The organism is Aeromonas sp. 600527, from assembly GCF_049175415.1.
GTDB lineage: Bacteria > Pseudomonadota > Gammaproteobacteria > Enterobacterales > Aeromonadaceae > Aeromonas > Aeromonas veronii_A.
Genome location: NZ_JAAKVA010000013.1, coordinates 57,672 through 115,342, shown reverse-complemented (window position 1 = coordinate 115,342; position 57,671 = coordinate 57,672). Strand labels below are relative to the sequence as shown.

Below are 57,671 nucleotides of genomic sequence, written 5' to 3'. Positions count from 1 at the left end.
GTCTCCAAACCGCACGCGGGGATCAACGAGGGCAACACAGATATCGGAGACGATATGGCGTGATATCAGCATCGGCATGGCAATAGAGGTCTGGTTCATGGTCAGTCTCCAAACCGCACGCGCGGATCAACAGGAGGTGCAACGCAGATATCGGAGACGATATGGCGTGATATCAGCATCGGCATGGCAATAGAGGTCTGGTTCATGGTCAGTCTCCAAACCGCACTCGGGGATCAACAGGAGGCGCAACGCAGATATCGGAGACGATATGGCGTGATATCAGCATCGGCATGGCAATAGAGGTCTGGTTCATGGTCAGTCTCCAAACCGCACTCGGGGATCAACAGGAGGCGCAACGCAGATATCGGAGACGATATGGCGTGATATCAGCATCGGCATGGCAATAGAGGTCTGGTTCATGGTCAGTCTCCAAACCGTACGCGCGGATCAACCAGGGCCACGCAGATATCGGAGACGATATTGCCTATCAGCATCAGCATGGAGGTGATGGCCAGAATGCCCATGACGGTGGGGTAATCCCGCTCGACGATAGCCTCGTAACCGAGCAGGCCGATGCCGTCGATGTTGAAGATGGTCTCGATGAGGAAGGAGCCGCCAAAGAAAACGGTGAGCACAGACCCCAGGTGACTGGCGATGGGGATCAGGCTGTTGCGCATGGCGTGGTCGGTGACCGCCTTGCGAAACGGCAGTCCCTTGGCTACGGCGGTACGCACATAATCGGCCGACAGGTTCTCCATCAGGCTGTTTTTCATAGTCATGGTGAGGATGGCGAAATCGCCGATGGCGTAGGCGATAAGCGGCAGCAGGGCATGGGCAAAGACAGTGCGGATCTGATCCCAGCTGCTCTCCATGTACTCAAAGTCGTCCCCCGGAAAACCGCCCATTGGCAGCCACTCCAGATGGAAGGCGAAGACGGTGATGAGGAAGATCCCCACCACGTAGGCGGGCAGGGCATAGGCCATGTAGATAAGCATGGAGCTTAACGAGTCGAAGCGACTGTTGTGCCTGAGCGCCTTGGCCACCCCCAGCGGAATGGAGACCGCATAGCTCAGCAGAAAGGTCGCCAGTCCAAAGAAGGCGGTGACCGGGAGCCGCTCCTTGATGAGACCCCACACCGGCTCGTAGTAGCGGGTCGATTCGCCCAGATCCAGCACCGCCAGCTTCTGCAGCCACTCCCAGTAGGCGACCAGCATCGGCTTGTCGAGACCATAGAAGGCCTTGAGCTCCTCGATCTGCTCATCTGAGAGGGCCTGCGCCCCCTTACTGCCGCTGGAACGGCCGGATTCATTCTGGGAAACCTGGGCTTGCAGCAGCATGCGTTCGACCGGTCCGCCCGGCACGAAACGGGTGATGGTGAAGACGAGCAGGGTGATACCGAGAAACGTCGGGATGATCAAAAGCATCCGGCGTAGGAAATACGACAGCATGGTGGAACCTCGTCCTTGTTGTTCTTTTTTGCGGCCAGTCAAATCCGGTGACGGGCCTGTCCTTCCTGGCATTACGCGCTGGATTGGTTGCCAAACAGCAGACAATCCGCTTGGCCACTGTAAAAGCTCTGCAACAAAAATCAAGTACAAGGAAATGGAAAACTGGGACAAATGACCCGCTGAGACCAAAAGCACCGAAAAATGACGTTTTTTATCTGAAAAGTGAAAATCAAAACAAAACGCTACTGCTCAACATTATTTTAAAAAATATAAACAGCTGTTTGTTTGAATCTTGTGTTTATTTATGCGATTGAATTTTAAGTGCTTTTCTTTCTGCTGCCAAAGAAGGGAAAACGATATCATCTCGACAAATTTATCTATCTCCCCCATCGGAGTGGTCAGTCACAATAATAATTAAAATAGAGTTTTATTCTTATTTTTGCCAATAAATCGAAATAAGATATAAAGAGACAGCACGTAAACAAATAAGTTCATCAACTTTTAATTCAGCGTCTTTTACATGTTTTAACAACGATTTCACATTGCGCGGGATGTTTTTGGCAGAATTATTCACTAATTATGCCGGTCAAAATTAATACACTCCGCTTATTCCACATCTCACCCTCCCGATCCCCCCACTCCATTGACGTCGCCAGTCAAAGATTGATAAGCCTTACGCATCGCTCCAAAGAGGGCGGTATCAGGAAGCAAACAATAAACAACCAGGAAGGATATAAGCGATGCTTAGGAAGAGCAGAATCTCTGCTGCGATTGCGTTCGCCTTGGCGAGCCTTGCGGCGGCCCCATCCGTATCTGCCGAAGAAGGGCAGAACGTCGAAAAACTGCAGAAAATCAAAGTCACTGGCTCCCGTATCTCTCGTGTTGATGTTGAGGGGGCGACTCCGGTTGTCTCTGTCAGCAAGGCCCAAATTGAACAGTCTGGCCAGCAGACTGTGGCTGATTATCTGAAACAGGCCTCCTACAACTCCTTTGGTGGTTTCTCCCCATCCTCCGGTAGCTCTGCCCAGTCACAAGCCACCGTAGGGCTGCGTGGCCTTGGTGAAGATCGCACACTGGTGCTGCTCAATGGCAAGCGTATCGCCGGTTCTCCCTCCATGGGGGGCACCGCCATCAACCTCAACACCATCCCCATGGCGGCCGTTGAGCGGGTGGAAGTCAACCTGGACGGTGGCTCTGCCCTGTATGGTTCTGATGCCATCGGTGGCGTTATCAACGTGATCCTCAAAGAGGGTTTTGAAGGCTTGTCATTCCAGGGGCGCGTCGGTTCACCGACCGAGGAAGGTGGTGACGAACAGAGTGGTTCCATCGTCAGCGGCATTTCGGGTGAGAAAGGTTCCCTGATGATGGTCTACGAGCATGATGTCAAAGACGAAATCTATTACAAGGATCGTGATTATCTGGCCAAGCAGGGGGCTGAGTCTCCTAGCCTCTATGGTCGCAATATCAAGGGAGTAGACGCGGCAACTGGCAAGACCGTAACCCATACTCTGAATGGGGTCGACTGTGAAAGCACCGGCGCCGGTTTTGTCACCAAGGGTACGGCTTGCCGCTTCGACTTTGCCCAGGTCGCAGCCAAGACCGCCTCGCGTACTCGCGACACCGTCTATGTCAACGGCCGTTACCATATCAACGACAATGTAGATTTCGTGCCACAGATGATTGGTTCCCGGGTCACCAGTTTTGGTCGTTTCGCCCCTGCTGCCGGTGCCTTCACCGTGGATGGCTCCACCCCTGAAAGTGCTGCAGTCCTGTCTGCCAACAACTTCAGCACCGCCAAGGCTGCGACGGTTTACTACCGCTTCAACAACGTCGGTCCCCGTGACAACGAAGTGACCGACTTGACCGGTACCCTGAACCTGGGTTTTGAAGGGGTGGTTCCGACCGAGGCGGTTGGCGATCTGGAGTGGAATGCCGGTTACATGTACTCCAAAACAGATAACCAGAGTATTGGTAATGGCTATGTATTGGAGCCGGCAGTTCAGACTCAGGTAAACAGTGGAAACTTCGTCAACGGCAGCTTCTCCGCTGATGCCACCAAGGATCTCTCTTATACCACCAGCCGCAACTCCAAGATGGATTTCTTCCAGTGGTATGGCGGTCTGGGTTGGGAGATGGGCGAACTGCCTGCTGGCCCGGTCAGCTGGTATCTGGGTGCCGAGTATAACGATTGGGTTTACTCCGACACCTACGACAGCCAGTCCGAAGCGGGTAACGTACTGGGTTCATCCGGCAACTCTGGTAGCGGTGTGCGCGATGTGTTTGCCACCTACATCGAGAGCCTGATCCCCATCACCGAGCAGATCGAGCTGAACCTGGCGGGTCGTTACGACAAGTACAGCGACTTTGGCAGCGCCTTCTCGCCCAAAGCGAGTCTGCGTTATCAGCCGCTCGACCAGCTGATGTTCCGTACCTCCTGGTCCCAGTCTTTCCGTGCGCCGGGTCTGAATGATCTCTATGCGGCGGATGCCCAGTCAGCGGACTTTGCCAAGGACTATGTCTACTGCCAGGCCAATGGTATTGCCAACTGTTCCGAAGAGCAGTACGAGACAACGCGCCAATCCAACAAGAACCTGAAGGAAGAGACCGCCAATACCTTCACTATCGGGGCGGCCTACAATCCGCTGGACAATCTGAACCTGTCGCTCGATTACTACTACATCAAGATTGATGACGTGATCCAGCTGGCTACCACCCAGACCCAGTTCTATCAGGAGCTCAATACCGGCAGCAACCCGAACGTCATTCGTGACGCCAACGGCGATGTCGAGAAGGTCTATGCCGGCATGGTCAACCTGGGGCAACTCAAGACCAGTGGTATCGACTTCAAGGCGGACTACAAGTACGACTTCAACTCCTTCACCCTGCGTTACGACTTTGGCAGCAGCTACATCCTGAAATATGAGGAAGGTCTGTTTGCTGGTGGCCCAATGGTTGACAAGAAGGGCTGGAATGGCAAACCCGACTTCCGTTTCAACTCCGGGATCGGTGCCAACTTCCCGCAGCTGTGGAATCTGGATACCTACCTAAGCACCAACTATATCGACTCCCAGAGCCAGGACTATGTGGATGGCAAGGAAGAGGGCCATATCGCTTCCAACACCATCTGGAACCTGAACGTCGCGGTCGATACCAGCTGGAATGCCAAGATCCAGACCGGCGTGAAGAACATGTTCAACCGCGGACCTTCCCTGTCAAATGATGGTTACACCTACGATGAATACCTCTACAGCATTGACGGACGGGTCTACTACATCGACTACACCCAGAAGTTCTAATCAACCCCGTTGATATACAACCTCAGCCGGCCCGGTCGGGCCGGCTGTGCCCAACGTCCAAGGAAGTTACGGAGATAGGGTAATCCTATGAAGACAAGGACCATTACAATGAAGAAAGCGCTCCTTGGCAGCCTGGTTTCGGCCGCCTTGTTGACCAGCTTCAATCTGAGTGCCGCCACTGCCGGTCAGGCCGTGGACGCTCAAGCCGCCACCGACAACGCATCCAAAGTTTCCCAGCAGAAGATCGACAGCTATGCCGAATCTGCCGAATCCGCACTGGCCCAGTACAAGGCTGCCCTGCGTCAGGTCGACAGTCTGCGCACCTACAACGAGCAGGTGAGCAAGATGGTCGAGTCCCAGAGCGCCGAGCTGGCGTCGATGCAAAAGCAGATCGCCCAGATTGATCAGACCAGCACCGAAGTGGTGCCCTTGATGCTCAAGATGATCGACTCCCTTGAGCTGTTTGTGTCACTGGATCTGCCGTTCCAGAAGGTCGAGCGCGAGGACCGCGTGGCGGCTCTGACCGACCTGATGAACCGGGCCGATGTCACCATCTCCGAGAAATACCGCAAGATCCTGGAGGCCTACCAGATCGAGGAGGGCTTCAGCCGCACCATTGAGGCCTACAAGGCGAGCCTGGACAAGGATGGCAGCGAGAAGACCTACGAGTTCCTGCGCGTTGGCCGCATCGCGCTGCTTTATCAATCCCCGGATGGCAATGAAACCGGGATGTGGAACAAGAAGACTCGCCAGTGGGAAGAGTTGCCCCAGGAGTATCGCAGTGCGGTTGAACAGGGCCTTCGCATCGCCAAGAAGCAGGCGCCTCCCGCGCTGATCAAGCTGCCGGTTCAAACTGCGGAGAAAGCATCATGAAAGGAATCAAACTTGCTATTGCCTCCCTGATTGCGGGAGCAACCCTGGTCACCCTGCCGGTGACCGCCGCCGAAAAACCGGTGGATCTCAATGCGCTGCTGAACCAGGTCAAGGCCTCCAGCCTGAGCGAATCCCAACTCAACAAGGAGCGGGAAGCCCGCTTCCTGGCTGACAAGAACGAGCAGGGGGCGCTGCTGGCCAAGGCCAAGGCCGAGCTGGCTGCCGAAACAGCCAAGGGCGAGCAGCTCAAGGCGACCTTTGATGCCAACGACAAGCAGCTGACCGAACTGACCGAAACCCTGCGCCAGCGTTCCGGCAACATGGGCGAAATGTTTGGTGTGCTGCGTCAGTTTGCCGGGGAGTTCAAGGGGATCTTCAACGCCTCCGCTCGTCGGGTCGAGCATCCGGAGCAATCCGCCCTGCTAACCCGTCTGGCCGAGAGTAAAGAGCTCCCCTCCAGCGATGATCTGGAAGCGTTCTGGACCACCACCCTCAGCCGCATGGTGGACGGTGGCAAGGTGAGCCAGATCCCGGTGACCGTGGTCTATGGCGAAGGCAACCAGGCCGAGAAGACCGTCACCCAGATCGGCGAGTTCAATACCGTCTCCGAAGGCAAGTACCTCACCTTCGTGCCGGAGACCGGCAAGTTCGAGCAGCTCTCCCGGCAACCGGAGAAGAGTGTGCTCGCTCCCATCGCCGAGTTTGAACAGGGCGGTGGCGGGGTCAAGCCCATCTTTATCGACCCGTCTCGCGGCGTGATCCTCTCCCTGCTGGTGCAGTCACCGACCCTCAAGGAGCGTATCGATCAGGGTGGTTCCGTGGGTTATGTGATCCTGGCATTGGGGGTCATCGGTACCCTGCTGGCCATCTTCTGCGGTATCCGCCTGTCGCTGATCGGCTCGTCCATGCGCAAGCAGCTGAAATCCGATCAGATCATCAAGGGCAACCCCATTGGTGACATGCTGGGGGCTTACCAGAACCATCGCGGTGACAATATCGAGGATCTGGAGTCCAAGCTCGACGAGATCATCCTGCGCAACGTGCCCAAGTTCGAGAAGGGCATCAGCCTCATCAAGCTGATCGCCTCCGTCGCGCCGCTGCTGGGCCTGCTCGGTACCGTAGTGGGGATGATTGCCACCTTCCAGGCCATCACCCTGTTCGGTACCGGCGATCCCAAGCTGATGGCGGGCGGTATCTCCGAGGCGCTGGTGACCACCATGCAGGGTCTGGTCGTCGCGGTGCCCATGCTGTTCCTCTACACCATTGTGCAGACCCAGAGCCGTCGTCTGATCCAGGTGCTGGAAGAGCAGAGCGCCGGTTTCGTTGCCCGTTATCAGGAACGTCTGCACGCCTCCAAAGCCGCAGCGTAAGGAGTCACCCATGTGGTTCTGGTTGATTGAAGAAGTCGAGTCGGTCCGCCGGTTTTTGGGATTGGGGGGCGATGTACTGGTCGCCCTGTTCTTCCTGACCCTGATGATGTGGGCCCTGTTGCTGGAGCGCTGGTTCTATTTCATGGCGGTCTACCCCAAGCAGGTGAAGCAGACCAAGGCGACCTGGCTGGCCCGCACCGATCATCTCTCCTGGTCTGCCAAGCAGATCCGGCGCGAGCTGGTCTCTCGGGTTGCCATGGCGGTGGACAAGGGGATGCCGGTCATCAAGGTACTGATCGCTCTCTGCCCGTTGATGGGATTGCTCGGTACCGTGGTCGGGATGGTGCAGGTGTTTGACACCCTGGCCATCACTGGCACCGGTTCGCCGCGGGCGATGGCATCGGGGATCTCCAAAGCAACGGTACCGACCATGGCGGGCATGATCGCCGCCCTTTCCGGCCTGTTTTTTGTCAACCAGCTCGATCACAAGGCCAAACTGGCGGTGCAAAAGCTGGAAGACAACCTGAAACACGGTTGATGCAGGATGCATACCCCCGGCGAGGCATGGCCTGCCGGGGGCACAGAACAAGCAAGGAGTTTCTGCTATGAGAAAACGTTACAGCGACAGCGGTGCTGACGAGGCGGCTATCGATTTGACCCCCATGCTGGACATAGTGTTCATCATGCTGATCTTCTTCATCGTCACCACCTCCTTCGTCAAGGAGTCCGGTGTCGAGATCAACCGTCCCAGTGCCAGCACGGCCGAGACGGTGAAGAAGGGCAATATCATGGTCGCGGTGCGCGAAAACGGTCAGGTCTGGGTCGACAAGCGGGTGGTCGAGGTGGGGGCGGTGCGCGCCAACATCGAGCGGCTGCGGGCCGAGAACCCGGAGAGCGCCGTGGTGATCCAGGCCGATAACGAATCCCGTTCCGGTCTGGTGGTGCAGGTCATGGATCAGATCCGCATGGCCGGTGTCCAGAACATCTCCATCGCGGCAGACAAGAGCAGCTGATGCCGGAGAGAGACCTATGAGATACCTGATATCGTTGGCGGTCTCCTGTGTGGTGGTGTTCTTTCTGTTTCTGGGAATGAACAAGCTGATCACACCGGATCACCGGGAGCTGGTGGAGAAGGATGACGTCACCATGACCGATTTCATCCGCCTCAAGCCCCAGGAGACCCTGCAAGAGAAACAGCGGGAGCTGCCCAAACCGCCGCCGCCCAAGCGTCCGCCACCGCCTCCCGAGATGGAGGTGGCCAGCACGGATAGGCCGAAGATGGAGAGCGCGCCGATGGACATGCCCAAGCTCGACATCCCGGTCAATATCGGTGGTGGCAACGCGCTGGGTGCCTACAGCACCGGCGGCGGTGGTGGCGGCGTCGGTGGCAACAACGGCGCCATTCCGCTGGCAACCTTCGAGCCCATGATGCCCCGCAAGGCGGCACTGGCGGGGTTGGCCTCCGGCAAAGTGCTGGTGGAGTTCACCGTCACCGAGCGTGGCACCGTCAGCAACGTGCGGATCGTCAAGGAAGAGCCGCGCAGTTATGACCTCGGCAAAGAGGCGCGCAAAACCATCGCCAAGTGGACGTTCAAACCGGCCATGGTGGATGGCAAGCCGCAGGCGAGCCGTATGCAACAAGAGATCGAGTTTGCGGTCAACTAAGGAAGGTGGCGATGAACAAGTTACACAAGATGATCCTCGCCCCGGTCGCCATGGCGGTGCTGCTCAGCACCGCCAGTTGGGCCGCCGAGCAGCCGGCACTGTCGGATCGGGCCTATCGGGCGGTCAACAAGGCGCAGGAGCTGATCACCGAGAAGAAATACGGCGAGGCCAATGCCAAGCTGCAAGACGCGCTCTCCGGCGCGGGCGAGAGGGTCTACGACAAGGGGGTCATATTGCAGACTCTCGGTTTCGTGGCCGCTCAGCAGGAGAAATACGGTCAGGCGACCAAGTACTTTGCCGATGCCATCGCGACAGGCGGCCTGCCGCCACCGGTGGCCCAGCAGGTGCGCTACAACCTGGCCCAGCTATATATGGCGGAGGGTAATTATCAAGGCTCGATCAAGACCATGAAGGAGTGGTTTGCCAACCAGGGCAAAGATGACAAGCCCAACTCCCATGCCTATATCACGCTAGCCAACGCCCACGTGCAGCTCAAGCAGTACCGTGACGCGATCCCGGCGGTGGATCAGGCGATCAAGCTGTCGGCAGGTAAAGCGCCGGAGTCCTGGTATTTGCTGAAGATGGGCGCTCACTACGAGCTGAAACAGTACAAACCGGCGACCGAGGTGCTGACCTCTCTGGTCAACATGTTCCCGGAGAAGAAGAAGTACTGGACCCAGCTGTCGGCCATGCATATGCAGGCAGGCAACGATGCCAAGGCGCTGGCGGCGCTGGAGTCGGCCTACAACCTCGGCATGTTGACCGAGGCCGCCGAGCTGCAGCGCCTCGCCAACTACCTCGCCTTCACCGGTATTCCCCATCGCGCCGCCCGGGTGATGGAGAAGGGGATGAAGGACGGGGTGATTGAGCCGAGTGCCAGCAACTACAAGACCCTGGCCAACTACTGGCATCAGGCCAAGGAGCTGGATCCGGCCATCGACACCCTGGCCAAGTCCTACCAGCTGGCCCCGAGCGCCGATCTGCAGCTGAAAATGGCGCGCATGATGATCCAGAGCAAACGCTATCAGGATCTGGTGGCGCTGGCCGCCAAACCGGCAGCCAATGCCAATGGTGAACAACGTGCGGATCTCAAGTTCCTGACCGGTGTCGCCTATTTTGAGCAACAAAAGCCGAAGGAGGCCCTCAACGCCTTCACCCAGGCGGCTCAGAATGGCAACGTCAGCGGTCGGGCATCTCCGTGGATCAGCTTCCTCAAAGAGCAGAGTGGCACCGGAGAGGCAGCCGTCCAGTAATTCCAATGACAACTACCTGTAGTCCCTTTTATGGTTGCCTGGTGGCTCCATTAACCGCTCTTCGGAGCGGTTTTTTTATGGTGGCTGCCAGCACCGGCGGGTGGCCGACGCACGGTTTTATCCCTCTTCATACCAATAAAGAGCCTCCCTCGACATTGGTCTATCTCCCCGGATGTGACAAACGTTTCGGCTAGGGCTGCAACCGTGACACCAGGTGGCGCTGCGCTGTGGTTGACGGGGGCTCGGGTGGCTCGCTGACAGGCGGGCAGTGCCATTCATCTTTCTCTTTGCTGCGACTTGCCAGTGTGGCTTTTGCCCTGTTGATAAGCGTCACACCGAAAACGGCTACTTTTAACAAGAAAAGCAACATATGGAAGTTGAAATTTTGGCCGACTCAGGAAAGAATGCGCGCTCGGTTATTGGCGTCGTGGGGCAGGTTGACCCGCCACCGGCAGACCGAGGATGAGACGGCCCCCGGCCCATTTGGTACAGGAAACCACACAGGAATTTTATGAATCCCCTTCGCACTGCCGCTTCGGCCCTTTTATGCACATTTGCGCTGGTCAGCCAGCAGGCTGCCGCCGTCGAGTACCGTCTGCCTGCGGCCAACAGCCGCCTGATCGGTGAAAACCAGGAATACGTGGTGCCTGCGGACAACCGTCCGCTGGAGCAGATCGCTGCTGACTTCCAGCTGGGTCTGACCAACATTATGGAAGCCAACCCGGGCGTTGATCCCTATCTGCCGAAGGCGGGTAGCACCCTGATCATCCCCCACCAGCTGATCCTGCCCAACGCGCCTCGCGAAGGGATCGTCATCAACGTTGCCGAGATGCGTCTCTACTACTACCCGAAAGGGAAGAACGTGGTGGAAGTACTGCCCATCGGCATCGGTCAGCTGGGGGTAAACACCCCGGAGAACTGGATCACCAAGGTAGAGCGCAAGCGCGCCAACCCGACCTGGACCCCGACCGAGAACATCCGTCGCCGCTATGCCGCCCAGGGCAAGACCCTGCCGGCAGTCTGGCCAGCGGGTCCGGATAACCCCATGGGTCTGCACGCCCTCTACATCGGCAACCTCTATGCCATCCACGGCACCAATGCCACCTTCGGTATCGGTCTGCGGGTAAGCAGCGGTTGCGTGCGTCTGCGCGCTGACGACATCAAGTATCTGTTCGACAACGTGCCGGTCGGCACCCGCGTCCAGTTCGTCAACCAGCCGGTCAAGACCACGGTCGAGCCGGATGGCGGTCGCTACATGGAAGTACACGAGCCGCTGTCGCGCACCGAGGAGGAGTTCAACTCCACCGCCTCCGTGCCGCTCCCGATGACACCGGCTATCACCCGCTTCATCGCTCACGCCGAGTCTGACTCCAACGTGGTCAAGCAGGTGCTTGAACAGCGTACCGGTATGCCGACCCGTCTCAATCCCTGATTGAGCAAGTTGGCGGTGCCGCGCGCACTGGCTGAATAAAGAAAACGGCGACCATCTGGTCGCCGTTTTTTATGGGGGAGTCACCGCTTGCTTACTGCACGCAGACCGGGCAGAAGGCGTAGGTGCCTTGCGGATCGTTGAAGCGGGTGAGCGGGTCGAGACTGCGGTTCACTTCCACCAATGCCTTGCCAAATCCAGCCGGCAGCCAGCTTTGCAACTGGGGAGCTAACATTTGGGCACTGCTGTCAAACAGCTGGCGCAGGAACTTGTCCTTGGTGGACTCCTCCTGCTCGATGGGGGTCACCTGCCACTCCTTTAGGTTGGCCAGTTCGGCGGCGGCCTTGATGGCGTCATCCAGATTGCCGAACTCGTCCACCAGACCCAGGGCCTTGGCATCTTCGCCGGTCCAGACCCGACCTTCGGCCGCTTTTTCGGCCTCTTCCGGGCTCAGACCACGGCCCTTGCTGACCAGACCGATGAAGCGCTGGTAGGTATCTTCCACGCTCAGCTGGATTGCCTGACCGACGTGATCCGGCAGGGCGCGGGTCGGGCCGACGCCGACGTAATCTGTGGTGCCAACCCCGTCGGTATGCACCCCGAACTGGGCCAACGCCTTGTCGATGGTGGCGAACATGCCGAATACCCCGATGGAGCCGGTGAGGGTGGTGGGGGAGGCGAAGATCTTGTCCGCATCGGCGGAGATCCAGTAGCCACCGGATGCGGCATAGCTGCCCATGGAGACCACTACCGGTTTGCCTGCCTGTTTCAGGGCCAGCAGCTCGGCGCGGATCTGCTCGGCGGCGAAGGCGCTGCCGCCCGGGCTGTCGACCCGCAGGACTACGGCTTTGACCTTGTCATCGCGGCGGGCATCGGCCAGCAGGTCGGAGAGGCTATCACCGCCTATGGTACCGGCAGGCTGTACGCCATCCATGATGGCGCCGCTGGCGACCACCAGACCCACCTCATCCTTGCCGCTCTGGGGATATTGTTCCGGAATGGCAGCCAGATACTCTTTCAGGCCGACCCCTTTCCAGCCGTGGTCGTCCGCTTCACCCACCTCTTTAATGACCGCCTGGGTCATCTCGTCGCGGGTGGCCAGCTGATCCACCAGACCGTTGTCGAGGGCGTAGTTGGCGGCATTGCCACCGGCCTTGCGCAGCAGCTCGAGGAAGCGCTCCTTGCCCGGCGCGACCGCATCGGGTTCGATCTCCCGCTGCTCGGCTACGTCAGTCACATAGGATTGCCACAGCTGATCCAGCCAGCGCTGGTTCGCCTCTTTGCTCTCGGGGGACATCTCGTCACGGGTATAGGGCTCGACGAAGGATTTGTAGGTGCCGACCTTGAATACATGCGGGGTGATGTTGAGCTTCTCCAGCGCCGACTTGAAGTAGGTCTGGTAGACCCCAAGCCCCTCTATTACCACGGCTCCACTCTGGTTGAGCAGCACGTGATCGGCGTGGGCCGCCAGCAGGTACTGGCCTTGAGTGTAGAAGTCGGCCATGGCGATCACCGGTTTGCCGCTCTCCCGGAAGGAGTCGATGGCACTCGCCACCTCCTGCAGTTTGGTGAAGTTGGCTCCCTGCAGCCCTTGTGGCTTGATCACCAGCGCCTTGATGCGCTCGTCATCCTTGGCACTCTTGATGGCCCACAGCAGGTCGGAAAGAACGATCTCGCTCGGCTGCTCGTCGCTGCTGTCCATCTGGCGCAGCAGTTGTACGGTGGGATCTGTCTGGGAGCGTTGCTCCACCAGCACGCCGTTGAGATTGAGGGTCAGCGCCCCTTCGATGGGCGCCTTGGGAGCCTCTTTCTGGCTGACGCTGAAGACGATGACCAGCACTACGATGAGAAACAGCAGATTGACCAGCATCAGCCGGGTGAAATTGAGCAGGCGCCACAGGCTGCGGAACAACCAACCCAGACCTTTGAAAATAGACATAGTCGCGTTATCGCCCTGTTAATGGGTAGAGAAGAGCCATTATTAACCAGTTGCGGGCGAAATTGCCATTTCCGACTGGCGGATCCCGCCTATCTTCGTTCAGGGCACGGCTGTTCGCTGAAAAATTGTCCAAACATTTGTTTGAAAAAGAATTTTCGATTCTTTACTCTAGCCTCAGTTTGATAACAAAAAATTAACTGGAGGCATCGTGAGCCGCTATCCGACCCTGCTGACCCCGCTCGACCTTGGCTTTACCCAGCTGCGCAACCGGGTGTTGAGCGTTGTTCCATGCACCCTGGCCTTAAAGAGGAAGGCATCATGAGTCGCTATCCCCATCTGCTGACGCCCCTTGACCTCGGTTTTACCCAGCTGCGCAACCGTGTGTTGATGGGCTCCATGCATACCGGCCTCGAAGAGGAGAAGGGCGGTTTTGACAAGCTGGCTGCCTTTTATGCCGAGCGCGCCCGTGGTGGAGTAGGCCTTATCGTCACCGGCGGCATTGCCCCCAATCTGCGCGGTCGGTTGGTGCCTCACGGTTCCCAGCTGAGCTTCCCCTGGCAGGTGAGCAAGCACAAGAAGGTGACCAGCGCCGTGCATCAGGAGGGGGGCAAGATAGCGCTGCAGATCCTCCATGCCGGTCGTTACGCCTATCATCCGTTCAGTCTGGCACCGAGCGCCCTCAAAGCCCCCATCTCCCCGTTCAAGCCACGCGCCATGAGCGAGCGACAGATCCGCGGTACCATTCGCGACTTCGCGGCTACAGCCGCGTTGGCCAAGGCGGCCGGTTATGACGGCGTCGAGGTGATGGGCTCGGAAGGCTATCTCATCAACCAGTTCATCTGCGAGCGTACCAACAAACGCACCGATGGCTGGGGCGGCAGCAGCGAAAACCGGATGCGCTTTCCGGTGGAGATTGTCCGCGCCATTCGCGAGCGGGTCGGCACCGACTTCATCATTATCTTCCGCCTCTCCATGCTGGATCTGGTGGAGCAGGGCTCGACCCTGGAAGAGGTGATTGCCCTTGGCAAAGCGCTGGAAGCGGTGGGGGTGACCCTCATCAACACCGGTATCGGTTGGCACGAAGCGCGTATTCCCACCATCGCCACCAGCGTGCCGCGCGGCGCCTTCAGCTGGGTGACAGCCGAGCTGAAAAAGCATCTCAAGGTGCCGCTTATCACTACCAACCGGATTAACACCCCAGAGGTGGCCGAGCGGATTCTGGCGGGTGGCGAGGCGGATATGGTCTCCATGGCGCGCCCCTTCCTAGCTGATCCCGAATTTGTCATCAAGGCGGCCGAGAACCGGGCGGACGAGATCAACACCTGCATCGCCTGCAACCAGGCTTGCCTCGACCATGTCTTCAAGCAGAAGCGCGCCTCCTGTCTGGTCAATCCCCGTGCCTGTTTCGAGACCGAGCTGACCTTTGGCCGCGTGCCCCAGCCCAAAAAGCTGGCGGTGGTGGGAGCTGGCCCGGCCGGGCTGGCGTTTGCCTGCTACGCTGCCGAGCGCGGTCATCAGGTGAGCCTGTTCGATCAGGCCAGCGAAATCGGCGGCCAGTTCAACTTCGCCAAGCAGATCCCGGGCAAGGAGGAGTTTCACGAGACTCTGCGCTATTTCGCCAAACGGCTGGAGAAGTGCGGCGTCGAGCTCTATCTGGGCCAGCGCCAGAGTGCCGAGAGCCTGCTCAGCGGCGGTTTTGACGAGGTGATCCTCGCCACCGGTATCCGTCCGCGTACCCCCAATATCCCGGGGATCGAGCATCCCAAGGTGATGAGTTATCTCGATGTATTGCGGGATCACAAACCGGTCGGCCAGAAGGTGGCGGTGATCGGCGCTGGCGGCATCGGCTTCGATGTGGCCGAATTCCTTGTGGAGAAAAGGGTCGAGAAGAAGGTGGAGATGGATGCCGATGGGCACCGTGATCACTGGCTCAAGGAGTGGGGCATCGACAAACAGCTTGGCGAGCGCGGTGGCCTCACGGCTCCTGAAATCGACGCCCCCGAGCGCCAGATCTGGCTGCTCCAGCGCAAGGAGAGCAAGGTGGGTGATGGACTTGGCAAGACCACTGGCTGGATCCACCGTACCGTACTTAAGAACCGCAAGGTGCAGATGCTCTCCGGGGTGCAATATCTGGGGATCGATGACGAGGGCTTGCACATTCAGGTGGGCGAGACCAAGCAGTGTCTGCCGGTGGATCAGGTGATCGTCTGCGCCGGGCAGGAGCCCCTCAAGGAGCTTCAGGCGGGTTTGCAGGCAGCAGGCAAGCCGGTGCATATCATCGGCGGAGCTGACGTGGCTGCCGAGCTGGACGCCAAGCGCGCCATCCGGCAAGGGGCCGAGCTGGCTGCGGTCATCTAGCCAACTGTGCCCTCTTGTCCTTTTTAGTGCGATAAACCCCTGAGCCTCAGGGGTTTTCTTCATTCGGTGCTGTGCTAAGGTAGCGCCATCATTGCCCCAGAGAAGGAATTGCCCATGGATGCCCTCACCCTGTTGCTCAACCGCCACTCCTGTGGCCGTCTCGCCGATCCCGCCCCGAGCGGTGAGGTACTCGACAATATCCTCAAGGCGGGTCTGCGCGCGCCGGATCACGGCACCCTGACCCCCTGGCAGTTCATTCTGTTTGAAGGGGAGGGGCGCGAGCGGCTGGGCAAGCTGCTGGCCGAGGCGGCCCGTGTCCGTGGCGAAGATGAAGAGAGCATCAAGAAGTGCAGCGAAGCGCCGCTGCGGGCGCCCTTGGTCATCGCCGTGGCAACCCGTTATCAGAAGCACCCCAAGGTGCCGAAACTGGAGCAGGAGCTCTCTGCCGGGTGTGCCCTGATGGCGATGCAGATGGCGGCGCAGGCGCAGGGCTTCAACGGTATCTGGCGCTCCGGCTGGTTTATCTTCGACGAGCAGATCAACAAGGGATTGGGACTGGCGGCAGAGGATCAGCTGGTGGGTTTCCTCTATCTAGGTACTCCCATGCTGGAAGCACGCAAACTGCGTGAGCTGCCGCTCGATGAGTTTGTCCGCCGTTTCTGACTTTTCGGCCACGTTGCGGTTGAGAGAAGCAAAGCCTCGAGAAATCGGGGCTTTTTTGTTTAACCGTGAATAGTAACCAGAGAAATTGGAGAAAATAAATGGCTCAAAGAGGCTTCGCACGCCATAGCAGGTAATTATTTAAATAGTGCGATGTAACTCGCAATCCTGTTGTATTTCACTATGTAAAACGTTTGCGTGTTCGCTAATATCTCCCTGCCAGTTTAGAAGGGCACTCCTTCTAATTTTTCTGCGATGAGAGTCGCAATTCCGTAGCACCTTTTTAAACAGCCCAACGTCTTCGTGACATTGGGCTTTATTTTTTATGGGGTGTCGGGGCTGTTGTGAGCTGATGGCGATATCGGCATACAACCCGGTTGGCAGCCTTATGCCCTGTTTTTGGCTGGCAGGATCCGGGCCGGGCTGCCGACTACCCGAGCTCCGGCCGGTACATCTTTGGTGACTACGGCACCCGCGCCGACGATCGCCTCTCGCCCTATGGTTACACCGGGCAGCAAGATGGCGCCGCCCCCAATCCAGACCTTGTCTTCAATGGTGACCGGCAGCGCCGTCTCTGTTCCCTGAATCCGTTCGTCGGCCTCCAGCGCATGGGCTGCGGTATAGATCTGCACGTTTGGCCCAATCATCACATGGGCGCCGATGCGAATGGGGGCATTGTCCAGCAGGGTAGCCCCCATATTGATGTAGGAGTCCTTGCCCAGGTGGATGTGGCGGCCATAGGTGCAGTAGAGGGGCGGGCAGATAAAGGCATTCTCTGCCAGTTCGCCAATCAGCTCCGCCAGTAGTGCCCGCTGCTCAGCCTCATCTTCCGTCTGATTGAAACGGCGATAGCGCCGTGCCGCCTCCCGGCGCAACTGGGCCAGCTCGGGTGCCATGCAGTTGTACGGTTGGCTGCTAATCATCTTCTGGTATTCGGTCATGGCAGGGCCTCAATGATGTGGAGGAACGATGTTAATCCCTCATTGGCCAGAGAAGCGTGAACCTTCCCCCAGAGTGAGAAAAGGGAGAAACAACAAGAGCACCCGCGGGTGCTCTTGTTTAATAAAGGTGTTGACTTGCCGCCTTGAGAGCGGGAGCTATGTTTAGCAGTGTTTGCGGCCGGAGAGGCGGCACCACTCCTCCTTGACGGCGGTCGGGTCCATCTCGAACCACTGGCCGTAGATGGTTTCCAGCTCCGGAGCCTGACTTTCCAGCACGCCGGAGAGGGCCATCAGGCTGCCCGCTTTGCCGTGGCCGGCGATCAGCGGCGCCAGTTCGCGCAGCGGGCCGGCCAGAATGTTGGCGACTACCACGTCCGCTTCGACGTCTTGTGGCTGGTCGGCCGGCAGATAGAGTTCAATCTGGTCGGCGACGCCGTTGCGTGCAGCGTTGTCGCGGCTGGCCTGAATCGCCTGCGGGTCGATGTCGATGCCGATGACGCGGGCGGCACCCAGTTTCAGGGCGGCGATGCCGAGGATGCCGGAGCCGCAGCCAAAGTCGACCACGGTTTTACCGGCCAGATCCAGCCCGTCCAGCCACTGCAGGCAAAGCGCGGTGGTGGGGTGGGTACCGGTACCGAAGGCCAGACCCGGATCCAGCATGACGTTGACCGCATCGGGGTTTGGCACGTCGCGCCAGCTCGGGCAGATCCAGAGCCGCTCGCCGAACTGCATGGGGTGGAAGTGATCCATCCACTCGCGCACCCAGTCCTTGTCCTCCAGCTGCTCCACCTTGTAGCCCACGTCTTCACCGAAGATCTGCTGGAAGAAGGCGATGGTGGGGGCCGGATCGGTTTCGGCGTCAAACAGCCCCATCACTTCGGTCTCGCCCCACAGCGGGGTTTCGCCCGGCATGGGTTCATAGACGGGCACATCCTTGGCATCCATAAAGGTCACCGCCTGGGCACCACGCCCCAGCAGCATGTTGCTCACCTTGTCTGCGGTCTTGGCAGTGGCGTTGATTCGAATTTGTATCCAGGGCATGGCGTCGACTCTTCATAAATGTGAAACCGCGAGATTCTACCATCATGGGGCAGTGCTGTCGTGGTTTGCCCATGACGTGGAGGGATACGGGGGCTTTTGCCGGATTGGCACGGTTCCTGTATTGCTCTATGCAGGCGAAGACGACCGGTTTTCGCTGAACGCTTTGCTCAAGTTCCGTCATCTTTCACTGCCACCCTCGGGTGGCATTTTTTTATCTGCACTCCTTTGCCTGGTAAACAGTCTGCCAGACAAAAAAAGAGCAAGGTCGGCACCTTGCTCAAGGATGTACTGACGCCGTTTTGGCGCATTCATGCTGCTGTTGGCACGCCAGATGCAAAGACTAATATGTCCTGCATAAGGATATGTGTGTGATTGTTACCCCAATGTTCAGGTATTCAGGCCATTTCTCGCGAAATGGCCTCTTTTTTGGCTGATTGTTGGACGTTGGCCTGCTACTGGCTGTCATGAGTGCCGCTGGTTGTGCCCGTTTGGGGCATCTCCTTGGTGAACTTATCCCATCATGGTGCGTTGGAGGGCTTAGTTGGCAAAGCCGCTCATGTCGATCACCAGCTTGCCTACCATGCGGCCTGCTTCCACCTCGGCATGGGCCTGAGCCAGCGTGATCGGGGTCAGCGAGGGGATGGTTCTGGTCAGGGTGGTCTGCAGTACTCCTTCATCGACCAGTGCCGCCACCCGGCCGAGCAGGTGGTGCTGTTCGATCATGTCCGGCGTCTGGAACAGGGAGCGGGTGAACATGAACTCCTGGCTGAAGGTGACGCTCTTGCTCTTGAGCAGGGAGAGATCCCACGGCTCGCTCGATTCGGCGATGGTGCAGATATGGCCAAACGGGCGGATCAACCCCGCCATGGTGGCCCAGTGTTCGGCGGTGGCGTTGGTGCAGAAGATAGCATCGACCTGAGTGATGCCAAGGGCGGTCAGCTCCTCCTGCAACTTGTGGTGGTTCACAACCTGATGGGCGCCCATTTCGAGGCACCACTCGCGGCTCTCGGGGCGGGAGGCGGTAGCAATTACCTCCATGCCTGTGAGTTGGCGGGCCAGCTGGATGGCGATGGAGCCCACGCCACCGGCGCCGCCGATGATCAGCAGTTTGCCACGGCTCTCGCGGGTGAGGGCAAAGCGCTCGAACAGGGTCTCCCAGGCGGTGATGGCGGTGAGCGGCAGGGCGGCGGCCTCCACATCGCTCAAGGTGGTGGGGGCGATCGCGGCTATGCGCTCATCCACCAGTTGCAGGGCGCTGTTGCTGCCCGGGCGGCTGATATCACCGGCATACCAGACTCGGTCGCCCGCCTTGAACAGAGTAACTTCACTGCCGGTGGCGATCACTTCCCCCACCGCATCCCAACCCAGTACCCGGGGCGAGCTTTCAATTTTGGCCTTGGGGGAGCGCACCTTGGTATCTACCGGATTGACGGAGGTGGCGGTGACCCGCACCAGCAGATCCCGCGGGCCTGGAACCGGATCGGGCAGGTTGGCGGCGATAAAGCAGTCGGGGTGGTCGCTTGGCAGATAGTGAGTCAGGGCAATGGCTTTCATGGTTTTTCCTTTCAAATCGCGGTGTTCGGGATTGCCACTCACTCTAGTCTGGTTGATTATCAAGATTAAGATGGGTAATCGGTAAAGACTGTTTGAATATATGAACAATGTCGATCTGGAGTTGATGGGACTGTTTGCCACCGTGGTGGAGCAGGGGAGCTTTACCCGGGCCGCCGAGCTGCTTGGTATGCCCAAGTCATCGGTGAGCCAGAAGATCTCACGGCTCGAATCCCAGCTCGGGGTGCGGCTGTTGCAGCGCACCACCCGCAGGTTGAGCTTGACCCCGCAGGGGGAGCTCTATGTGGAGCACTGTCAGGGGCTGCTGGCACTGGCCCGCAGCGCCAATCTGGCGATGGCACGGCTGCGCTCGGCCCCGGCGGGGCGGGTGCGGATCACTGCCCCCGAGGCGACCGGTACTCTATTGCTTGGCCGGATCCTCGCCGAGTTTCGCGCCCTCTATCCCGAGGTGGTGCTGGAACTGACCCTGAGTGACGAACAGCTCGATCTGGTGGGGGAAGGTTATGATTTGGCGCTGCGGGCGGCACCGCTGAAAGACTCCAGCCTCATCTGTCGGCGTATCGGTCAGGTGGCGCGCCATCTGGTGGCGGCTCCCGCCTATCTGGCGGCCCACGGCATGCCGCAACAGTTGAGCGAGCTGGGCCGTTATGCCTGTCTGGTGCACTCGGCCATGCCGGTGTGGCCATTGCAGGAGGGTGGCTGGCGGCCGCAGGGGGCCTGTGTCAGCAACAGCTTGCTGGCGCTGCGGGAGATGGCGCTTCATGACGGGGGGATTGCCCTGTTGCCCCACCATGTCTGTGAAGGGGATTTGGCGGCGGGGCGGTTGCAGAAGGTGTTGCCGGATCAGCCGATTCCGGCCAACCCGTTTTACCTTATCTATCCGAGTCGGGAGCATCTGGCTCCCGCCCTGCGCACCCTGATGGATTTCGTGGCCGAGCGGTTGCCGTTCGCCTGAGTTACCAGCTGCTCTGGCTGGCCGACTCCTGATTGGGTTTGAGGCCGAGGGGGACCGACTGGCGCTCCGCCAGCATGCGGATCTGCCCTTCAATCAGGCTGGCGCTGGGGCCCAGCACCAGCACCAGCTGGTGGTCGTTGAGCTGGATCCAGGAGAGGCAGCCCAGGCCCAGCAGGCGAGATTCATCCACCAGTGAAATATCGCGCACCCGCAGGCTGAGGCGGGTGATACAGACACTCATCGCCACCAGATTGTCCATCCCGCCCAGCACCTTGAGGTACTGGATCGCCAGCATCTGCGGGTCGGAGGGGGCAACGCTGGCAAGGCGCGGATGCTCCACCGCGATGGGCTTGCTCGGCATGCTGAGGGGGGCACGCTCCAGTAGTTGATAGAAGAGCAGGCTATAAGCGACGAAGAACAGGATACCGACCGGAATGAGCCAGAAGCTGTGCTCCCCTGCCTGATAGCTCAGCACCAGATCCAGCAGACCGGCGGAGAAGTAACTGCCCACCTTGATGCCGAGCGCACTGCAAACGGCGAGCGAGAGCCCCGTCATCAGGGCGTGGGCGAGAAACAGCCAGGGGGCGGTAAAGGCGAACAGAAACTCGATGGGCTCGGTGATACCCACCAGTGCCGAGGTGAGCGCCAGGGTGAGCAGCAGCCCGCCCTGCGGCAGCCGCTGCATCCGCTGGCGGTGCAGCCAGATGGCAAAACAGGCGCCCGGCAGGCCGAACATGATGATGGGGTAGAGACCGGCCACATACCCTTCATGAAGTGGCTGTGCGGTGGCCAGCGCCTGCAGGTTGCTCTCGCCAAGGCCGATGACGCTGCCCAATACCTGATGCAGGCCGAGCGGGATCAGCAGCCGGTTGAGGGTGCCGTAGCAGAAGGCGCCAAACGGCGTGGTAAGCAGCTCGGAGGTGAGCAGGGTCAGCCCGCGCTCCAGTGGCGGCCACAGCAGCGAGAGGGGAATGGCGATCAGCAGGCAGGCCAAGGCAGACACCAGCAGGCTGGGAAACTCCCCCCTAGCGATCAGCAGCCAGCGGGGCAGGGTTTGCTGGTGAACCCAAGGGTAGATGATGGCAGTGGTGAGCCCTGCCAGCAGGCCGCAGATCATGTCGGCGTGCAGGTTGGGGGCTAGCGTATTGAAAGCGGTACTGAGCAGCAGGAAGTTGACCGCACCCGCCAGCGTCTGTCCGCCCAGCTCCTGCCGACTCAGGCCAAAGGCGATCGCCACCGCATAGATGAGCGGCATCTGGCTGAAGATCGCCTGACCGGTGAGGGAGAGCACCGCCAAATCGAGCACGTCGGGTTGCCCAAGCCGGTAGATCAACGCCGCCATCGGCAGGATGGAGACGGGCAGCAGCAGGGCATAACCGAGCCGCTGCAGGGCTTGAGTAACGACTTGTCGAGTGGCTTTAACGGGCATACAGCGGCTGCGTTCTGTGACTTGGCGCACAGTTTAACCGGAAAACACCTATTTGGGGATAGTTTTGGAACCCCTAATTTATATTTTTATTATTTCTGCCCGAAAAGCTCGCGCACTTCCCGCGAGGGCGGTGCCGTTAAAAGGCTCACCGTGATAAAGACCATCAGCGCCAGCGTGAGGCTTGGCACGATGGCATGCAGGCCAGCCAGCTTGATCCCCCACTGACTCAGTACCCCATAGCAGACGATGCCGCTGACCATGCTGGCCAGTGCGCCCGGGCCGTTGGCCCGTGACCAGTAGAGACCGAGCACCAGCGGCCAGAGGAACACCGCCTGCAGGCCGCCAAAGGCGAGCAGGTTGAGCCAGATGAGCATCTCGGGGGGCTGCAACGCCGCCAGCAGCACCAGAGTGCCGAGGATCAGGGTGCAGAGCAGGGAGAGGCGGGGGATGCGCACCTCCAGCTTCTCCTGCTTTGGACTCAGATAGTTGAGGTAGAGATCTTTCACTAGAGTGGCGGAAGCCTGGATCAGCTGGGAGTCGATGGTGGACATGATGGCCGCCATCGGCGCCGCCAGAAAGACCCCGGCCAGCCAGGGGGGCAGCACTTCCATCATCAGGGAGGGCATGATCTTGTCCGGGCTGTCCATGCCCGGCAGGATGGCGCGACCCAGAGCGCCCGCCAGATGCATGCCAAACATCAGCAGGGCGCTGACCACGGTGCCGATCAGAATGCCACGATGGAGCGCCTTGCTGTCGCGATAACCAAAGCAGCGCAGCGCCGAGTGGGGCAGCCCCACCACCCCGACACAGACCAGGATCCAGAAGCTCAGCATAAAGGGCTGGGTCAGCATGTCGCCGGCCCCTTGCGGGCTCACCAGCTTGGGGTCGATCTCCCTGAGCTGGTGGATGAGGTTTGGCAAGCCGTCACCGGCGACCAGAATCCCCGCCAGCAGGGCGCCGGTGCCGATCAGCATGATGATCCCTTGAAGGGCATCGGTCATCACCACGGCGCGAAAACCGCCGATGATGGTGTAGAGCAGCACGCAGCTGGCAAACAGCATCAGCCCCTGCTGGTAGGAGAGGCCGGTGGCGGTCTCCAGCAGGCGGGCGCCGCCGATGAATTGCACCACCATGGTCGCGATAAAGGCGAGGATGATAGTAACGGAGCCGAGGATCACCACCGCCTTGCTCTGGTAGCGGGCCCACAGCATGTCGTTGATGGTCACCGCATTGACCCGGCGGGCGATGATGGCGAACTTCTTGCCAAGCACCCCCAGAGTGAGCCAGACGGTGGGCAGCTGGATCATCGCCAGCAACACCCAGCCCAGACCGATCTTGTAGGCCGCGCCCGGCCCGCCGATGAAAGAGGAGGCCGAGGTGTAGGTGGCCACCAGGGTCATCGCCAGCACCAGCCCGCCCATGCTGCGGTTGCCGATGAAGTACTCCTGGACGAAGTTGCCTTCAGCTCTATGACGGCTGGCCCAGAAACCCACCCCCAGCACCAGCACCAGATAGATGAAGAGCGGAAGCATCAGCTCAAGATTCATGGGATGACTCCTTGCCGGAAGGGGCTGGGGTATCGAGGGGGATCTCCACAAACAGTCGATCCACCATCAGGGCACATAGTGCGATGAACAGCAGTGGCATCGCCACGCAACTGAGCAGGAACCAAAGGGGAATGTCCCAGCATTCGATCTCTTCCGGGATCAGATAAGCCGTGCCATACCAGGCAAGAAAATAGAGTAGGGTCAGCAGCAGGCAGAAAGCTGCTTCCCGGCGGGCGAGAGCAAAACGGTTCACCTTGGCCTCCGACAATTTTGAGGGGCGCAAGGATAACAAAAAAGGGCCATGTCGCCATGGCCCTTTTTCAGCAGAGGCTCCTTGCGGAGCAGACTTCCACCGGAAGTCCGGTCTCTATCAGAGATCCTTACAGACCCAACTTCTTGTGCAGATAGTGGGCGTTGGTACTGCCACCGTGCAATGTCATCGGGTCTCTATCAGCGATCCTTACAGACCTAACTTCTTGTGCAGGTAGTGGATATTGGTGCCACCGTGCTGGAAGTTTTCGTCTTTCATGATCTCTTTTTGCAGCGGTACGTTGGTCTTGATCCCTTCCACTACCAGCTCGTCCAGCGCATGGCGCATGCGGGCGATGGCAATGTCACGATTCTCGCCGTAGCAGATCAGCTTGCCGATCATCGAATCATAGTGGGGCGGTACCTTGTAACCGGCATAGATGTGGGAGTCCCAACGCACGCCCAGACCACCCGGCGCGTGGAAGCGCTGCACCAGACCCGGAGAGGGCATGAAGGTGGCCGGATCTTCCGCGTTGATCCGGCACTCGATGGCATGACCACGGATGCGGATATCCTGCTGGGTGATCGACAGGGGCTGACCGGCGGCGATGCGCAGCTGCTCCTTGATCAGATCGATACCGGTGACCATCTCGGTGACCGGATGCTCAACCTGGATACGGGTGTTCATTTCGATGAAATAGAACTCGCCGTTCTCGTACAGGAACTCGAAAGTACCCGCACCGCGGTAGCCGATCTCGATACAGGCGCGCACACAGCGCTCGCCGATGAACTTGCGCATTTCGGCGGTGATGCCGGGTGCCGGCGCCTCTTCCACCACCTTCTGGTGGCGACGCTGCATGGAGCAGTCGCGCTCGCCCAGATAGAGGGCGTTGCCCTGGCCGTCTGCCAACACCTGAATTTCGATGTGGCGCGGGTTTTCCAGGTACTTCTCCATGTAGACCATGTCGTTCTTGAAGAACTGGCCTGCTTCGGATTTGGTTAGGGCAATGGCGGAGGCTAGCTCGGCCTCGCTGCGTACCACGCGCATGCCACGACCACCGCCGCCACCGGCAGCCTTGATGATCACCGGATAGCCGATGCGCTTGGCAATAGCGGCATTGCGCTTGGTGTCGTTGTCCACCGGACCGTCAGAGCCCGGTACACACGGTACGCCTGCCTTCTTCATCGCTTCGATGGCGGAGACTTTGTCACCCATCAGGCGGATGGTCTCGGCGCGCGGGCCGATGAAGATGAAGCCGGATTTTTCGACCACTTCGGCAAAATCGGCGTTCTCGGAGAGGAAGCCGTAACCCGGGTGGATGGCCACGGCACCGGTCACCTCGGCGGCGGCGATGATAGCCGGAACGTTGAGGTAGGAGTCGGTACTGGCTGGTTTGCCGATACAGATGGATTCGTCGGCCAGCAGCACATGTTTGAGCTCCCGGTCGGCGGTGGAGTGAACGGCCACTGTCTTGATCCCGAGCTCTTTGCAGGCGCGCAGGATCCGCAGGGCAATTTCACCGCGGTTGGCGATGACTACTTTGTCCAACATGGGTGGCGATTTCCCTTATTCGATGATGAACAGCGGCTCGTCAAATTCGACGGCCTGACCATTTTCAACCAGGATCGCTTTGATCACACCGGCCTTGTCAGACTCGATTTGGTTCATCATTTTCATGGCTTCGACGATGCACAGGGTATCGCCGACATTGACTTGCTGACCCACTTCCACGAACGGCTTGGCTTCCGGGCTGGAGGAGCGGTAGAAGGAGCCAACCATGGGAGAGCGCATCAGGTGACCGCTCGGTGCGGCATCTGCGGCCGGCGCAGCGGAAACCGGGGCGGCGGCTGGAGCGGCAACCGGAGCGGCTGCTTGCTGCATGATCATCTGCGGTGCGGCAGTGACCTGGCCTGCGAAGTTGCGGCTGATGCGAACGGACTCTTCACCTTCGGAGATCTCCAGTTCGGCGATGCCGGACTCTTCAACCAGTTCAATCAGCTTCTTGATTTTGCGGATATCCATTAGCATTCTCTTTCTTCTTTATCTGATCAGTGATTATCAAGCCGCGTGCAGATGGCGCACGGCCGCGGTTAAAGCGAATTGATAGCCATCGGCCCCCAGACCACAAATGACCCCTTTGGCGACATCAGACAGATAGGAGTGATGACGAAACGGCTCCCTGGCATGAACGTTTGACAGGTGAACCTCGATAAAGGGTATGGCGACACCCAGCAGCGCATCGCGGATGGCGACGCTGGTGTGGGTGAAGGCGGCTGGATTGATGATGATGAAATCCACCTGACCCATGGCCTGATGGATGCGGCTGACCAACTCATGTTCGGCGTTGGATTGCAGATGTTCCAGAGTGACACCGAGTTCGCTGGCGTTGAGCTTCAGATCGGCGACGATCTCATCAAGCGTCTTGCTGCCGTAGATGCCCGGTTCCCGTTTGCCCAGCAGATTCAGGTTTGGTCCGTTGAGCAGGAGAATACGGTGATTTTGCGACATATTGAGTGCATCCTCGATGATAATGCTGCTATCTGTCAGCTATCTTGTGGACTACCAGAAATCTAGCCATTTTCTGCGCAAATCGGTGTGCCCTGGCACACAGATTTCGCAATTATATTGATTTCGTGAAAATTAGCAGCATTTTACTGGTCTAATCTCTACATCTGACTATTTATTGAACGCTCCTCCCTGTGCGTCCAGTTTCAGCGGCTCAGGCTGTTTGTACCGCTGTAGAAGCAACAAAGCCGGCACAAGGCCGGCTTTGAACAAGAGTTGGCAGGAGATCAGGCTGCTTCCGACTTCTCGCGGATCAGCTTGTCCACCACACCCGGATCCGCCAGGGTGGAGATATCCCCCAAACTGTCGGTTTCGCCGGTGGCGATCTTGCGCAAGATCCGGCGCATGATCTTGCCGGAGCGGGTCTTCGGCAGCCCCTCCGCCCAGTGAATGACATCTGGCGTGGCGATGGCGCCAATCTCCTTGCGCACCCACTCCTTCACCTCTTTGTGCAGCTCGCGGCTCGGCTCTTCCCCGGCGATCAGGGTGACATAGGCGTAGATGCCCTGACCCTTGATCTCGTGAGGAACCCCTACCACCGCCGCTTCGGCGATCTTGGGATGGGCCACCAGCGCCGATTCAATTTCGGCGGTACCCATGCGGTGGCCGGAGACGTTCAGTACATCATCCACCCGACCGGTGATCCAGTAGTAGCCGTCCTCGTCGCGACGGGCACCATCGCCGGTGAAGTAGCGGCCCGGGAAGGTGGAGAAGTAGGTCTGCTCGAAGCGTTCGTGATCCCCGAACACGGTGCGCATCTGACCCGGCCAGGAGTCGGTGATCACCAGGTTGCCCTCGGTGGCTCCCTCCAGCGGTTCGCCCATGTTGTCGACCAGCGCAGGCTGTACGCCGAAGAACGGTTTGGTAGCCGAACCCGGTTTCAGGTCGGTGACGCCGGGCAGCGGGGTGATGAGGATGCCGCCAGTCTCGGTCTGCCACCAGGTATCGACGATGGGGCAGCGCTCGTCGCCAATGGTGCGGTAGTACCACTCCCAGGCTTCCGGGTTGATGGGTTCACCCACTGACCCCATGATGCGCAGGCTCTGGCGGGAGGTGCCGGTGACCGCTTCGTTGCCCTTGGCCATCAGGGCACGGATGGCGGTCGGTGCGGTATAGAGGATGGTGACCTGATGCTTGTCCACCACCTGACTCATGCGGTTGGTGGCCGGGTAGTTGGGCACCCCTTCGAACATGATGGTGGTGGCGCCGTTGGCGAGCGGCCCGTAGACCAGATAGGAGTGACCGGTGACCCAGCCCACGTCGGCGGTACACCAGTAGATATCCTCTTCGTGGTAGTCGAACACATATTTGAAGGTGAGGGTGGCATAGACCAGATAACCGCCGGTGGTGTGCAGCACCCCTTTGGGTTTGCCGGTGGAGCCGGAGGTATAGAGGATAAAGAGCGGATCTTCGGCATTCATCGCTTCGGGTGGGCAGTCGCTGCTGACGGCTGCGGTTGCTTCGTGCCACCAGATGTCGCGGTGGCTGTGCCAGGCGATATTGCCACCGGTGCGCTTGAGCACGATCACCTTGTTGACCTGGGTATCCGGGTTGGTGAGCGCTTCATCCACATTCTTCTTGAGTGGTACCGGGCGGCCACCACGCAGCCCTTCGTCGGCGGTGATCACGATGCGGGAGCCCGAGTCGATGATGCGACCAGCCAGCGCTTCCGGCGAGAAGCCGCCGAATACTATGCTGTGTACCGCGCCGATGCGGGTACAGGCCAGCATGGCGATAGCTGCTTCCGGTACCATGGGCATGTAGAGGCAGACCACATCGCCGCGGTGTACCCCCTGAGCTTTCAATACGTTGGCAAATTTGCACACTTCGGCGTGCAGCTCGCGGTAAGTGAGTTTGCGATCTTCGGCGGGGTTGTCCCCTTCCCAGATGATGGCAACCTTGTCGCCCCGTTCGGCGAGATGGCGATCGAGGCAGTTGGCGGAGACGTTGAGCTGGCCATCTTCAAACCATTTGATGGAGACATGGCCCGGATCGTAGGAGGTGTTTTTGACCTTGCTATAGGGTTTCATCCAGTCGAGGATTTTTCCCTGCTCTCCCCAGAAGGTCTCGGGATCCTCGACGGAGGCCTGATACATGGCGGCGTAGTCGCCCTTGTCTAGCAGTGCATTGCTGCTGATGTGGGGTTTGACCGGGTAGACCTTGCTCTCGCTCATCTGTCACTCCTTTGAATACATACTTTTAATAATTAAGTAACAACTTATACCTTTGGTCGAGGGGGGCAATTAGACTTTTGGATAGACAGCAACATTTGGTTACAGGGTAATGGGTGACACTCACGCGGTGAGTGGGTAAAAAGGTGTTTTTGATTGATAGAGGTTGTTATGTTCTCTCTGTTGCTCTGTGCATCCCTGTGGCAGTTTGATGCGCCTGTTCTTGCAGACAAGCCTCCCAAAGAGTTTGCTATTACACACCAGGAGCCGTCACAGACTGTACGGGATCGGGTTGCTGAGCAGCTTGGTCATGCATGGCAGGACAAAAAGCCGGGAGCCAGGTTTTCCCTCAGTGAGCCAGGCTCCCGTTACTCGGGTGACTCACCGCTCACTCGCATGGCCAATGACCGGGATAACGGTGGTGTTCCTACCCTGACGTTTGGAAAATAGTTTGATTGTCCAGTCGTTGGCCGTTCGTTTCCCTGATATCGCTACTGCTGAACGCTTTGGCAATGCAAGCGTTCGTGCATCTGTTCTACATGCAGCGGTTTACTGAACAGGTAGCCCTGCCCCTCACCACAGTTAAGTGACTGCAAGAAGGTATATTGTGCTCGAGTTTCAATACCCTCTGCCGTAACCTCCATCTCCAGACTGTCTGCCAGACTGATGATGGTGCGGCAGAGCTCCCTGCTATTCTTGTCCTCCGGTAAAGCCTGCACGAATGCCCGGTCGATCTTGATGCGATCAATCGGCAGAGTCTTGAGCAGGCTCAGCGACGAAAATCCGGTGCCAAAGTCGTCGATGGCAATTTGAACCCCCAGATTTTTCAGCCGGGTAAAGAGATCTAGGCTCTGATCAACCCGTTGTATGATGCTTTCCGTTACTTCAATCTCCAGTCGCTCAGGCGGAAACCCTGTTTCGGCAAGAATAGTTGCGACCTGTTCCACATAGCCGGGTGAGCGCATCTCTCGCACCGATACATTAACTGACAAGCGGGGCACCGGCAGGCCGGCGGCCAGCCAGTTTCTTCCCTGTGCACAGGCATTGCGCATTACCCATTCGCCAATTTTTTCGATGAGGCCGCACTCTTCTGCAACCGGAATAAAACGGGCTGGATTGATCAGTCCCTCATTGGGGTGCTTCCAGCGCAAGAGTGCCTCCAGCCCACTCAGATGACCGCCGGCAAGATGAGTCATGGGCTGATAGAGAATACAAAGCTGTTCAAGCTCGAGAGCTTTGAGTAATCCCTGTTCAATTTGCATTCGTTCTCGAGCCTGTTCCGCCATATATGGGGTGTAGAACTGGAAGCCGTTACGACCCTGGCTCTTTGCTTCATACATGGCGTTGTCGGCGGCACTGATCAGTGTCTCAGGGGTGGTTGCGTGGTCCGGATAGATAGCGATGCCGATGCTCGCCGAGATAGCAACCTGCTCATGGGACAGTTCGACCGGTTCACGCAGCGCAGTCAGCAAAGTATTGGCGAGTGTTATCAGCTCGTCAGGTGCTTCCAGATAGGGGATGAGCACCAGAAATTCGTCCCCACCCAAGCGGGTAGCCAGCTCATTCGGTTGCAGGCAATTTCGGATCCGTTCTGCCAGTCGCTTGAGCAGTTCATCGCCCACCCCGTGCCCCAGACTGTCGTTGATCAGTTTGAAACCATCCAGATCGATAAAGAGTAGTCCCAACCGCTTGTTGTTGAGTTGTGCGGTTTTCAGTTCAAGAGTCAGTCGCTCCTGCAGCAGATGGCGATTGCCGAGTTCGGTCAGGGGATCGTGATAAGCGAGATGATTCAGCTCGGCTTCCACCTTGCGAATGGCGCTGATGTCGGAGAGGGCAATTACATAGTGAGTGGTGTTGTTGAAGTTGTCGTAGACGGCACTAATCTGCTGCCATGAAGAGAAGTAGCTGCCATCTTTGCGTAAACAGGCCATTTCGCCATGCCAGGCATTATTGTCCGGATGCAGTTGATGCCATGGTGAGTCGAGGTCGGTATAGCGTCTCGGATGTATAACGATTCCAGGATCTTGGCCTATTACCTCCTCGGCATCATATTGCGTCAGCATGGTGAAAGCCGGGTTGACCGAAATGATACGGTGATTGTTGTCCAGAATAATAATTCCCTCGGCCGTAGTATCGAAAACCACGTTGGCCTGATGGAGTCGCTCCTCCTGACGCCGCCGGGCCGTCGCGTTGTGGATCACGCCCATCACTCTGTGGCCGATGGATTCCGTGGCTGCAACATGATCGGCATGAATATCAACCCAGTGACGTTCATTTAAGGGAGTGATGAAGCTCAGGGTGAGATGGATGGGCTCTTTCCTTTGCAGAACTGTCCTGAGCTGCTGGCCTGATTCAGGTTCAAAGCAGTCAATGAAAGCCTGCAGCCCTCCCTTGAACTGGTGAGCTGGTATGCCAAGCAGTGGTTCAATTTCGCCATTAAACAGCAATCTATCCTCTGCAACATACCACTCCCACACGCCAATTTGTGCCGCTCTCATAGCCAGTTGCAGCCGCTGCTCTGTTTCGTACTGTTCGGTAATATCGCGCACTATGGCGAGGATACCGCTCGGCTTGCCACTGTCGTTCCACATCGGACTATAGGTTGCCTGCCACCGTCTTGCGCTGCTGCCATGTGCCGCTGTTTGCCCCGTGATGGCGATATTCACGTAGGGCCTACCGTGGCGCAGGATTTGCCGGAACATGGGCTCCAGTACTGGAGCCAGCTTGGGCACAATCTCTCTCAGATGTTTGCCCTTGTGTTCCTCTATGGTCTTGCCATTGATATCAGCCAGTACCTGATTGACTTTGCAATAACGGAAATGGCAGTCAAAGACACCTATACCCAAGGGGGCTGTATTCAGTAGTTGTTCGAGTATGCTCTGATCTGACAGCGTGGGCAGAATTGTTTCGGTATCGGCCTTGAAAAGCATTCCATCCATGATGGCTCCCGGCATTGATTTATTTGTCATTTAACGGTTTTAAGTATGGCACGAACCTTTTTTTGGGGGGGAGGAATAACCTTATCTCATTGTTATATATGGTAAGTCTTGGTGATGAAATCCATTTGGAGGCGGTGAGGTGTGAAAGGCAATCACAGCGGCGCGATTTCCGCTCAAGATGTATTAAAGGCTTAATTGATAGCGCAGGGTCAGGCTGATGGTGGGTTGCCAGTCACTCTCTTTCATCAGCCACTGTTTCGCGCCCGCTTCCAAGCCAAGCTTCCACTGATTCCATGTCCAGCTACGTTCCAGCGTCATTCCCCATTCGCGCCATCCCTCTTCGCTCTCATATGCGGACATGTATGCCTGGTCGCCTCTTGTCAGCCATAGATTGAAGGATACGTTGGCAGGCAGCGGAAGCGAATGTTCCATATACCACAGCTGGCCATAGCGACCGGTTACATCATAAAGCTGGCCAATGCTGAGCTGGTGTTCGTCATCCAGTTGCCAGCCCATGCGCCATAACGCACCAAAGCGGGAGTGATCCGCCACCACCATCGGACTGATCCCTAAGGCGATAAAGCTCTGTTTATAAAGGGATAACGCAACGCCTGCGCTTTGGCCATCAATAAAGACAAGGCCCATCTGTGTTTCCCGTTCATAGCCGAGCCAGAGCTGTACCGTGGAGTCGGCCCCCGCTCCCGCGTTGCTGCTGTCGAGTTGCCATTGGCTACCCACAACCAGCGCCCTGGCCGAGAAAGGCAGCATCAGGGGAATGAGCAGCAGTAACCCGCTCTTATTTGCCATACAGTCTCTGCCAGTCCCGATCCTGATGCATTCCCATCAGATGACAGATGATGCCGGAGCGCTGGAAAGCATAAATAAGCAGTACGCTGGCAGTGCAGAGCAACATGATAAGGCCAAAACTGTTGGGCAGTATGGTGCCCTGACGGGCAGTCCACCACAGTAGCAAGGGGCCCCACAGATGGACGAAGATGCTCTTGTGGAAGATGAATACGGTCAGCGAGTACATACCGATTCAGTTGAGTGGTCGCCAGCAGAGACGGATATTGTGTTGGTGTAGCCAGAGCACGGTACCGATCACCAGAAACTCCATACCCCAGATCCCGGCTCGGCCGATCATGTCCAGCGCCAGTTCGTGTTCATTGGCGTAGATGTCGTTGAGCTCGACCGTGCTTGTCTCGCCGAACATGAGATAGATGGCCAGCGCCACCAGTGACAGCGTCAGCACCAGACGGTTGAGGCGATCTCGCCATTGTGGGCGCTGATGCCAGCACCAGCCATAGAGAAAGCCGAAGCAGCCACTGGCCATGAAGAGGTCGAGACGGGCATCCAGCTCATAGTCGGGGTGAACGTGCAGCTTCATCCAGCTGTCGATATGGCCGAGCAACTCCTGTACGCCGAGTTGATCCAGCAGCAGGCTTAGAAGGGTCAGCAGGAGCATGCCGCGGATGCCGAACCAGGCATACACCATGGAGAAGAGCGCCAGCAGGCACATCCAGAGCATGACCGGGTAGAACGAGATGGCCTCGCCGAAATTGGGGGCGATGACCAACCCTTCGACATAGAGCATCAGTATGATGCTGGCAAACAGGGCCAGCTTGCTGCCCAGCTGCGGCTTGAAGTTGGCCTGATCGCGGCGGCTCAGGTTGAATGCGGCCAAGGCCAGGTAGATCTGGCTTACCCAGGGGATTAACCAGGCTGATGCGTGTGCTGTCAGCTGATCCATGGGTAGCAGGTGTCCCGCCATTGCCTTGTGTGACACATAGAAGCTGTCCCACAAGGCATGCTCCCGATTGAAGAAATCGATGTACCAGTAGTTGAGATAACCGGTGTAGTGCTCAAACACTGCCATGAAGATGACCAGCCCGCGCAACAGATCGAGGCCTGTGATGCGCGCATCCTGTGGAGGCATACTATTGCTCCTGTGTAGTGTGGCGAAAGGAGCGGCACTATATCGGCTTTTGTGAAACTGAACGGGAGCTGAATGTAAGCAAATGTTACGGGGGGCTGTACCGATGTGCTTGTAATGACTGGGAAGAGCCTGACCTGGCTGTCATGATTTGCAATATTATTGGCTGTTTTTTAGCCTTTCTCTCGGCCAAATGCCTGAATACCGCGCACAAATACCAGCCAGCCGAGCAGGTGGAACGGGAGGGCGAGTAGGTAGAGCAGCAGGAAGTGCGACTCGCTGCCGCTGCTGTTGATGAAGTCGATCCAGGCGGCCAGCAGCGCCAGCATGCCGGCAATCTGGAAGCGGCGGCGCAACACCACCTCGACGCCGAGATTGGCAAGGTAGAGGGTGAGCAGGATGCCGGCAAAGCCGGTAAGCTGGGCGGTGCCGTAGAGCTCGCGATCCGGGTTGAACAGCAGCGCGATCAGGGGAGTAATGCCCTGATCCAGCGGGATCAGGGCCAGCAGCCAGCATGCAATCAGAAGCAGGGCTGTCTTCATCGCGGCCTCAGTCGGCGGACGGTGCCGGTTTGACCAGAGAGAGGTAGTTAGCATCCATCTTGAGGAAGACCCCCAGCAGACGGGCACTGGCGCCGTAGAAACCAAATCGGTCGGCGGCGCGACAGGCGCTTTCGAACTTGTCAAACCAGCCCAGCAGATGACCGTGCAGCAGTGCTTCCTGCTCGTCGAGCCAGCGTTCCCGCTCGGCTGCGCTCTTGGCTTCCGCCGCGCGGATGATGAGATTGCCCATCAGATCCAGCTCGATGGCCAGATGATCCGCAGGCTCCTTGTATTTGTCGCTGACATTGATACCAAGGCGATCGAGGCGGGCCTGCATCCCGGCCATCGGGGCCTGCATCAGCAGCTTGGCATCGCCACGATAGAGCGATTCGTAGGGCAGGGCGCCCTGTTTGGGATCCACCAGAAACAGGCCGGCGAAGTCGGCAGCGAGTTCGAGTTGGCGATCCGGGCGCACCAGCAGGCGGGCGATGGCATCGTTGAGCTCGGCCACGGCTTCGCGCATCGGATCCAGGGTGGAGAGGCTTTTCAGGAAGCTTCGCACGTCATAGGTGTCATATTCGGCGATCTGCTCATCACTGAGTTCGGCGGCGAACAGGGTGGAGAACCACCAGTAGAGTTCGGCCCGGCGTTCGCTGGTAGCCATAAATTCCTGCATTTTTCCTCCGTGGATGGCAATCGGGAGCCTTGATGGCTCCCGATTCTAACGACTTTAAAAATAAAGGAAACTCAAGGGGGCGCTTTCGTCCCCCCGGGGTCAGAGTGCCGGGAACATGGGGTCGATGCCCTTGGCCGATTCCGGCGCGCCGAAGGCAGTGACGGCGGGCGCCTGTCCGCGGAACTTCTCGATCTCCACCAGCGCGGTGTGGGCCGTGGTGGCCTGCGCCAGGCTGGAGGAGCCTATGTCGGCGGTCAGCACGTTGGGATCGCCGTAGGTACAGAGAGTCCCTACCTTGCCGCCCTCTTGCGGGCCATACCAGGCTCCTTCCTGTATCCGGACTACGCCGGGGGCGTAGTCATCGCTCACCACCAGCCCAGCCAATACCTGACCGCGGCCGTTGAACACCCGCACCAGATCGCCGTCCTTGAGGCCGCGGGATTTGGCATCCTGCGGATTCATGTAGACAGGCTCGCGACCCTGCACTGTGTAGGTGGCGCGATAGTTGTCGGAGGAGCAGAGCTGGCTGTGCAGCCGTTTGTCCGGGTGGCAGGATTGCAGGTGCAGCGGGTACTGCTTGCTGCCCGGCCCGCCGTGTGAGCGCTCGTAGGGCTCGATCCAGACCGGATGGCCCGGGCAATCCCCATAGCCGTAGTCGGCAATGGTCTTGGAGTAGATCTCGATAAGGCCAGACGGGGTACCGAGGGGTTCCAGATCCGGCTCCTGACGGAACGACTCGTGACGCACCCAGGGCTGGCCTGCCGGGAAGGTGACGAAGCCTTCCCCGTGCCAGAACTGGCTGAAACGGGGCAGACGGATGCCGATGCCGCGGCCCTGCAGGCGGGCATCGTCATAGATGCTCTGGATCCACTCCAGCTTGCTCTTGCCGCCGGTGAATTCGACCTCGCGACCGAAGCGACGGCAGAGATCGGCGAAGATGTCATAGTCATCGCGCGCCTCGAACAGCGGCTCCACCACCTTGTACATGGCCAGAATGCCCGCGTTGGAGTGAGAACCCCACTGCTCGATGTCGTCCCGCTCATAGGTGGTGGTGGCGGGCAGCACGATATCGGCGAAACGGCAGCTGGCCGTCCACTGGTGATCGATGCTGACCACGGTTTCCAGCTTGCGCCAGGCGGCGACCATCTTGTTGCGATCCTGCTGGTGGTGGAACGGGTTGTTGCCGCAGAACACCGCCATCTTCATGTGGGGGTAGGTGATGGTCTGGCCGTTGAAGGCGATCTGCTTGCCCGGATTGAGGATGCAGTCGACGAAGCGGGCCACCGGAATGTATTTGGAGTAGCCCTTCCAGTCGCCGTCATGGAGTGGTTTAACGCCGGGAATGACCGAGCTGAAACCTGACATGATAGGGCCGCTGGAGGTGATGGTGCCCGCCCCGTTGTAGTGCCAGCCAAAGCCGTAACCGCCCCCCGGCAGGCCGATCTGGCCAATCATCGAGGCCAGTACCACCAGCATCCAGGCGTACTGTTCGCCGTGGTGCATACGCTGCACGCACCAGCCGCCGATAAGCTGGGTACGGCCGCTGCTCATGGTGCGGGCCAGCTCGCGGATGGTTTCGGCTGGTACGCCACAGATGGCGGCGGCCCACTCTGCGTCCTTCACCTGACCATCGCTGGTGCCCAGCAGGTAGGGCAGGAACTTGTCAAAACCGGTGGTGTAGTCTTTCAGGAACTTCTCGTCGTGGCGCTTCTCGCTGTAGAGGGTGTGGGCGATACCCAGCATTAGCGGCACGTCGGTCTGCGGATTCAGGGTCACCTGATCGCAATTGAGGTACTTCTGGGTCTTGGATTTGACCGGATCGACACTGATCACCCGGATCTCGCCCTTGGCCACCTTCTCTTTCAGCTGCGCCCAGTAGTCGTAGACGCTGTGATCCGGCACCAGCCAGCCCACCTGCAGGTTCTTGATGGGATCTGAGCCCCAGATAACGATGGTCTTGCTGTGTTCCAGCACCAGCGGCCAGGAGGTCTGCTGCTCGTACACCTCCATGGCGCCCGCCACGTGGGGCAGGATCACCTGGGCGGCACCGGTGGAGTAGTCACCGGCCTTGGCCAGATAGGTGCCGTGCAGGTTCATGGCACGCCCCAACATGGCGCCAGCAGAGTGCAGCTTGCCCACTGACTGCCAGCCGGAGTGGCCGGCATAGAGGGCGCTCGGGCCATAGGTTTTCTGCACCCGCTCCAGCTCGTGATAGAAAAAATCGAGCGCCTGAGACCAGGTGACCCGCACGAAGCGGTTCTGGCCGCGTTCGCTGGTGTTGGACTGGTGCCCCTTGCGCAGCCAGTCCAGCCGCACCATGGGGTAGCGGATGCGGGAGGGGTTGTAGACCACTTCACTCAAGGCCTTGAGCATGTCGGTGGGGTGCTTGTCGTGCTCGAACGGCAGGGTCTCGACCCAGCGGCCATCGACCACCCGGGCACGGAAGGCGCCCCAGTGGGAGCCGGACTGCACCAGTTTTTCGCCGGACTCGGCGGCCATCACGGCGCGACCGAGCAGGGAGGGGCCGATCAGGGCAGAGGCACCGCTGGCCAGCAAGCCACCCAGAAAACCACGACGGGAAATATTGATCATCTTGTTATTCCTCTTTCGAATCCGGACTTAGTGGCTGCCCTGACCACCGGTATCGGCGGCATGGTTTTGCAGGTATTTGAGCAGGGTGCGCTCCTCTTCCTTGCTCAGGCGATAGTAGGCAGACATCGCCTTGAGTCCCGAAATCCAGCCGTTGGCAGTGAAGTGAGCGGGATCCGGCGCGCCGTGGCAGGAGTTGCAGGTGGATTTGTACATCTCGCCGGCGTAATCCCAGATCGGCTTGAGCGAGGACTCAAAGCCCTTGCCATCGACCCAGGCCTGCACCTGAACCTGTTCCCACTTGATATGGGTGGCGCTGTCGGTCTCCTGTTTGAGCACTTTCTCGCTCGCTTTCAGTTCGTCACGGATGGTGGCGACGAAGACCCGCTTGCCCATGTATTCGCTCAGCACCCGGCCCTTGCCATCGCTCTCGCGCCACCCTTCGATGGTCACCTTGAGGCGATCGCCGCTGCGGTCTACGACGTCGATGCGGGAGGCGGGCAGCAGTTTGCCGACCGGGTCGGTACTCTGTTCGCTGGCGTAGAGATCTTTTTCACCCAGGTTGTAGAGGGTCTCGGTGGCTGGCGCCTCTTGCGCGTCGTTGACCAGGGTGGCGTAAGTGGCCCGGAAGCCGCCCGCCATGTTGGGCAGTTCGTGGGCGATGCCCTTGTGGCACTCGATGCAGTTCATGTTCTTCGCCGCCGCATCTTTCATCGCCAGCGCGGCCGCCGGGGACTGCTTGGCGTGATCCATGTTGTCGTAGCTGTGGCAGGACTTGCAGGTCTTGGAGTTCTGGCGGCTCATCCGTGCCCACACCTTCTCCGCCAGATGCAGGCGCCGGTCCTCGAACTTCTCCCGGGTGTCGATGCTGTGGCCTATGTACTCCTGATAGAGGTCGTTGGCCGCCTCCATCTTGCGGGCCACCTTGCCGACAAAATCCTTCGGCTGATGACAGTCGGTACAGACCGCCTGTACCCCGGAGGCATTCTTGAAGTGGATGGACTCCTTGTACTCCGGATAGACGGTGTCTTTCATGGAGTGGCAGGAGATACAGAATTCGAGGCTGCTGGTTTTCTCAAAGCCATAGTGCAGGCCGACGGTGCCCGCGAGGGTGACGCCGACGCCCACCAGAAGCAGCGCCAGTACCGACCAGCGACGGCTGGGGGTGCGCAGGAAGTGCCACAGTTTTTTCATCATGCTCTCTCACATCACTTTTTTGATGGGAGCCATGATAGGGAGGCGTTGTGAACAGGGCTGCCGCCACAAATTAATGAAATAGGGGTATTTATGACAAAATGTGAATAGAATAATCCTCCCTTGTCGACCATCGTGAACCCTGCCCATGAGCTACCACATTCTGGTTGTTGAAGATGATGCGGTTACCCGCGAGAAGCTGACCGGCTATTTCGAGCGGGAGGGCTATCGGGTGACGGCGGTCGAAAACGGCCAGGAGATGCGCGCCATGCTGGCAGAACAAACGGTCGATCTGGTGATGCTGGATATCAACCTGCCGGGGGAAGATGGTCTGCTGCTGACCCGTGAACTGCGGGCGCGCAGCACGGTGGGGATCATTCTGGTCACCGGCCGCAGCGATGCGGTGGACCGGATTGTCGGCCTCGAGATGGGAGCCGATGACTATGTTACCAAGCCATTTGAGCTGCGGGAGTTGCTGGTGCGGGTCAAGAATCTGCTGTGGCGGATCTCGCTGGCGGCCGCCGCACCGAGCGAGCCTGCGGTGGCTGACGATGCGGTGCGCTTCGGCCCCTGGCGTTTTGACATTCCCCGCCGTCAGCTCAGCAAGGACGGGGTGCCGGTTCGTCTGACCAAGGCCGAATATGAAGTGCTGGTGGCCTTTGTCGCCCATGCCGGGCGGGTGCTCAGTCGGGAGCGGATCCTGACCCTCATCAGCCATCGCGGCGATGGCCCGAGCGATCGCACCATAGACGTGTTGATCCGGCGGCTGCGCGGCAAGATGGAGCCGGATCCGCGGGATCCCCAGCTGTTTGTCACCGTTCATGGTGAAGGCTATCTGTTTGCCGGTGAGATAGCCTCCTGAGCCCGTTACGGTGGCCTTGACCTGTTTGACCGGGTATCAGACCGGCGGGCGGGTATCAAATTGCGGGCAGTCATCGTCAATCTGGTGCCAGGGCGCCTTGGAGCCGACAAAGATGTGAAACGCGGGCCGCTGGCTCGGCACGTCGTCCAGTACCCCGAGGCGCAGGTTGATCTTGCCGCTGCTGCTCTTCTGGCTGAACAGGCTGGAGCCGCAGTGACGACAGAAGGCCAGGGTGGTCTCTGCCGATTTCCGGTAGCGGCCGATGGCCTCTTCCCCCTTCACTATGGTGACCTTGTTGCCATCCAGTCCGCCGACCGAGGCGTAATCTCCCCCCGAAAACTTGCGGCATTCGCTGCAGTGGCAGTTCCCCATATAGTCGAACTGATCCGGCAGGGTCAGGGCGACGGCGCCGCACAGGCAGCTGGCATGTAACTCTTTCATCTCTTCTCCTTGAGTGGGCTAATCGGATTTGGAACGGCTATTCGACCCGATAGACGGGACGAAAAGCGCCATCCGAGAGGGAATCTGCGGGGGCGGCCAGCGGTGCAGAGAGCGTCAGAATGGGTGGCCCCATCACCCGCGGGCACTGCTCGGTATTGGCATCAGGGTGTTGTAGCAGGCAGACAGCCTGAGCGACCGCAAGGCGCCCCTGCAGCCGCATCTGATCGCTGTTGGCGGCCAGGATCTTGCCCCGGCGCAGGCCTCGCTGTACTCCGTGGCTGAAGTAGGTGCTCAGCACCTGGGGTCTGTCGAGATGGCGCTGCGCCAGCTCGTTGACCGCCACTTCGGCGGCGATGGCGCCTCCCACCAGATAGTCGAGGTCGGGATAGCGAGCCAGCGTCTGCTGCACCAGCGTGCGCTGGATTTCCCGGCTGTTGTCGCCGCGCTCGGTGGTGACCAGCTTGATGGCGCTCCCCTTGATGGCGTCGGCAAAGCCCGGCTCGACGAAGTTGTTGCCGCCGCTTGCCTGCGGGCCGGGGAAGAGGGCGACCGAGACCGGCTTGCTGCCGGCGGGGTGACGCTGCGCCAGCCAGTGGCCGATTTGCCAGCCCATCTGGTACCAGGAGACCCCCACCTTCGCCTGCACCAGACCGCTGGGCAGATCGTTGACCAGTCCAAAGACCGGCAGCGGCGTGACCTTGATTGCCTCGCGCAAGCCCTGATAGCTCACCGCGCCGAGCAAGATGGCATCGCTCCCTTCCTGCACGCAGCGCAGCAACTGCTGGCGCTGCTCGGCGAGGGCTCCATAGCCCCCCGCTTCGTGGATCTGCAACTTGACTCCCAGCCGCTTCGCCTCGTCCACCATGCCCTGATTGACCGAAAGCCAGTAGGCGTCGCGCAGATGGGGGTAGAGGGCACAGAGGGTCAGCGGTTTGGTTGCGGCGGCGGGTTCCGGCCACTGCTGGCGCACCGGCTGGCCGCTGAATTCGCCGCCGGGCCAGATATCGACCGCAAAGGCGAGGGCGGCGCGAGGCAGCGTGAGCAACCACATGAGCAACAACGGGGAGAGATAGACGCTTCGCATGGCCAGGGGTTTTGTTAAAGTGTTGGGCCATATTATCCGGTCAAAGCCGACCACAACCAAGGGACTTCCCGTGAGAATCTTTTCCGGCCTGGGTGGCAAGTTGCTGCTGGCCTTCTCCTTGATGGCATTACTCACACTGAGTGCCTCCCTGCTGGGTTGGGTGGGGCTTAGCCATCTGCGCCAGCTGGAGCAAGGGGTGCAGCAGACTCTGGCCGATCAGGAGCTGGCCCGCACGCTCTCTCGCCTCAGCGGCGAGATCCAGAGCGCGTCACGGCTGCTGGCCACCGCAACCAGCGAGCAGGAGCGGGAGCATCAGGGACGCCTGCTCACCCTGCAGGGGCAACAGCTGCAACAGGTACTGGCGCAACTTGGTCGTGGGCAGGGTTCAACAAGCCTCGATCAGCTCAGTCAGAGCATCATCGGCAATCTGGGCCAGCAGGGCTGGCTGGTGGGGGAAAGATTGACCCTGATGGCGCAAGGGGAGGCGCAGCGGGCCCGTCTGGTGGCGGCGGCCGGGCAGATCGCCGAGCTGGCGCGCAGCCAGATGGAGAACGCCGAAACCGTGATGGTGGCGGGGTTGGGTTCCCTCTACCAACAACAAGGTGCGCAGGCGACTCGGACGCTGGACCGCCTGCTGGAGCAGGATCTCGACTGGCTGGAGCAGATGACCGAGCTGCGTCATCGCACCCTGATGCAGCAGCAGCGCATCGAGGAGATGTGGCGCAGCGAACGACAGGAACAGTTGCAAACGCTATTGCAAGAGGGGCAGCGGGAGCTGGCCATCTTGCAACTGCGGGCCGGGGCGGTGACCGACCCGGCACGCCGTCAGGCGGTGGAGCAGGCGCTGACCGTGCTTTCGCAGAGCGACAAGCTGGTGCAACTGCGCAGCGACTGGCTCGGCAAGGGGGAGGCGCTGCGGGTGCTGGCCAATGCCAATGAGGCCCTGATGAGCAGCCTCAACCAGCAGGTCGGAGAGCTGGTCAGCCGTGCCCGCGATTCGCTGGGGCGGAGCCAGCAGGCGCTAAGCCAGCGCCTCAGGCTGCTGGAGCAGGCGCTGATGGCCATTGGCCTGCTCACCCTGCTACTACTGATGCTGCTGATGTGGCGCATGGTCTATGGCCGGATCGTCTGGCCACTGCAACGGGCGGTGGCGGGGATGAGCCGGTTGGCGCGCGGGGATCTGGCCCCCCTTGAGCCGATCGCCAGTACCGGGCGCGATGAGCTGGCGGAGCTGGGGCGGGCCCTGCAGGTGTTTCGTGACAATGCGGTGGAGCTGGGCCGCTATCAGCGCGAGCTGGAGTCGCGGGTCGAGGAGCGCACTGGCCAGCTCAGCCACGCCAACGAGCGGCTCAATGAGGAGGTGGAGAAGCAGCGGCAGGCCCGCGCCGAGGCAGAGCAGGCCAACCGCGCCAAGTCTGTGTTTCTCGCCACCATGAGCCACGAGATCCGCACCCCCATGAACGGCATTCTGGGTGGCCTGACACTGCTGGAAGATACCCACCTGAGCGATACCCAGCAGCGCTATCTGGCCGCCATCGAACACAGTGGCGAATCCCTGCTGGAGATCCTCAACGACATTCTCGACTACTCCAAGATAGAAGCGGGCCATGTGGAGGCGCGCCGCGAACCCTTCCCCCTGTTCCAGCTGGTGGATGAGCTCAGCGCGTTGTTCCGGCCAAAGGCAGAGGCCAAGGGGGTCACTCTGGCGCTGGAATATGCGCCCGAGCTGGCGCCTGTGGTCGAGGGGGATCTGGGCAAACTGCGCCAGGTGCTCGGCAACTTGCTCGGCAATGCGGTCAAGTTTACCGCCCGTGGCCAGATTACCCTGACGGTAGCGCCTCTTGCCTGCCAAGGCCCTTGCGCCGAGCCCTGCATCCGCTTCGTGGTGCGCGATACCGGCCCCGGCATTCCGGCCGATGAGCAGGAGGCGGTGTTCGAGGCGTTTCGCCAGCGCAAGCGTGATATAGGCCATCAGGGCGGCACCGGGCTGGGTCTGGCGATTAGCCGCAAGCTGGTGGCCGCCATGGGGGGCGAGCTTATCCTTGCCAGCGAACCGGGCAAGGGGTGTGAATTCAGCTTCAGTTTGCCGTTGCAGCGTTCGAGCGCCCAGTTGCCTGCCGAGGCGCAACCGCTGCACCTTGGCCAGTCCCGTGACATCCTGCTGGTGGAGGATAACGAGATCAACCGGCTGGTGGCGCAAGGCATGCTGACCCGCCTCGGCCATCGCGTCACCCTGGCGGAGGATGGTCGCAGTGCGCTGGCGCTGGTGACTGAGCGCCCCTTCGAGCTGGCGCTGCTCGATATCAATCTGCCCGATATGGACGGGATGACCCTGCGCGAGGATCTGGCCGCCATCAGCGAGGAGATGCATGAGCGGCCGCTGCCCGCCATCGCCATCTCGGCCCAGATGTATCCGGAGGATATCCGCCACTGCCTTGCCGCCGGGTTTGTCGATTTTGTCGGCAAGCCGGTACGGCTGGCGGTGCTGGCGAACGCCATAGATCAACTATTTCGGCAAGAGGGCGCCGCTATCGAGCCACAGGTGCAGTTATCAGTAGCCGTGCCCCCAACTAACCACCCCGAGTGTGCCAATCCGGTGCTGGATGCCGATCTGCCCCTGCTCGGCATGGCGCGGATCCGTCAGCTGGTCGCGCTGTTTGAGTCGCAAGGGCGGGTGTTGCTGGATAAGTTGGCTCAGGGTGAGGGAAGTGAGCAACGTCAGCTGGCGCACAAGCTCAAGGGGAGTGCGCTGGCGCTGGGGTTGACCGAATTTGCCAGCCACTGTGCGGCTCTTGAGGCGGGAGGCGGGGAGCCTGCGGCAATCGGGGCGCAATTTGACGCGGCGGTGAGCGGGTTGCAGCAGTGGCTGGCGGCCAACAGGGATGCGCCGTTCTGATCCCTGCTGGCGATGCACAACGTTCAGAGGGGGCCAGCCCCTGCGCCGTTATTCGCTCTCGCGAAACAGCACCTGCTTGCACTTGGCACAGACCCATTCCCGGCGAAAATCGGTCAGGTGCACCATGCCCACCTCCAGCAACTCGTGGTGGCCGCAGTGATAACAGAAGATGATGTCGCCATCGACTGATTCAGGGTGGGCCGCCAGATAGTCGGCTTTGGTGGGGAGCTGTTCCCACGAGGTGGTGGGGACATGCTTGCGTTGGCTGGTGTAGTAGACCCAGTAGAACAGAAAAAAGACAGCCAGGATCACGAATGTCAGCAGATGGTCCATCTTGAACTCCTCCGGTTAGGTGCAGCCCCTCGGATGCATGGCTGCAATCAGCTTCATCATCATTAAATTTGTTTCGAATGAATATGTTACAAGATGGATAAAGAGGGCGTTGTGATCCCCTTCGGGTTTTGCCCGCCCGCAGCGGGATGAAAAATGTGTCGTTTGGCGGAGCGGCCAGGGTATTGAACGGGGAGGGAATCTTGCTTTTTACAACATAAATTCAACATTTTTTTAGGTGGTTGGACTGTCTCTTTGATCCAGCTCACGTTACAATGCCCGCGCCCACTTCACCTAACGCGCAAACGATTTTCAGGAGAGAAACGGATGTTGAAACGTGACATGACCATCGCCAATTATGATCCGCAATTGTGGCAGGCCATCACAGACGAAACCCGTCGTCAGGAAGAGCATATCGAGCTGATTGCGTCTGAGAACTACACCAGCCCCCGTGTCATGGAAGCCCAGGGCTCCCAGCTGACCAACAAGTACGCCGAAGGTTACCCCTCCAAGCGTTACTATGGTGGTTGCGAGTATGTGGATGTGGTCGAAACCCTGGCCATCGAGCGTGCCAAAGAGCTGTTCGGTGCCACTTACGCCAACGTGCAGCCGCACTCCGGCTCCCAGGCCAACAGCGCCGTTTACATGGCTCTGCTGCAGCCGGGCGACACCGTACTGGGCATGAACCTGGCCCACGGAGGTCACCTGACCCACGGCTCTCCGGTCAACTTCTCCGGCAAGCTTTACAACATCATTCCCTACGGTATCGATGAGTCCGGCAAGATCGACTACGACGACATGGAACGTCAGGCTGTCGAGCACAAGCCGAAGATGATGATCGGTGGCTTCTCTGCCTACTCCGGCATCGTTGACTGGGCCCGCATGCGCGAAATCGCCGACAAGGTCGGTGCCTACCTGTTCGTCGACATGGCCCATGTGGCTGGTCTGATTGCCGCTGGCGTCTACCCGAACCCGGTTCCCCACGCTCACGTGGTCACCTCCACCACCCACAAGACCCTGGCCGGCCCGCGCGGTGGTCTGATCCTCTCCGCCGCTGACGACGAGGAGCTCTACAAGAAGCTCAACTCTGCCGTCTTCCCGGGTGGCCAGGGTGGCCCGCTGATGCACGTCATCGCCGGTAAAGCCGTTGCCTTCAAAGAGGCGCTGGAGCCGGAGTTCAAGACCTATCAGGCTCAGGTCGTCAAAAACGCCAAGGCGATGGCTGCCACCTTTATCGAGCGCGGTTACAAGATCGTCTCCGGTGGTACCGACAACCACCTGATGCTGGTTGACCTGATCGGCCGCGAGCTGACCGGTAAGGATGCTGACGCTGCACTGGGCAAAGCCAACATCACCGTCAACAAGAACTCCGTGCCCAACGACCCGCGCTCCCCGTTCGTCACCTCCGGTGTGCGGATCGGTACCCCGGCCATCACCCGCCGCGGTTTCAAGGAGGCCGAGTCCATCGAGCTGACCCACTGGATCTGCGACGTACTGGACAACCACGACAACGATGCCGTGCTGGCCACCGTGCGCGAGAAGGTGCTGGATATCTGCCGCCGCTTCCCGGTTTATGGCTGATAAGTCAGACCATCCAGTTTGAGACCAATGCCACCTTCGGGTGGCATTGTTTTTTCTGGCGTTGGGCAACACGAGATGGATGAGATTGAACCACGAAGAGAAGTTACCGAGCGAAGAGGCACACTCCTGCGCAGAGCGGGACAAGGTGCTGGAGGCGGAGCTTCGGCTGGCAATCCGCGCCCAGTATCACTTTCGTGCCAGTGAGCAGGGGCTGCTGGCATGGGATGTACGGCGGTTGGTGCGACTGAGCCGTGATCTGCCGCGGCAGGCGGTGGCATTGAGCGACATTGCCGAGCTTGACCGTGATCACTGGTATGGCCATGGCAGCGCCACTCCTACGGTGCGCAGCGTAGTCGAGCACTGCCAGCTCATCATGGCGGCGGATCTCGCCTACCCGATCATTCTCGACAGCGCCGGTCGGGTGATGGATGGCATGCACCGGATAGGCAAGGCATTGATGCTGGGTCATGACTATATCGATGCGGTGCAGTTTACGGTCGACCCAGCCCCCGATTATCTGGGTTGTGATCCTGATACTCTGCCTTACGACGAGTGAGTTGCCCATTAGTGATAACGAACAGAAAAATCACGCTTTTCCGCTTTTTACCACGGTTGGATGGCCGTGTTACACTGGCCGACCTAGATCCTGGCCCGCCGGGCCGGTCCCTGTTCCATTAACGCCGGAGGTCCGATGCATTGCCCATTCTGTAGTGCGGTTGATACCAAGGTGATCGATTCCCGTCTGGTGGCAGAAGGCCATCAGGTGCGCCGCCGTCGTGAGTGTCTGCTCTGTCACGAGCGTTTTACCACCTTCGAGATGGCCGAGCTGGTGATGCCCCGCGTCATCAAGTCCAACGGCTCCCGCGAGCCGTTCAACGAAGACAAGCTGCGCGCCGGCATCCTGCGGGCGCTGGAGAAGCGGCCGGTGAGCATGGAGGCCATCGAAAAAGCGGTCAACCATATCAAATCCCGCCTGCGTGCCACCGGCGAGCGCGAAGTCGCCTCCGAGCTGGTGGGCAATCTGGTGATGGATGAGCTCAAGAGTCTGGACAAGGTGGCCTATATCCGCTTTGCCTCCGTCTATCGCAGCTTCGAAGATATTCGCGAGTTCGGTGAAGAGATCGCCAAATTGGAGAAATGATGGTATCGGATGGGCAAGTGGATATCCACTTCGCCCCTCTCTACCTCAGGACACGAAGATATTCGCGAGTTTGGCGAAGAGATCGCCAAGCTGGAGAAGTAAACCGCCATTCTCACCCATGTTGCCGCGTCCGATCACGCTGCGCTAATCGAACCTACGATACTGCGTAAAGTCGAGATGTGTTGTCAAAGGAGCCCGAATGTTTAGTCAAGATGATTACCAATGGATGAGTCGGGCCCTCGAACTGGCCCGCCGCGGCCGCTACACCACGGCCCCCAACCCCTGCGTCGGCGCCGTGCTGGTCAAAGATGGCGTGGTGGTTGGCGAAGGGTGGCATCAGAAGGCGGGCGAGCCCCATGCCGAGGTCTATGCCCTGCGCGCCGCCGGTGACAACGCCCGTGGCGCCACCGCCTATGTAACCCTCGAACCCTGCTCCCACCACGGTCGTACTCCCCCCTGCGCCGAAGCGCTGATCAACGCCGGCGTGGCCCGGGTGGTAGCAGCCATGGTCGATCCCAATCCCCAGGTGGGCGGACGTGGCCTGCGGATGCTCTCCGAAGCGGGGATCAAGACAGATTTCGGCCTGCTGGCGAGCGAAGCCGAAGCGCTCAACCCGGGCTTTTTCAAGCGGATGCGTACCGCCTTCCCGCGGGTGACCGTCAAGTTGGGAGCCAGCCTCGATGGCCGCACCGCCATGGCGAGCGGTGAGAGCCAGTGGATCACCTCCCCCGATGCGCGCCGCGATGTGCAACGACTGCGGGCCCGCCACGATGCGGTACTCTCCAGCGCTGAAACCGTGCTGGCCGATGGTGCCTCCCTGACCGTGCGCTGGGACGAGCTTCCCCCCTCGGTCAAGGCGAGCTATCCCAAAGAGACCCTGCGCCAGCCGCTGCGGGTCATCGTCGATTCGCAAAACCGCCTTACCCCGGATCTGCCGCTGTTCCAGAGCGAGAGTCCGGTGCTGCTGGCCCGTCACAAGGCGTCCGGCGAGTGGCCCGAGTGGGTGCAGCAGCTGGAGCTGGAGCTGCCGCTGCTGGATGGCAAGCTGGATCTGGTCAGCCTGTTCATGTTGCTGGCCAAACAGAACGTCAACTCGGTGCTGGTCGAGGCGGGCCCGCGGCTCTGCGGCGCTCTGCTGGAAAAAGGGCTGGTGGATGAGCTGGTGCTCTATCAGGCTCCCAAACTGATGGGTGACGAAGGGCGCGGCCTGTTCCATCTGCCGGGTCTGACCCGGCTGTTCCAGGCCCCCAAGCTTGCCATCAAGGATGTGCGCATGGTGGGGCCGGATATTCGCATTACCGCCAAAATAGCCTGATTTATCAATGTTCAAGGGGGCATAATCAGTCCCCGTCATCAGCAAGGTGATCTGCATGTTTACCGGAATTATCGAAGCGGTGGGAACCCTGGCCGAGCTGCGCCGTCAGGGCGATGACATGGCCCTCACCGTCCACGCACCAGGTCTGGATTTTAGCGACGTCAAACTGGGCGACTCCATCGCCACCAACGGCGTCTGCCTCACCGTGGTGGCGCTGGGCGACAAGAGTTATACCGCCGACGTGTCGCTGGAAACCCTCTCCCGTACCGGTTTTGCCGCCGCCAGAGTGGGCGATCGGGTCAACCTCGAGAAGGCGCTGATGCCCACCTCCCGCCTCGGCGGCCATCTGGTCTCCGGCCATGTGGATGGGGTAGGGGAGGTGAAAAGCGTCTCCAGCAGCGGCCGCGCCATCGAGTACTGGATCAAGGCGCCGGGGGAACTCTCCCGCTACATCGCCGAGAAAGGCTCCATTGCGGTGGATGGCATCAGCCTCACCGTCAACGCGGTGCAGGGGGACCTTTTCCGCCTGACTATCGTGCCCCACACCGCGCAGGAGACCACCATCGCCAGCTGGAAGCCGGGTCACAAGGTCAACCTCGAGGTCGATCAGATCGCCCGTTATCTGGAGCGGCTGATGATGGGCAAGAGTCAGGAGAGCAGCGCCTCCACCCTGACTCTGGACAAGCTGGCCAAGGCCGGTTTTCTCTGATGGTCGGGGTGTTGGCCCCGACCAAAACGATTTTCTGTGATCCCGCTCCGATTGAAATGGGGCCATGCGCCCCAATCTAGAGCAACATACACACGCATTTGCGTTGAGCCTGCGGGCTCAACCCCCAAGCACACTGATGGAGTAGCCCATGGCGCTGAGCACAACCCAGGAAATCATTGCCGATATCAAGGCTGGCAAGATGGTGATCCTGATGGATGACGAGGACAGGGAGAACGAAGGGGACCTCATCATGGCCGCCTCCTGCGTCCGTCCGGAGGATATCAACTTCATGGCCCGCTACGGCCGTGGCCTCATCTGCCTGACATTGACCCGGGATCGCTGCAAGCAATTGGCGCTGCCGCTGATGGTTGATCGCAACAATGCCCAGTTCTCCACCGCTTTTACCGTCTCCATCGAGGCGGCGGAAGGGGTGACCACTGGTATCTCAGCCGCCGATCGTGCGGTGACCGTGCAGGCGGCAGTGGCGCCCAATGCCAAGGCAGCCGATCTGGTGCAGCCGGGCCACATCTTCCCGCTGATGGCGCAGGATGGCGGCGTGCTGACCCGTGCCGGCCACACCGAAGCGGGCTGCGATCTGGCCCGTCTGGCCGGTTTCGAGCCTGCCGCCGTCATCGTCGAGATCCTCAACGAAGATGGCACCATGGCGCGCCGTCCGGATCTGGAGCTGTTCGCCGAGGAGCACGGCATCAAGCTTGGCACCATCGCCGACCTTATCGAGTACCGCAACCAGCACGAGACCACGGTCGAGAAGGTGGCCGAGTGCAAGCTGCCCACCGAGTTTGGCGAGTTTGACCTCATCACCTTCCGCGACACCATCGACAATCAGGTTCACTTCGCCCTGAAAAAGGGTGAGGTGCAGGCTGATCAGCCGACCCTGGTGCGCGTCCACCTGCACGATGTGCTGAGCGATCTGCTGCTGACCGACCGCCATGCAGCACGCAGCTGGCCGCTGCCTAAATCCATGGCCCGCATCGCTGACGAAGGCGGCGTGCTGGTGATCTTGGGAGCGGAAGCACACGGCGCCGAGCTGCTGGCCCGGGTCAAGGGCTTTGAAGCCGCTGACAAGGGACTGGCACCGGAAGGGGCCAAGTGGCAGGGCACCTCGCGCCGGGTTGGCGTGGGTTCCCAGATCCTCAAGGCGCTCGGCGTGAGCAAGATGCGCCTGTTGAGCTCGCCGAAGAAGTACCATGCCCTCGGCGGTTTCGGTCTGGAAGTGGTTGAGTACGTCGGCGAGTAAAGCTCTACCAGAGAAGTACCACCCCCTTCCGGGTGGTTTCGGTCTGGAAGTCGTGGAATTCACCGGTGAGTAAGCGCGCCGGACTGGTTAAATCGCGATCATGGCCGTCTATTGCGGCCATGGTTTTTGTCGTGGGTCTGTTGTGCTAGAATGTGCGCACTTTTGACTCCGGCCCTTTTGATTGCACAGATACAGGATTTCCAATGAAGGTTATCGAAGGAAATATCGCCGCTCCTGAGGCGCGCGTTGCTATTGTTGTTGCCCGTTTCAACAGCTTCATCAACGACAGTCTGGTGAACGGCGCGGTGGACGTACTGAAGCGTCAAGGTCAAGTGCAGGACAGCAACCTGACACTGGTAAAAGTGCCGGGCGCGGTTGAAATGCCATTGGTCATCAAGAAGCTGGCCAAGAGTGGTCAATACGACGCCATCGTGGCGGTCGGTACTGTCATCCGTGGCGGCACCTACCACTTCGACCTGGTGGCAAACGAGAACAGCAAGGGCATGGCCCAGGTAATGATGGAATATGAAATTCCCGTTGCCTTCGGTGTGCTGACCACTGAAAACATTGAACAAGCCATCGAGCGTGCAGGTACCAAGGCGGGTAACAAGGGTGCAGAGGCTGCACTGGCAGCGCTCGAAATGATCAACGTCCTGAAAGAACTGGACGTGTAACGAGGAGAAGTACATTGAAACCGTCTGAGCGCCGTAAAGCCCGCCATTGCGCCACCCAGGCCATCTACCAGTGGCAGATGACCAAGGCTAACGTGGGTGACATCGAAGAGCAGTTCAAGATCGATCAGGACACCAAGGGTGTAGACCTGAACTATTTCCGCGATCTGCTGTTTGGGGTAGCCCTCCACTGCAGCGAGCTGGACAAGGTGTTTGCACCTTTCCTCTCCCGTCCGCTGGAAGAAGTGGACATGGTGGACAAGGCGATCCTGCGTCTGGCGACCTACGAGCTGACCCGTCGTGATGATGTACCGCCGCGCGTGGTCATCAACGAAGCGATCGAGCTGGCCAAAGCTTTTGCTGCCGATGACAGCCACAAGTTTGTCAACGGTGTACTGGACAAGGTGATCAAATCACTGAACAAGCGTTGATCCTGCTGTCCGTCAGCATCTAAGAGAGGAGCCAGCTTATTGCTGGCTTTTTACTGTATGGGTGAATTTGAGCTGATTGATAAGTACTTCAAGGTCCCCCACGCCCGCAAGGACGTGGTGATGGGCCCTGGAGATGACTGTGCCCTGCTGACCCTGCCCCCCGATACCCAGCTGGCGGTAAGCACCGACACTCTGGTGAGCGGCGTACACTTCTTTCCCGACATGGATCCGGTGGATCTCGGCTACAAGGCGCTGGCGGTCAATCTCTCCGATCTCGCCGCCATGGGTGCCGAGCCACGCTGGGTGTCGCTGGCGCTGACCCTGCCTGCCATCAACGAAGGTTGGGTTGCCGGTTTTGCCGAAGGGTTTCTGGAGCTGGCCGAGTACTACAACGTGGCGCTGGTGGGCGGAGACATGACCCGCGGGCCGCTCTCCATCACCATCTCGGTGAAGGGGTCGGTGCCTGCCGGTCGCGCCCTGATGCGCAGCGGCGCCAAAGCCGGTGACGGCATCTATGTGACCGGCACTTTGGGAGATGCCGCGCTGGCGCTTTCCCACCTGCTGGGCAAACGCACCCTCAACGAGAACCAGCTGGCAGCTGTGCTGCCACGGCTCGACCACCCCCATCCCCGCATTCTGGCCGGTCAGGCGCTGCGCGGGCTGGCGGGTAGTGCGCTGGATCTCTCCGACGGTCTGGCATCAGATCTCGGCCATATCCTCAAGGCCTCCGGCGTGCGTGCCCAGATCGATCTCGATCTGCTGCCGCTCTCGCCGGTGTTGCAGGATGCGGTGAGCGAGCAGGAGGCGTGGCAACTGGCGCTGGCCGGTGGCGATGACTACGAGCTCTGCTTCACCGTACCGGAGGAGCACCGCGGCGCGCTCGATACGGCGCTGGCCCACAGCGGGGTCAAGTTCAGCCGCATCGGCCGCATCGTGGCGGGCGAGCCGGGCATCGACTATCTGCGTGGCGACCAAGCGGTCGAGCTGCAACTGAAAGGGTGGGATCACTTCGCATGAGTTTGTTCAGGATAAAGCCCGAGCTGACACGACTGGATCTGAAAAATCCGCTTCACTTTTTGGCGGTGGGATTTGGTTCCGGTCTTAGTCCCAAGGCGCCGGGCACCATGGGCACCCTGGCGGCCATTCCGCTCTATCTGCTGGTGAGCGGGCTGCCGACCTATTGGTTTATCGCCTTGCTGGCGGCGGGTTTTGTTGTGGGGATCCGTATCTGCCAGAGCGCCACCGATGCCATCGGTATGCCGGATCACGGCGCCATCGTCTGGGACGAGGTGATCGGCTTTGGCGTCACCATGATCGCCGCGCCAGCCGGTTGGGAGTGGGTGGTGGCGGGCTTCGCGCTGTTCCGGTTGTTTGATGTGCTCAAGCCCTGGCCCATCTCCTGGTTTGATCACCGGATCCACGGTGGCCTGGGCATCATGCTGGACGATCTGATCGCCGGCCTGTTCGCCCTGTTTTGTATGCAATTACTGGCATTTTGGCTCGGCTGAGAGCCACCTTCCGGGGGATGACCGTTCTGGCATCCCCCGATTTATATCTGCTTAATTTTCATTCATCGGCATATGCTGCCGTTTATCATCCATTTCACATAAATATTCACTACTCATTCGGGGCTGGTGATTGTTTTGGAAATAGTGATAAATGCTGCTTGTTGCGTTGTTGTTGAAATTAAAGTAATGATACCCATAGATGTACGGACGCACCGGCCATTTTTGTGATGAAAATCATCATTTATCTCTGCAGAATTGGTGGTTATCTGCACAAAACATTGCGGAATTGTATAACTCAATCATTTACACCCGTGGTCAAACCGTCTAAGTTACTCGCGGGTTATTCCAAAAAAATGCAAAAAACCCGCCCGGATCGCTGGTTTCGCTGCCTCATGGATTGAGCAAATATTGCCCAAGGTAACAACCGGCATCTGCGGCTGATTTACGGACGAATTATTTGGGACGGATGTCCCCCGCAGAGGTAAACATGTCCTTGCTCGAAGTAAAGAACTTGCGGATCGAGTACCCCTCCCGCTACGGGGTGCTGACCGCGGTGAAGGATCTCTCTTTCTCTATCGAAAAGGGTGAGATTGTCGGAGTGGTTGGTGAATCCGGCGCCGGCAAGTCCACCATCGGCAACGCCGTTATCGATCTCCTGAGCCCGCCGGGTCGCATCGCCCGTGGCGATATCTATCTCAATGGCGAGCTTATCTCCGGCAAGAGCCAGAACGAGATGCGGGCCATCCGTGGCTCCCGTATCGGGTTCATCTTCCAGGACCCCATGACCTCCCTCAACCCGTTGTTCACCGTTGAGCATCAGCTGGTGGAGACCATTCTGGCCAATACCGACCTCTCTCGCGAAGCCGCTTTTGCCAAGGCATTGGAGCTGATGGGGGCGGTGGGTATTCCGCAGCCGGAGCTGCGCATCAAACAGTATCCGCACCAGTTCTCCGGAGGCATGCGTCAGCGGGTGGTTATCGCCATCGCGCTCTCCTGCGATCCGGAGCTGATCATCGCCGACGAGCCGACCACGGCGCTGGACGTCTCCATTCAGGATCAGATCCTCCAGCTTATCCGCGCCCTCTGCAAAGAGCGTCAGGTGGGCTGCATGCTGGTGACCCACGACATGGGCGTTGTCTCCAACGTTACCGACAAGGTGGCGGTGATGTATCGCGGCGATCTGGTGGAGTTCGGCCTGACCGAACAGGTACTGGGCAGCCCCAATCACCCCTATACCCGCAGCCTCATCTCGGCGGTACCCCGCTCCGATGTGAAGCTGGTGCGTTTCCCGCTGGTCTCCTATATCGAGGATGCCAGTGCGCCGGATACCAATATCGACCTCAAGACCCACTGGCTCGGCCAGAGTCAGGACGAGCGTGCCTATGAAGGGGCGCTGCTGCGGGTGGAGAACGTCGATCTGAAGTTCGTCACCAAGGACTCCATCTTCCCGAGCCGCCGCCAGTATGTGCGCGCCTGCAACAACATCAGCTTCGAGATCTTCGAAGGGGAGACCTTCGGTCTGGTGGGGGAGTCGGGCTCCGGCAAATCGACCATTGCCCGCGCCATCACCGGTCTCTATCCGCCTGATACCGGCAAGATTTTCTTCGAGGGGATCGATTTGACCGCCCTCAAGAGCGAGCGCGAGCGTCGCCCGCTGCGCCGCCAGATGCAGATGGTGTTCCAGAACCCCTATTCGTCGATGAACCCGCGGATGAAGGTGCGCGACATCATTGCCGAGCCGATCCGCTTCCATCAGCTGGCGAGCAGCGAGAGCCAGATTGAGGGGATTGTCGGCGATCTGCTGGATCACGTGGGTCTCGGCCGTGGTGCCGGGGTCAAGTATCCCCACGAGTTCTCCGGCGGTCAGCGCCAGCGCATCTCCATTGCCCGCGCCCTGGCCACTCGCCCGCGCTTTCTCATCTGCGACGAGCCGACTTCGGCGCTGGATGTGTCGGTGCAGGCCCAGATCCTCAACCTGCTCAAGGATCTGCAGCAGGAGCTCAAGCTCACCATGCTGTTTATCAGCCACGATCTGCCGGTGATCCGCCAGATGTGCGACCGCATCGGGGTGATGCAGCACGGTCATCTGGTGGAAGTGGCCGAGACCGAGAAACTCTTTACCAATGCCGAGCATGAGTACAGCCGCAAGCTGATCTCCCTCATGCCGGAGTTCAAGGGAATGTCCCGCGAGGGGCTGGAAATCGCAAGCTAGGAGAGCGCCGGTGCGCCGGTCTGCTTGTCAAAAAAAGTGTCATAAGAAAGCCAAAAGCATGGAGAACAAGATGAAGAAAGGATTGTCCAAGATTGCCCTGGCGCTGTTTGCCGCCGGTTTCGCCTTCAGTGTCTCAGCCGCTGATATCAAGGTGGGTGTCGCTTCTGACGCCACTTCGCTGGATCCGCAGGAGCAGCTCTCCGGTCAGACCCTGGAGATGTCGCACCTGGTATTCGATCCCCTGATGCGTTACACCCAGGACCTGCAGTTCGAGCCCCGTCTGGCCGAGAAGTATGAGCGTATTGACGACAAGACCGTCCGCTTCCACCTGCGCAAAGGGGTCAAGTTCCACTCCGGTAACGACTTCACCGCTGACGACGTGGTGTGGACCGTCAACCGCCTGAAATCCTCCGTCGACTTCAAGGCGATCTTCGATCCCATCAGCGAAGTGAAGAAGGTCGATGACTACACCGTCGATCTGATTACCGCCAAGCCCTTCCCGCTGGTGCTGCAGACCGTCACCTACATCTTCCCGATGGACTCCAAGTTCTACACCGGCAAGACTGAAGCGGGCAAAGACAAGGCCGAGATCGTCAAGAATGGCGACTCCTTTGCCTCTACCCACGTCTCCGGTACTGGCCCGTTCACCGTCAAGTTCCGCGAGCAGGGTGTGAAGCTCGATTATGCCCGCAACGCCAACTACTGGGACAAGGCCTCCAAGGGTAACGTCGAGAACCTGACCGTGGTGCCGATCAAGGAAGATGCGACCCGTGTTGCAGCCCTGCTGGGTGGCGACGTGGACATGATCTATCCGGTTGCGCCGAACGATCTGGAGCGCGTGAAGAATGGCAAGGACTCCCAGCTGGTTACCCTGTCCGGTACCCGTGCCATCATCATCGAGCTGAACCAGAACACCAATCCGGCGCTGAAAGACAAGCGCGTGCGTCAGGCGATCAACTACGCCATCAACCAGGTGGGTATCGTCGAGAAGATCAACAAGGGCTTCGGTACCCCTGCTGGCCAGTTGAGCCCGAAAGGCTATGCCGGTCACAACGAGGCGCTGGTGCCCCAATATGATCTGGCCAAGGCCAAGGAGCTGATGAAAGAGGCCGGTTACGAGAAAGGCTTCAAGATGACCTTCATTGCCCCCGCGGCCCGCTACGTCAACGACGTCAAGATTGCCCAGGCTGTCTCCGCCATGCTGGCCAAGATCAACATCAAGGTGGATCTGAAGACCATGCCGGTAGCCCAGTACTGGCCCGAGTTTGACAAGTGTGCCGCGGACATGCAGATGATCGGTTGGCACTCCGACACCGAAGATACTGCGAACTTCTTCGAGTTCCTGACCTTCACCAAGGATGCCAAGACCGGTATGGGCCAGTACAACTGCGCCGGTTATGCCAACGCCGAAGCTGACAAGCTGGTGATGGATGCCAACGCCGAGACCGATCCGGCCAAGCGTGCCGAGATGCTGAAGAAGGTCGAGGCCATGGTGATCGAAGATGCTGCCTACGTGCCGTTGCACTGGGAAGATCTGGCCTATGGCGCCAAGAAGAACGTCGATATCAAGCCGGTAGTCAACGTGATGAACTTCCCTTACCTGGGTGACCTGGTGGTCAGCAAGTAAGAGAACGTCGCAAGGAAGGACGGGGCGGGGTGGTCTGCTGGCCACTCCGCCCACTAACAGAAGCCTGTGCCACGACACAGGCCACGTAGAAGGACAAGCATGTTTACATTCCTGCTGAAACGGTTCTATCAGGCCGTGATAGTGATGTTCGTCATCAGCCTGGTCGCCTTCTCCATCCAGGATAACCTGGGTGACCCGTTGCGCGAGCTGGTGGGACAATCCGTCTCCGAAGCCCAGCGTCATGAGTTGCGCGAGAAGATGGGCCTCAACGATCCCTTCCTCATCAAATACAGCCGCTTTCTGAAAAATGCGGTGCATGGGGATTTGGGCACCTCCTATTTCTTCAAGCGACCCGCTCTCGAGGTGATCCTCGACAAGCTGGTGGCTACCCTTGAGCTGGTGTTTGCCGCCGCGCTCATCATCGTGGTGGTCTCCATTCCACTCGGTGTCTATTCGGCGATCCGCCCGCGCAGCATACCCACCAAGATCATCATGGCGGGGAGCAGTATCGGTATCTCGATCCCTGTGTTCCTGACCGCCATCATGCTGATGTACCTCTTCTCCATCCAGCTGGGCTGGCTGCCAGCCTATGGCCGTGGCGAGACCCGTAACCTGCTGGGCTGGGAGTCGGGCTTCTTCACCTGGGATGGTATCAAGCACCTGATCCTGCCGGCGGTGTCGCTCTCTTCCATCATGTTGCCGCTGTTTATCCGCTTGGTGCGCTCCGAGATGCTGGAGCAGCTCTCCTCCGAGTACGTCAAATTCGCCCGCGCCAAGGGGCTGGATAACAACAAGGTCTACTATCAGCACGCTCTGAAGAACACCATGCTGCCGGTCATTACCGTCGGCGGGGTGCAGATCGGCACCATGGTGGCCTACACCATCCTGACCGAGAGCGTGTTCCAGTGGCCGGGCACCGGCTTCCTGTTCCTTGAGGCGATCCACCGGGTCGATACCCCGCTGATCACCG

General features: G+C 59.4%; 47 protein-coding genes and 1 pseudogene (1 of these 48 only partly in view). 26 read left to right on the top strand and 22 right to left on the bottom strand.

What is annotated here, in order from left to right; genetic code table 11:
- Window positions 1–422 precede the first annotated feature (422 nt).
- Entirely contained in the window at window positions 423–1,448 is a 1,026-nt protein-coding gene (locus G5154_RS15750) for an ABC transporter permease subunit (RefSeq protein WP_337073556.1), read from the bottom strand.
- A gap of 740 nt (window positions 1,449–2,188) precedes the next feature.
- Here G5154_RS15750 and G5154_RS15745 point away from each other — a divergent pair.
- The 8 genes from G5154_RS15745 to G5154_RS15710 all read left to right on the top strand — a co-directional run bounded on the left by G5154_RS15745 (window position 2,189) and on the right by G5154_RS15710 (window position 11,337).
- Window positions 2,189–4,744, top strand: coding sequence for a TonB-dependent receptor (locus G5154_RS15745; RefSeq protein WP_337073555.1), 2,556 nt, complete (start codon window positions 2,189–2,191; stop codon window positions 4,742–4,744).
- Between the two features lie 108 nt (window positions 4,745–4,852).
- Entirely contained in the window at window positions 4,853–5,617 is a 765-nt protein-coding gene (locus tag G5154_RS15740; RefSeq protein WP_421251358.1) for a DUF3450 domain-containing protein, read from the top strand.
- Window positions 5,614–6,987 carry a MotA/TolQ/ExbB proton channel family protein gene (locus G5154_RS15735; RefSeq protein ID WP_421251357.1) on the top strand — a complete coding sequence of 458 codons (1,374 nt, stop codon included), beginning with the start codon at window positions 5,614–5,616 and terminating at the stop codon, window positions 6,985–6,987. Before G5154_RS15740 ends, G5154_RS15735 begins: the two co-directional genes overlap by 4 nt.
- 10 nt (window positions 6,988–6,997) lie before the next feature.
- Window positions 6,998–7,525: a MotA/TolQ/ExbB proton channel family protein gene (locus G5154_RS15730; protein WP_005338936.1), complete on the top strand. Its 528-nt coding sequence runs from the start codon at window positions 6,998–7,000 to the stop codon at window positions 7,523–7,525.
- 67 nt (window positions 7,526–7,592) lie between these two features.
- On the top strand, window positions 7,593–8,000 hold the full coding sequence (locus G5154_RS15725; RefSeq protein WP_005338933.1) for an ExbD/TolR family protein: 408 nt from the start codon (window positions 7,593–7,595) through the stop codon (window positions 7,998–8,000).
- A 16-nt stretch (window positions 8,001–8,016) separates the two neighbouring features.
- The gene (locus G5154_RS15720; RefSeq protein WP_005343441.1) at window positions 8,017–8,652 is read left to right on the top strand and encodes an energy transducer TonB; all 636 of its coding nucleotides are present in this window, start codon (window positions 8,017–8,019) and stop codon (window positions 8,650–8,652) included.
- Window positions 8,653–8,663: 11 nt separating this feature from the next.
- Window positions 8,664–9,905 carry a tetratricopeptide repeat protein gene (locus tag G5154_RS15715; RefSeq protein WP_421251356.1) on the top strand — a complete coding sequence of 414 codons (1,242 nt, stop codon included), beginning with the start codon at window positions 8,664–8,666 and terminating at the stop codon, window positions 9,903–9,905.
- A 511-nt stretch (window positions 9,906–10,416) separates the two neighbouring features.
- A complete protein-coding gene (locus G5154_RS15710) occupies window positions 10,417–11,337 on the top strand; it encodes a L,D-transpeptidase family protein (RefSeq protein WP_005338927.1) in 921 nt (306 codons plus the stop codon).
- 91 nt (window positions 11,338–11,428) lie between these two features.
- On the opposite strand, the gene sppA is transcribed toward G5154_RS15710, so the two are convergent.
- Window positions 11,429–13,273 (bottom strand): signal peptide peptidase SppA, encoded by a 1,845-nt coding sequence (gene sppA, locus G5154_RS15705; RefSeq protein ID WP_421251355.1) that lies wholly within the window; start codon window positions 13,271–13,273, stop codon window positions 11,429–11,431.
- Between the two features lie 318 nt (window positions 13,274–13,591).
- Here sppA and G5154_RS15700 point away from each other — a divergent pair, with 318 nt between their 5' ends.
- Complete coding sequence (locus G5154_RS15700) at window positions 13,592–15,631, top strand: FAD-dependent oxidoreductase (protein WP_421251354.1); 2,040 nt, start codon at window positions 13,592–13,594, stop codon at window positions 15,629–15,631.
- Between the two features lie 114 nt (window positions 15,632–15,745).
- The gene (locus G5154_RS15695) at window positions 15,746–16,294 is read left to right on the top strand and encodes an NAD(P)H nitroreductase (protein WP_216977101.1); all 549 of its coding nucleotides are present in this window, start codon (window positions 15,746–15,748) and stop codon (window positions 16,292–16,294) included.
- 383 nt (window positions 16,295–16,677) lie between these two features.
- Here G5154_RS15695 and G5154_RS15690 read toward each other — a convergent pair whose 3' ends face one another.
- From G5154_RS15690 to G5154_RS15680, 3 genes are all read right to left on the bottom strand, one after another.
- Window positions 16,678–17,232, bottom strand: a complete 555-nt coding sequence (locus G5154_RS15690; protein WP_421251353.1) for a sugar O-acetyltransferase — start codon at window positions 17,230–17,232, stop codon at window positions 16,678–16,680.
- 162 nt (window positions 17,233–17,394) lie between these two features.
- Window positions 17,395–18,273 (bottom strand): 50S ribosomal protein L11 methyltransferase, encoded by an 879-nt coding sequence (gene prmA, locus G5154_RS15685; RefSeq protein WP_421251352.1) that lies wholly within the window; start codon window positions 18,271–18,273, stop codon window positions 17,395–17,397.
- A 537-nt stretch (window positions 18,274–18,810) separates the two neighbouring features.
- A complete protein-coding gene (locus tag G5154_RS15680) occupies window positions 18,811–19,827 on the bottom strand; it encodes a zinc-binding alcohol dehydrogenase family protein (protein ID WP_421251351.1) in 1,017 nt (338 codons plus the stop codon).
- A gap of 100 nt (window positions 19,828–19,927) precedes the next feature.
- Between G5154_RS15680 and G5154_RS15675 the strand changes: the two genes are divergently transcribed.
- Window positions 19,928–20,800, top strand: a complete 873-nt coding sequence (locus tag G5154_RS15675) for a LysR family transcriptional regulator (protein ID WP_005358412.1) — start codon at window positions 19,928–19,930, stop codon at window positions 20,798–20,800.
- A 1-nt stretch (window position 20,801) separates the two neighbouring features.
- On the opposite strand, the gene G5154_RS15670 is transcribed toward G5154_RS15675, so the two are convergent.
- From G5154_RS15670 to torC, 14 genes and pseudogenes are all read right to left on the bottom strand, one after another.
- On the bottom strand, window positions 20,802–22,229 hold the full coding sequence (locus G5154_RS15670) for a PTS transporter subunit EIIC (RefSeq protein ID WP_421251350.1): 1,428 nt from the start codon (window positions 22,227–22,229) through the stop codon (window positions 20,802–20,804).
- An 89-nt stretch (window positions 22,230–22,318) separates the two neighbouring features.
- On the bottom strand, window positions 22,319–23,776 hold the full coding sequence (gene panF, locus G5154_RS15665; RefSeq protein ID WP_421251349.1) for a sodium/pantothenate symporter: 1,458 nt from the start codon (window positions 23,774–23,776) through the stop codon (window positions 22,319–22,321).
- The gene (locus tag G5154_RS15660) at window positions 23,766–24,029 is read right to left on the bottom strand and encodes a DUF997 family protein (protein WP_227341303.1); all 264 of its coding nucleotides are present in this window, start codon (window positions 24,027–24,029) and stop codon (window positions 23,766–23,768) included. The genes panF and G5154_RS15660 overlap by 11 nt, the downstream gene beginning before the upstream one ends.
- A 207-nt stretch (window positions 24,030–24,236) precedes the next feature.
- Window positions 24,237–25,577 carry an acetyl-CoA carboxylase biotin carboxylase subunit gene (gene accC, locus G5154_RS15655; RefSeq protein WP_216951972.1) on the bottom strand — a complete coding sequence of 447 codons (1,341 nt, stop codon included), beginning with the start codon at window positions 25,575–25,577 and terminating at the stop codon, window positions 24,237–24,239.
- 15 nt (window positions 25,578–25,592) lie between these two features.
- Window positions 25,593–26,048: an acetyl-CoA carboxylase biotin carboxyl carrier protein gene (gene accB / locus G5154_RS15650; protein ID WP_216979391.1), complete on the bottom strand. Its 456-nt coding sequence runs from the start codon at window positions 26,046–26,048 to the stop codon at window positions 25,593–25,595.
- A 36-nt stretch (window positions 26,049–26,084) separates the two neighbouring features.
- A complete protein-coding gene (gene aroQ / locus G5154_RS15645) occupies window positions 26,085–26,534 on the bottom strand; it encodes a type II 3-dehydroquinate dehydratase (protein WP_216979390.1) in 450 nt (149 codons plus the stop codon).
- Window positions 26,535–26,818: 284 nt separating this feature from the next.
- The gene (gene acs, locus G5154_RS15640; protein ID WP_216979389.1) at window positions 26,819–28,765 is read right to left on the bottom strand and encodes an acetate--CoA ligase; all 1,947 of its coding nucleotides are present in this window, start codon (window positions 28,763–28,765) and stop codon (window positions 26,819–26,821) included.
- Window positions 28,766–29,253: 488 nt separating this feature from the next.
- Window positions 29,254–31,692, bottom strand: a complete 2,439-nt coding sequence (locus G5154_RS15635) for an EAL domain-containing protein (protein ID WP_421251359.1) — start codon at window positions 31,690–31,692, stop codon at window positions 29,254–29,256.
- Between the two features lie 192 nt (window positions 31,693–31,884).
- Complete coding sequence (locus G5154_RS15630) at window positions 31,885–32,508, bottom strand: hypothetical protein (protein ID WP_421251348.1); 624 nt, start codon at window positions 32,506–32,508, stop codon at window positions 31,885–31,887.
- Window positions 32,498–33,637, bottom strand: a pseudogene (locus tag G5154_RS15625) (hypothetical protein). The gene G5154_RS15630 and the pseudogene G5154_RS15625 overlap by 11 nt, the downstream one beginning before the upstream one ends.
- A 170-nt stretch (window positions 33,638–33,807) precedes the next feature.
- Window positions 33,808–34,176, bottom strand: coding sequence for a hypothetical protein (locus G5154_RS15620; RefSeq protein ID WP_227341296.1), 369 nt, complete (start codon window positions 34,174–34,176; stop codon window positions 33,808–33,810).
- Window positions 34,177–34,183: 7 nt separating this feature from the next.
- On the bottom strand, window positions 34,184–34,852 hold the full coding sequence (gene torD, locus G5154_RS15615; protein ID WP_337073545.1) for a molecular chaperone TorD: 669 nt from the start codon (window positions 34,850–34,852) through the stop codon (window positions 34,184–34,186).
- A 99-nt stretch (window positions 34,853–34,951) separates the two neighbouring features.
- Window positions 34,952–37,444, bottom strand: coding sequence for a trimethylamine-N-oxide reductase TorA (gene torA / locus G5154_RS15610; RefSeq protein ID WP_421244664.1), 2,493 nt, complete (start codon window positions 37,442–37,444; stop codon window positions 34,952–34,954).
- 27 nt (window positions 37,445–37,471) lie between these two features.
- Window positions 37,472–38,638: a pentaheme c-type cytochrome TorC gene (gene torC / locus G5154_RS15605; protein ID WP_337073543.1), complete on the bottom strand. Its 1,167-nt coding sequence runs from the start codon at window positions 38,636–38,638 to the stop codon at window positions 37,472–37,474.
- A gap of 145 nt (window positions 38,639–38,783) precedes the next feature.
- Here torC and torR point away from each other — a divergent pair, with 145 nt between their 5' ends.
- Entirely contained in the window at window positions 38,784–39,497 is a 714-nt protein-coding gene (gene torR / locus G5154_RS15600) for a two-component system response regulator TorR (protein WP_337073542.1), read from the top strand.
- A gap of 36 nt (window positions 39,498–39,533) precedes the next feature.
- On the opposite strand, the gene G5154_RS15595 is transcribed toward torR, so the two are convergent.
- Window positions 39,534–39,938, bottom strand: coding sequence for a GFA family protein (locus tag G5154_RS15595; protein ID WP_337073541.1), 405 nt, complete (start codon window positions 39,936–39,938; stop codon window positions 39,534–39,536).
- A gap of 37 nt (window positions 39,939–39,975) precedes the next feature.
- Window positions 39,976–41,022, bottom strand: a complete 1,047-nt coding sequence (torT, locus tag G5154_RS15590; protein WP_337073540.1) for a TMAO reductase system periplasmic protein TorT — start codon at window positions 41,020–41,022, stop codon at window positions 39,976–39,978.
- A 70-nt stretch (window positions 41,023–41,092) separates the two neighbouring features.
- On the opposite strand from torT, the gene torS reads away from it, so the two are divergent.
- Window positions 41,093–43,918 carry a TMAO reductase system sensor histidine kinase/response regulator TorS gene (gene torS / locus G5154_RS15585; protein WP_421251346.1) on the top strand — a complete coding sequence of 942 codons (2,826 nt, stop codon included), beginning with the start codon at window positions 41,093–41,095 and terminating at the stop codon, window positions 43,916–43,918.
- Between the two features lie 48 nt (window positions 43,919–43,966).
- Here torS and G5154_RS15580 read toward each other — a convergent pair whose 3' ends face one another.
- A complete protein-coding gene (locus tag G5154_RS15580; protein ID WP_201938297.1) occupies window positions 43,967–44,251 on the bottom strand; it encodes a hypothetical protein in 285 nt (94 codons plus the stop codon).
- A 324-nt stretch (window positions 44,252–44,575) separates the two neighbouring features.
- Here G5154_RS15580 and glyA point away from each other — a divergent pair, with 324 nt between their 5' ends.
- The 13 genes from glyA to G5154_RS15515 form a co-directional block, all read left to right on the top strand.
- Entirely contained in the window at window positions 44,576–45,829 is a 1,254-nt protein-coding gene (gene glyA / locus G5154_RS15575) for a serine hydroxymethyltransferase (RefSeq protein WP_040068624.1), read from the top strand.
- Window positions 45,830–45,908: 79 nt separating this feature from the next.
- The gene (locus tag G5154_RS15570; protein ID WP_337073539.1) at window positions 45,909–46,385 is read left to right on the top strand and encodes a hypothetical protein; all 477 of its coding nucleotides are present in this window, start codon (window positions 45,909–45,911) and stop codon (window positions 46,383–46,385) included.
- Between the two features lie 135 nt (window positions 46,386–46,520).
- Window positions 46,521–46,970, top strand: a complete 450-nt coding sequence (nrdR, locus tag G5154_RS15565; protein WP_005338880.1) for a transcriptional regulator NrdR — start codon at window positions 46,521–46,523, stop codon at window positions 46,968–46,970.
- Between the two features lie 199 nt (window positions 46,971–47,169).
- Window positions 47,170–48,285, top strand: a complete 1,116-nt coding sequence (ribD, locus tag G5154_RS15560; protein WP_421251345.1) for a bifunctional diaminohydroxyphosphoribosylaminopyrimidine deaminase/5-amino-6-(5-phosphoribosylamino)uracil reductase RibD — start codon at window positions 47,170–47,172, stop codon at window positions 48,283–48,285.
- Window positions 48,286–48,340: 55 nt separating this feature from the next.
- Entirely contained in the window at window positions 48,341–48,994 is a 654-nt protein-coding gene (locus G5154_RS15555; protein ID WP_005358459.1) for a riboflavin synthase, read from the top strand.
- 148 nt (window positions 48,995–49,142) lie between these two features.
- Window positions 49,143–50,252, top strand: coding sequence for a bifunctional 3,4-dihydroxy-2-butanone-4-phosphate synthase/GTP cyclohydrolase II (ribBA, locus tag G5154_RS15550; RefSeq protein WP_216979379.1), 1,110 nt, complete (start codon window positions 49,143–49,145; stop codon window positions 50,250–50,252).
- Window positions 50,253–50,455: 203 nt separating this feature from the next.
- Window positions 50,456–50,926, top strand: a complete 471-nt coding sequence (gene ribE / locus G5154_RS15545) for a 6,7-dimethyl-8-ribityllumazine synthase (RefSeq protein ID WP_005338866.1) — start codon at window positions 50,456–50,458, stop codon at window positions 50,924–50,926.
- A 14-nt stretch (window positions 50,927–50,940) separates the two neighbouring features.
- Complete coding sequence (gene nusB / locus G5154_RS15540; protein WP_005343514.1) at window positions 50,941–51,354, top strand: transcription antitermination factor NusB; 414 nt, start codon at window positions 50,941–50,943, stop codon at window positions 51,352–51,354.
- A 57-nt stretch (window positions 51,355–51,411) separates the two neighbouring features.
- Entirely contained in the window at window positions 51,412–52,371 is a 960-nt protein-coding gene (gene thiL / locus G5154_RS15535; RefSeq protein WP_026034998.1) for a thiamine-phosphate kinase, read from the top strand.
- Window positions 52,368–52,862 carry a phosphatidylglycerophosphatase A gene (locus tag G5154_RS15530; RefSeq protein ID WP_421251343.1) on the top strand — a complete coding sequence of 165 codons (495 nt, stop codon included), beginning with the start codon at window positions 52,368–52,370 and terminating at the stop codon, window positions 52,860–52,862. Before thiL ends, G5154_RS15530 begins: the two co-directional genes overlap by 4 nt.
- Before the next feature lie 487 nt (window positions 52,863–53,349).
- Window positions 53,350–55,074 (top strand): dipeptide ABC transporter ATP-binding protein, encoded by a 1,725-nt coding sequence (locus G5154_RS15525; protein ID WP_245132875.1) that lies wholly within the window; start codon window positions 53,350–53,352, stop codon window positions 55,072–55,074.
- 70 nt (window positions 55,075–55,144) lie between these two features.
- Window positions 55,145–56,701, top strand: coding sequence for an ABC transporter substrate-binding protein (locus G5154_RS15520; protein ID WP_164536188.1), 1,557 nt, complete (start codon window positions 55,145–55,147; stop codon window positions 56,699–56,701).
- Window positions 56,702–56,800: 99 nt separating this feature from the next.
- Window positions 56,801–57,671: the 5' portion of an ABC transporter permease gene (locus tag G5154_RS15515; protein ID WP_005343520.1), read on the top strand. The gene runs 104 nt beyond the window's last position; only the first 871 of its 975 coding nucleotides appear in the window; it begins with the start codon at window positions 56,801–56,803; its stop codon lies off the right edge, out of view.

Bases quoted from the DNA above. Each gene is read 5' to 3' on its own strand.
- panF (WP_421251349.1), bottom strand. From the start codon at position 23,776: ATGAATCTTGAGCTGATGCTTCCGCTCTTCATCTATCTGGTGCTGGTG.
- G5154_RS15740 (WP_421251358.1), top strand. From the start codon at position 4,853: ATGAAGAAAGCGCTCCTTGGCAGCCTGGTTTCGGCCGCCTTGTTGACC.
- G5154_RS15680 (WP_421251351.1), bottom strand. From the start codon at position 19,827: ATGAAAGCCATTGCCCTGACTCACTATCTGCCAAGCGACCACCCCGAC.
- G5154_RS15595 (WP_337073541.1), bottom strand. From the start codon at position 39,938: ATGAAAGAGTTACATGCCAGCTGCCTGTGCGGCGCCGTCGCCCTGACC.
- ribBA (WP_216979379.1), top strand. From the start codon at position 49,143: ATGGCGCTGAGCACAACCCAGGAAATCATTGCCGATATCAAGGCTGGC.
- torD (WP_337073545.1), bottom strand. From the start codon at position 34,852: ATGCAGGAATTTATGGCTACCAGCGAACGCCGGGCCGAACTCTACTGG.
- G5154_RS15520 (WP_164536188.1), top strand. From the start codon at position 55,145: ATGAAGAAAGGATTGTCCAAGATTGCCCTGGCGCTGTTTGCCGCCGGT.
- G5154_RS15570 (WP_337073539.1), top strand. From the start codon at position 45,909: ATGAGATTGAACCACGAAGAGAAGTTACCGAGCGAAGAGGCACACTCC.
- G5154_RS15715 (WP_421251356.1), top strand. From the start codon at position 8,664: ATGAACAAGTTACACAAGATGATCCTCGCCCCGGTCGCCATGGCGGTG.
- acs (WP_216979389.1), bottom strand. From the start codon at position 28,765: ATGAGCGAGAGCAAGGTCTACCCGGTCAAACCCCACATCAGCAGCAAT.
- sppA (WP_421251355.1), bottom strand. From the start codon at position 13,273: ATGTCTATTTTCAAAGGTCTGGGTTGGTTGTTCCGCAGCCTGTGGCGC.
- G5154_RS15745 (WP_337073555.1), top strand. From the start codon at position 2,189: ATGCTTAGGAAGAGCAGAATCTCTGCTGCGATTGCGTTCGCCTTGGCG.
- G5154_RS15635 (WP_421251359.1), bottom strand. From the start codon at position 31,692: ATGCTTTTCAAGGCCGATACCGAAACAATTCTGCCCACGCTGTCAGAT.
- G5154_RS15720 (WP_005343441.1), top strand. From the start codon at position 8,017: ATGAGATACCTGATATCGTTGGCGGTCTCCTGTGTGGTGGTGTTCTTT.
- G5154_RS15730 (WP_005338936.1), top strand. From the start codon at position 6,998: ATGTGGTTCTGGTTGATTGAAGAAGTCGAGTCGGTCCGCCGGTTTTTG.
- G5154_RS15525 (WP_245132875.1), top strand. From the start codon at position 53,350: ATGTCCTTGCTCGAAGTAAAGAACTTGCGGATCGAGTACCCCTCCCGC.
- glyA (WP_040068624.1), top strand. From the start codon at position 44,576: ATGTTGAAACGTGACATGACCATCGCCAATTATGATCCGCAATTGTGG.
- ribD (WP_421251345.1), top strand. From the start codon at position 47,170: ATGTTTAGTCAAGATGATTACCAATGGATGAGTCGGGCCCTCGAACTG.
- aroQ (WP_216979390.1), bottom strand. From the start codon at position 26,534: ATGTCGCAAAATCACCGTATTCTCCTGCTCAACGGACCAAACCTGAAT.
- G5154_RS15710 (WP_005338927.1), top strand. From the start codon at position 10,417: ATGAATCCCCTTCGCACTGCCGCTTCGGCCCTTTTATGCACATTTGCG.
- G5154_RS15725 (WP_005338933.1), top strand. From the start codon at position 7,593: ATGAGAAAACGTTACAGCGACAGCGGTGCTGACGAGGCGGCTATCGAT.
- ribE (WP_005338866.1), top strand. From the start codon at position 50,456: ATGAAGGTTATCGAAGGAAATATCGCCGCTCCTGAGGCGCGCGTTGCT.
- G5154_RS15675 (WP_005358412.1), top strand. From the start codon at position 19,928: ATGAACAATGTCGATCTGGAGTTGATGGGACTGTTTGCCACCGTGGTG.
- G5154_RS15750 (WP_337073556.1), bottom strand. From the start codon at position 1,448: ATGCTGTCGTATTTCCTACGCCGGATGCTTTTGATCATCCCGACGTTT.
- torR (WP_337073542.1), top strand. From the start codon at position 38,784: ATGAGCTACCACATTCTGGTTGTTGAAGATGATGCGGTTACCCGCGAG.
- G5154_RS15670 (WP_421251350.1), bottom strand. From the start codon at position 22,229: ATGCCCGTTAAAGCCACTCGACAAGTCGTTACTCAAGCCCTGCAGCGG.
- accB (WP_216979391.1), bottom strand. From the start codon at position 26,048: ATGGATATCCGCAAAATCAAGAAGCTGATTGAACTGGTTGAAGAGTCC.
- G5154_RS15700 (WP_421251354.1), top strand. From the start codon at position 13,592: ATGAGTCGCTATCCCCATCTGCTGACGCCCCTTGACCTCGGTTTTACC.
- torA (WP_421244664.1), bottom strand. From the start codon at position 37,444: ATGATCAATATTTCCCGTCGTGGTTTTCTGGGTGGCTTGCTGGCCAGC.
- torT (WP_337073540.1), bottom strand. From the start codon at position 41,022: ATGCGAAGCGTCTATCTCTCCCCGTTGTTGCTCATGTGGTTGCTCACG.
- G5154_RS15555 (WP_005358459.1), top strand. From the start codon at position 48,341: ATGTTTACCGGAATTATCGAAGCGGTGGGAACCCTGGCCGAGCTGCGC.
- torC (WP_337073543.1), bottom strand. From the start codon at position 38,638: ATGATGAAAAAACTGTGGCACTTCCTGCGCACCCCCAGCCGTCGCTGG.
- G5154_RS15620 (WP_227341296.1), bottom strand. From the start codon at position 34,176: ATGAAGACAGCCCTGCTTCTGATTGCATGCTGGCTGCTGGCCCTGATC.
- accC (WP_216951972.1), bottom strand. From the start codon at position 25,577: ATGTTGGACAAAGTAGTCATCGCCAACCGCGGTGAAATTGCCCTGCGG.
- G5154_RS15580 (WP_201938297.1), bottom strand. From the start codon at position 44,251: ATGGACCATCTGCTGACATTCGTGATCCTGGCTGTCTTTTTTCTGTTC.
- G5154_RS15630 (WP_421251348.1), bottom strand. From the start codon at position 32,508: ATGGCAAATAAGAGCGGGTTACTGCTGCTCATTCCCCTGATGCTGCCT.
- G5154_RS15735 (WP_421251357.1), top strand. From the start codon at position 5,614: ATGAAAGGAATCAAACTTGCTATTGCCTCCCTGATTGCGGGAGCAACC.
- thiL (WP_026034998.1), top strand. From the start codon at position 51,412: ATGGGTGAATTTGAGCTGATTGATAAGTACTTCAAGGTCCCCCACGCC.
- nrdR (WP_005338880.1), top strand. From the start codon at position 46,521: ATGCATTGCCCATTCTGTAGTGCGGTTGATACCAAGGTGATCGATTCC.
- prmA (WP_421251352.1), bottom strand. From the start codon at position 18,273: ATGCCCTGGATACAAATTCGAATCAACGCCACTGCCAAGACCGCAGAC.
- G5154_RS15690 (WP_421251353.1), bottom strand. From the start codon at position 17,232: ATGACCGAATACCAGAAGATGATTAGCAGCCAACCGTACAACTGCATG.
- G5154_RS15695 (WP_216977101.1), top strand. From the start codon at position 15,746: ATGGATGCCCTCACCCTGTTGCTCAACCGCCACTCCTGTGGCCGTCTC.
- G5154_RS15530 (WP_421251343.1), top strand. From the start codon at position 52,368: ATGAGTTTGTTCAGGATAAAGCCCGAGCTGACACGACTGGATCTGAAA.